Genomic DNA, 55,796 nt, shown 5'->3' with positions numbered 1-55,796 from the left:
GGTGAACCGTTCGGCGGTCAGGTCGGGCCGGCCGTGGTAGCCGAGCGCGACGCCGTCGCCGGCGATGCACAGTTCGCCGATGCCGTTGACCGGCACGGGCTGCCCGGCGGTGCCGAGCAGGTGCAGCCGGGTGTTGGCGATGGGCGCGCCGAGGGCCACCACGCCGCTGTGGGCGGCGATGTCGGGGGTGACCCGCTGGACGGTGGACCAGATGGTGGTCTCGGTCGGACCGTACATGTTCCACAGCGTGCCGACCCGGCCGAGCAGGGCGCGGGCGAGGTCGGCGGTGAGCGCCTCGCCGCCGCACAGGGCGGTCAGCCCGGGACGGCCGGCCCAGTCGGCCTCCAGCAGCATCCGCCAGGTGGCGGGGGTGGCCTGGACGTGGGTGACACCCTGCTTGTCGATCCAGGCGCCGAGCGCGGTCCCGTCGGTGGCGGTGGCGCGGTCGGCGATCTCCACCCGGGCGCCGGTGACCAGCGGCAGCCACAGCTCCAGGCCGGCGATGTCGAAGGTGACGGTGGTGACGGCGGCCATCACGTCCCGCTCGGTGAGGCCGGGTTCGCGGCCCATCGAGGTCAGGAAGTTGACGATCGCGCGGTGCGGCACGGCGACGCCCTTGGGCGCGCCGGTGGAGCCGGAGGTGTACAGCAGGTAGGCCGGGTCCTCCGGGCCGACGGTGACGGCCGGCGCCTCGGCGGGGGCGGCCGCGTGCTCGGGGCCGTCCACCAGGACGCTCGCGCGGCCGTGCAGCAGCTCGTCGCCGGCCGTGGCGGTGTCGGCGACCAGCAGGGTGACGCCGGCGTCGTCGAGCACGCCGCGGTTGCGGGCGAGCGGCTGGTCGACGTCGAGCGGCAGGTAGGCGGCGCCGCTGCGCAGCACGCCGAGCAGGGCGACGGGCAGCAGCCGGCCGCGCCGGACGGCGACGGCGACCAGGCTGCCGCGGCCCGCGCCGCGGGCGGCCAGCAGGTGGGCCAGCCGGTCGGCGGCGGCGTCGAGTTCGGCGTAGCTCAGGGTGCCGTCGGCGGCGGACACCGCGGGCGCGTCCGGGGTGCGGGCGGCCTGGGCGGCGACCAGTTCGTGCAGCCGGGCGTCGGGGACCGGCGCCTCGGTGCGGTTGACCGGCTCGTCGGCGGCGAGTTCGGCGGCGGAGAGCATGACCAGCTCGCCGAGCGGGCGGTCGGGCTCGGCGACGGCGGCGGCGAGCAGCGCGACCAGGTGGTCGAGCGCGGCGCGCACCGACCGCTCGTCGTAGCGGGCGGTCCGGTACTCGGCGGACAGCAGCGGGCCGTCGGTCGGGAACTCCAGGAACAGCGAGAGGTCGGTCTTCGCGGTGCTGTTGCACACCTCGGCGACGAACGTCAGGCTCAGGCCGGGCAGTTCGACGCCGGCCACCGGGTGGTTCTGGACGGCCAGCAGCACCTGGGAGATCGGCGAGGCGGTGAGGCCGGCCGAGCCGCCGGAGGCGCGGGCGTGCTCGACGAACGGGAAGCCGCTGTGCTCGGCGGCCTCCAGGACGGCCGGGCGGACCCGGGCGAGCAGGTCGCGGAAGCTGTCGGTGCCGGCCACGTCGAAGCGCAGCGCGACGGTGTTGATCAGCGAGCCGAGCACCGTCTCCAGCTCGGGCACCGGGCGGACGGCGAAGGGGCTGAGCACGGCGACGTCGGTGCGTCCGGTGTAGCGGTGCAGCATCCCGCCGAGCGCGGCGAGCACCGCCATGTAGAGGCTGGCGCCCTCCTGGGCGGCCCACTTCTCGACGCCGGTGACCAGGCCGGCGTCGAGCCGGCGGGCGATCCGGCGGCCGGCGACGTCCTGCGGGTTGGGGTGCGGGCGGTCGCCGGGCAGGTGCTGGTCGCCCTCGATCCCGCGCAGCCGCTCGCCCCAGCGCTCGGCGGCCTCGCGGCCGGCCGCGACGTTGAGCTCCTCCCAGCGGGCGACGTCCGACAGCTGGAGGTCGGGCTCGGGCAGTTCGCCGTCCCGGTAGGCCCGGGCGAGCTCGGCGAGGAACAGCCCGGCGGCCCAGCCGTCCATCGCGGCGTGGTGCACGGTGAACAGCAGCTCGTGCCGGTCCTCGCCGGTGCGGACGGCGAGGACGCGCAGCAGCCGGCCGTTGAACAGGTCGAGCGGGCGGGCGGCCTCGGCGCGCAGCGCGGCGTCGATCGCCTCCTCGTCGGGCTGCGCGCCGTCGGCCCCGGTGAGGTCGAGCAGCGGCACCTCGACGGTGTAGGGCGGGCGGACGTCGGCGTCGACCGGGTCGTGCTCGGTCGGGATCGCGGCTCCGCGCAGCGCGGTGCGCAGCGCCTCGTGGCGGCGGACGACCTCGGTGAGCGCGCGGCCGAGCTCCTCGCGGTCGAGGGCCCCCTCGGCGCGGATCCGCAGCGGCACGTTGTAGAGCGGGCTGTCGTGCTGCATGGACTCGTGCAGCCACAGTTCGCGCTGGAAGTCGGTGGCGCGGGCGGGCAGGTCGGACCGGCGGCGGGGCGGCTCGACGGAGGCCCGTCCGCCGCCGCCGTTGGCGACCCGGACGGCCAGGGAGGCGATGGTCGGGGCGGCGAAGAACTCGGCGAGCGGCACCCGGGTGCCGAACTCGCGCTCGATCCGGGCCAGCAGGCCGGCGGCGAGCAGCGAGTGGCCGCCGAGGTCGAGGAAGACGTCGTGGACGCCGATCTCGGGGACGCCGAGCAGGCCCTGCCAGAGTTCGGCGATCCGGCTCTCGACGGGGGTGCGGGGGGCGACGAACAGCTCGTGCCCGGCGCGGCTGCGGGCGACCGGGGGCAGCGCCTTGCGGTCGGTCTTGCCGTTGGGGGTGAGCGGCATCTCCGCCAGGACGGCGACGGCCAGCGGCACCATGTAGCCGGGCAGCGAGGCGGCGCAGTGGGCGCGCAGTTCGGCGGGCGTCGGCTCGGCGGCGCCGGCGGCGGGCTGGACGAAGGCGGCCAGGTAGTCGCCGGCCTCGTCGCGCTGGACGACCGCGGCGGCGGACTCGACGGCCGGGTGGCCGGCGAGCACGGCCTCGATCTCGCCGAGCTCGACGCGGAAGCCGCGGACCTTCACCTGGTGGTCGACGCGCCCGTGGTACTCCAGGTCGCCGTCGGGCAGCCGGCGGACCAGGTCGCCGGTGCGGTAGCAGCGCAGGCCGTCGACGTGGACGAAGCGCTCCTCGGTGAGGTCGGGGCGGCCGTGGTAGCCGCGGGCCAGGCCCTCGCCAGAGAGGTAGAGCTCGCCGATGCCGCCGTCGGGCACGGGTATCCGGTGCTCGTCCAGGACGTGGCCGAGGGTGCCGTCGAGCGGGCGGCCGATGACCGGCTCGCCGGCCCCGTCGCGGGAGACCAGCGACCAGGTGGAGTAGACGGTGTCCTCGGTGGGCCCGTACAGGTTGTAGAGGCGCTCGACCAGGGGCTGGGCGTACACCTTGTCGGCCAGGTGCCGGGGGAGGGCCTCGCCGGCCAGGTTGACCACGCGCACGGTGCCCGGCAGACCCCCGCCGCCGGGAAGGCCGTCGCCGCGCAGCAGTGCCGCCATGGCGCTGGGCACGGTGTTGACCAGGGTGACCTCGTCCCGGGCGGGCAGCTCGGGCAGGGCGAGGACGTTCTCCGCGACGATGATCGTGCCGCCGACGGAGAGCGGGAGGAACAGCTCGTACACCGAGATGTCGAAGCACACGGAGGTGCCGAAGAGCACGCCGGCGAGGTCGGCGGCGGTATAGGTGCCGGCCGCCCAGCGGAGCATCGCGTTGACGCCGCGCTGGGTGACCGAGACGCCCTTGGGGCGGCCGGTGGAGCCGGAGGTGTAGAGCACGTAGGCGAGCGCGTCGGTGGTGGCGTCACCGGTGGTGGGGCGCGCGGCGGCCGGGTCGAGCGGAGCGGCGGGGCTCTCGCCGTCGACGTACAGGAGGGTGGCGCCGGCGCCGTTCAGCAGGTGCTCGTGGGCACGGTCGGTGACCACGACGGGGGCCTGCGCGTCGCCGACCACCAGTTCGAGGCGGTCGCGCGGGTAGGCCGGGTCGAGCGGTACGTAGGCGCCGCCGGCCCGCAGCACCGCCAGCAGGCTGACCACGAGGTCCGCCGTTCGCGGTAGGCAGACGCCGACCAGTGTCTCGGCGCGCACGCCGGCGGCGGCCAGCCGGCCCGCCATCGCGTCGGCCGCGGCGTCCAGTTCGCGGTAGGTCAGCCGGCGCGTGCCGTCGATCACGGCGGTGGCGTCCGGTGTCCGTCTGACCTGCGCGGTAACCAGTGCGGCCAGCGGCGCGGCCGGATCCAGCGGGGGAAGTCCCGTCGAACTCATCACTCTCTCCCGAGGGGTGCTGCTGCATCGACTTGTGGTCGGCGAGAAATGGGCGGTGTGCCCTGGGAGATGGTGGGGTAAAGATCTACGAATCACCAGCACATTTCCGTCACTCGTTCGATATGCCGGAAAGATCACCCCCGACGCGCCCGCCAGCGGTGCTCAAGTGTGACGGTTCGTTGGCGATTTCGTACACATTGTCAGGCACCTTGGCAGGGACAGTGCGGACCGATACGGTCTCTTTCGACACCCCGTCAGCTACGGGCGCGCATGCCCTGACGTCGGTGCAAGCGGATTTCTACCTTCCGGATTGTCGGAGGACGGTCAACTTTAGGCCATTCCGCCGCACCGGCGGAAGACCTCCGGCAAGGCCCCCGGAAGACCTCGGCGGGAGCGCGACGGCGCACCCCGCCGGACCGCGCCCGCACCGCTTCGGAGCCGCCCCCGCGAGGCGCCAGAATGGACCCATGTCCCGACGCCGATCCGCCGCCCGCGCCACCGCCCCCGCGCCGCGCCTGCTGCCCTCCTCGCCCTGCCCCTGCGGCCTGCCCGCCAGCTATGCCGAGTGCTGCGGCCTGCTGCACCGCGGCCAGGGCGCCGCGACCACCGCCGAGACCCTGATGCGCTCGCGCTACAGCGCATTCGCCGCCCGCGACGAGGCCTATCTGCTGCGCACCTGGCACCCGGACACCCGGCCGGACTCGGTCGACTTCGACCCGGGGCTGCGCTGGCTGCGGCTGGAGGTGCTCTCCACCACCGAGGGCGGGCCGTTCCACGCCGAGGGCACGGTGGCGTTCCGGGCGCACTACGCGGACGGGCGGGAGGAGGGCGTCCTCACCGAGCACAGCCGGTTCGTCCGGCACGAGGGCGCCTGGGTGTACCTGGACGCCCTCTCGCTCGGCTGACGCGGCCCGCGTCCCGCCCGTCGCCGCCGTCCGCCGTTCCAGCGGCCGACCGCGCTACAGGTAGTCGTCGAGCCGGGCCAGCGCGAAGCCCTGCGCCGTCACCTCGTCGACCACCTTGCGCAGCAGGTCGGGCATGGTGCCGTTCCACAGGTCGGTGCCGCGGAAGTGGGTGAGGATGATGTCGCCCGGGTGGAGCCGCTGGTCCTCGTAGCGATACTCCATGTGGTCCGGGAACGCCTCCTCGTTCCACAGCGGCACCGCCTGGACGCCGCAGGAACCGGCCGCCCGCAGGGTGTCCTCGTTGTACTCGCCGTACGGCGGGCGGAACAGCCGCGGGCGGGCGCCGATCTGCTCCTCCAGCTGGTCCTGCTGGCGGCAGATCTCCTCGCGCTGGGTGCCGTAGTCGAGCACCTTGAGGTTGCGGTGGTTGATGGTGTGGTTGTTCACCGCGTCGCCCTGGGCGGCCAGCCGACGGAAGTAGCCGTAGTCGGAGCGGGCCAGGTAGTCCGCGACGAAGGTGGACAGCGGGACGCCCAGTTCGGCGGCCATCCGGCTGAACTCGGGGTCCTTCTCGGCGCCGTCGTCGACGGTCAGGAAGACGATCCGCTCGTCGGTGGGCACCCGGTAGACCACCGGCGGCAGGCCCTCCGCGAGCTTCACCCCCTGGGTGGCGAACAGCGCCGGGCGGCTCGCCGGGGGCGGCGGGACGGGCAGCGGTGGCCGTGCCAGACCCCACCGCGCGGCGGTCTCCAGCGCCGTCCTGGCGGCCCGCGCCTTGCGGGCCACGGCCTCGCCGCCGGCCTCCTCCTCGGCGCGGGCCGGGCCCGGCAGCACCAGCGGCGCCGCGGCCGCGCGCGACCCGCCCCCGTCCGCCGACGTGCCCTCCGGGTTCGCCGCCGCGCTCGTTGCGGTGCCCGCGGCCGTGCTCGTCGGCGCGCTCGCCGCGGCCCGCTCGGCCGACGGCGGCGCGCCGCACCCCGCGACCGCGGCGGCCAGGCACACCGCCGCGACCAGCCCGTTCCGCCCCCGCCGAGCCCGCCGAGCCGCCGATCCCCCACCAGTACGACTATCTGATGGTCTATCCATAGCCCCACTGCTCCCCCGCCACGCCGACCACCCAATCCCCCCGTCACCCACCCGGCCCACCAGGACGAGGGCGATCGAGAGGATGATCGAAAAGGGCTCGCAACGGTGTCGGCGCGCGACCGATAATGCGCGCATGACGATCAGCACGCAGCGCAACACCACCGAACTCTGGGCGATCGCGCCCGCCGATGTCGGGTCCACCGAGGCCCTGGCGCTGCTGCGGGACTACTACACCGACGTCGCCAACAGCTACTACCGGCTGCACCTCGGGCGGGACGGCACCCCCGAGGAGATCGAGACCGGCCTCGCCGGCTCCCCCAGCGACGACCTCGCCCCGCCCACCGGGGTCTTCCTGCTCGGCCGCTACGCCGACGAGCCCGCCGCCTGCGCCGGACTGCGCGTCGTCGACGCCACGACCGTCGAACTGACCCGGGTCTACGTCCGGCCGGTCCGACGCGGCACCGGCGGCGGCGCCCGGCTGATGGCCGCCGTCGACGAGGCGGCGCGGGCGCTCGGCGCCGAGCGGATCGTCCTGGACACCCGGCTCGACCTGGTGGAGGCCCGCACCCTGTACGCCCGCCACGGCTACCAGGAGATCCCCGCCTACACCGACCGCCCGTACGCCGAGATCTGGTACGCCAAGGACCTCACCCGTGCAGACCGTTGAGCTGCTCTGCGACCCGCCGCTGGACCGCGCCGTGCGCGCGGTCTGGCGGCAGCTCGCCGACGGTGGCGTCGACAGCCTCGCCCACAACCCGCACCCCGGCCACCGCCCCCACCTCACCCTGGCCGCCTGCGCCCGGATGCCCGCCGGGGCCGTCGAGCGGCTCGACGAACTCCTCGCGGACGCCCTGCCGCTGACCGTCCGCCTGACCGGCCTGCTCTCCTTCGCCGCCCGCAGCCGCCGCCGGGTGCTCGGCTGGTCGGTCGTCCCGACCCTCGAGCTGCTGCAGCTGCACCACCGGGTCTGGCAGGCCCTGGAACACGCCGAGGGCCCCGACCCCCACTACGTCCCCGGCCGCTGGTCCCCCCACCTCGGCCTCACCCGCCGCCTCCCTCCGGAGGACGTCACCCTCGCCCACACCCTCCTCGGCCGCCACCCCGACCTCACCGGCACCTTCGACACGGCCCGCACCTTCGACTCCGACACCCAGCAGACCCGCCCCCTGGCCGCCTGACCCGCTCGGCCCACGAGTCAGCAGCCGGGGCCGACCGGTGCGGACGCTCTCAGGGCGAGCACCGCGATCCGCGGCTCGGCGTCGCAGGTCCGCCGGTCGAGCCCCGGTGTGTGCGCAAGGCGGCACGAGCACGGCGGGATCAGCTTCACGGATGATCTCTCCTCCGCGGTCCCGCCTTCCGTCCCGCACCACGCACACCGGATGCGGCGCACCCGGCGGCCCGGCGACAGGTCACTCCCGGTGGATGACGGCAGCGACGGCGCGTTCCCGCACGTCCGGCGAAGGATGGCGGCGCAGCTCGCGCAGCAGGGCCCGCCACTCCCGGGGCCAGCCGAGGCGGTCGCCGAACGCCTCGGTCAGCGCGGTCGCGAACAGTCCGGCGGCCGCAGCGGTGTCGCCGGTGCGGCGGGCGGTGCGCACCAGCGCGTCGAGTGTCCCGGGCGGCGGCAGCGGGCCCGAGGCGTGCTCTCGCTGCAGCGCCAGGGCGGTCAACGCGGCCGCCGCGGGCCGGTCACGGTGAGCTTCTTCGAGCGCGCCGAGTGCGTCCGCCAGCGCCTGCGGCCCGGCCGCGGGGTCCACCAGCCGGCGCAGCGCCGCCGCTCTGATGTCCGCGAGGTCGGGTTCGGCCGCGAGCAGGTCGGCGGTGCCGGCGAGCAGGGGCCGGTGACGGTCGTCGGCCGGGAGATCGGCGAGGTGAGCCAGCCTCCGGCGGGCCGGCAGGTCCCGGTCGTCCCCGGCGTGCGGATCGTCCGTCCGCGCGGCGGCGAGTTCGGCGAGGGTGCGGTGCAGAAGGCTGCCGGGGGCGGTGCCGCCGACCGGGTGGGGAAGTCCGGAGGCTGCGAGCGTGCGGACGGCCCCCGCGGCCGCACGCCAGCTGCCGCGGTTCGCAAGGTCGGTGACGGCCTGCCGGGCCACGTCCGCGGTCCGCGGGGCCCAGGCGGCCCATCGCGGCAGCACGGCGAGGGCGGGCACGGCGACTTCCGGGTCCGGGGCTGCGGCGACCGAGGCCACCAGGTGGGCGTAGCGGGCCCGGTGGGTCTCGGGAAGGCACCCCGGGTCCGCCCGCAGTACGGCGCGGCGCACGGCCGGCGGGCCCTGCCCGGCGGCCTCGGCGAGCAGGTCCCAGACCGGTTCGGCGTCCAGCAGACCGGCCGCGAAGGCCACCGCTGCGGCGCGCACGTCCTCGTGCTGGCCTTCGGCGCGGTACGCGGCGACGAGCAGGTCGGCGGCGGACCGCGGCGGAAGGTGCTCGGCGGCCAGCCGCACGGCTTCCTTGCGGCTGGTCACCTTGGCGCCCCGGGCCCGGGACAGCAGCCCGCCGAGTCGCTCGGCGAGCTCGCCCGGCAGGGCGGACCGGGCGGCCCGGGCGGCCGCGTACACCGCGACCCGGGCGCGGTCGCCGCCCGCGTGGGCCAGCAGGTCGCCCAGCGCGTCGGCGGGCCGGTCCGTCCGGGCCAGCGCGGCGAGCGCCGCCTCGGCGAGCACCACCTCGTCCGAGTCCAGTTGGGCTCGGACGACCGCTTCGCCGTACTGCGGGATCGCGGCGGCGGCGTGGACAGCCGCGGCGCGCGCGTGCAGCGGCAGGGTGGGATCGTTCGCAGCCGCGGCGGCCAGGCCGGCGGCGGCCCGCCATTGGCCCGGCGTCCAGCGGCTCGCCGACCGGGTGGGTGGCAGGGTTGCCCGCTTCGACCGTCCGAGGAACCGCCCGTACGGCGGAACGGGGTCGAGCAAGGGGTCGAGCAGATCGGTGCGCAGCTCGACCAGCACGTTCCGGACCGGGGGCAGGACGGCGGCGGAGGGCTCGATCTCCAGGATCTCGGCCACCCGGGAACCGCGGGTGCGCGGGTCGTCCAGCCACAGGGCGGCGGCCGTACCGAACGCGCCGTCCGGCCCGAACCGGAGGGCGTGCAGGAGGAGTTCCTGGAGTTCCGGGATGCCACGGGCCCGTCGGCCGAACGAGCGGGCCAGGGTGAACAGGAGCCAGTGGTCCGCGGTGTCGGCCATGGTGTCCAACCACGGCCGCAAGGTCGCGAACACGGCGTGTTCCTGACCCCGCCGCAGCCGGTGCTCCAGCGGGCCGAGTTCGATCGTGCCGGTCTGCCCGGCGATCCGCCGCAGGCTCCGCAGCGCCCACTCGACCAGCTCGGCTCCACCGGCGAGGGCGTGCTCGCGCAGAACCTCGGTGACCAGCCGTTGCAGGGCGGCGCGGGTGGCGTGCGAGCAGTCACGGGCGTTGATCGCATCCTCGACGGCGCCGTCGAGGAGGGGCACCGCCGCCCGGGTCAGCAGCCGGGCGGGCACCCGGGCGAGCGAGGTCAGCGCCGCGCTGCGCACCGGGTCCTGCTCGTTGCGCAGCCGCGGCAGCAGGCCGAGCGCGTCCTGGACGGCGGCCCGGTCGCCGGAAGCGGCCGCGTTGGCGAACAGGGCCGTCCACGCGGCGGCCCGGTCGCCGGCATCCGGGCGGGAGAGTGCGGCCCGCAGTGCCGGCTGGGCCTCCTCGGTGGGCAGGTAGGCCGACGCGGCGGCTGTCCGGGGCCAGGGGCTGCCCTCCGCGCGGCGTGCGGCGACCTGCCGCCGGGCCTCGGCATGGCGGCGGGCGTGCGGGAACAGCGGCAACAGCAGGGGAAGGTCGCCCTCCCTCGGAAGGGCCCCGGCGTACACGAGGTCGAGGAAGGTGTCGCGTCGACCCGGCGGCAGGGCGCGCAGCAGGGCGGCGAAGCAGCGCGGGGCTGCCAGCCAGTGGCGGCCGAGGGCGGGGAGCGAGGGCGGGTCGGCGCGCACCAGCCGTCGCAGCGTGCCGTTGGTGGGCGGTGTGGTGCAGGGCCCGACCGTGCCGCGCCGCGGGTCGGCGAGGAGGCGGACGGTGCGTTCGGCATCCGTGGCGGCCAGCGGGGGAAGCTGGTCGCGGCGCAGCGGGAGGTCCGGGCCGAAACGCTCCATCAGGTCGAGGACCCGTTCGGGGCGGGCGCGTGTGGTGGCGCCGAGGGCGTCGGCCAGGGCGGGCCACTGCCCCAGCCGCAGCGTCTCGGGGTGCTCGGCGAGGACCCGCTCCAGGTGGTCCAGGACCTCGTCCGGGAAACGTGCGGCGAGCGTGGCGAGCGGGGAGGCGTGCGCGAGGTCGGGCAGGGTCCGGCCGACGAACGCGGGGCCGCAGGCGGAGAGCAGCCGGGCGGCCTCGGTGTCGCCCCATTCGGCGCGCAGGCTCGCCACCAGCCGCTCGGCGAGCCGGTGGCGGCGGCCGTGCCGGACGGCCCGGGCCAGCTGTCGGCGCAGGGTGCAGGAGGCGCCGGCGAACGCCGCCTCGATCGCCTCGTCCGTGATCGCCGGGGTGCGGGCGGCTCGCAGGGCGTACCCGCGGACCACCGGGTCGGGGTCGGTCAGCCGCTCGGTGAGGTGGTCGGTGGCGCCACCCGCCGACGCGGCGAACGCGGCCAGCCGCCGGCCGTACACGCCGCGGCGTTCCAGATCGGCGAGAAGCTCCGGGAGACGGCCGTCGGTGGCCAGTTCCCGGGCCCTGCGGGCGACCAGCCGTTGACGCTCCGGGTGGGAGAGCGGGTCGACGTCGGCGAGCAACTGATCGGTTTCCTGCGGCATGCGGTCATTGTGGCCGGGTGCGGCAGGGGTGTCCCCTGAATTTTCTGCCGCGGCAACAAGCCCGCCCCGCAGGTACGGGGCGCTCCGGCCCGACGGCGCCGGACGGTCGGCTCTCCCCCGTTCCCCCTGCGGGTGGGAGCCTCGGCGGGTTGCTCCGCCGAGGTGAGCGTGGCGATGGTGATCGTGGCCGCTTCGCGATGGGCCCGGTGGGGATCGGAGCGTGGGCTGTGGTGATCGTCCGAACATGTGACGTCACCGGCCGCAAACCCGGCCGCCGGCCGGCGGTGGGCTATCCGCGCAGGGCTGCGGCGAGTTCGACGGTGTCGGGTGGGGTGGCTCCGGGGCGGGTGACGGTGAGGGTGGCCGCGGTGGTGGCGCGGGTGAGGGCGGTGGGGAGGTCGGCGCCGGTGCGGCGGGCGTGCAGGAGGGCGGCCGTGAAGGCGTCGCCGGCGCCGACGGTGTCGGCGACCCGGACCGCGCGGGCGGCGGCCTCGATGTGGCGGCCGTCGGCGGTGAGCGCGAAGGCGCCGGCCGGGCCGCGGGTGACCGCGACGGTGGCCGGGCCGAGGCCGAGCCAGTGCCGGGCGGCCTCCTCCGGGGTGCGGTCGGGGTAGAGCCAGGCGAGGTCCTCGTCGCTGGCCTTGACCAGGTCGCTGAGCCCCACGCAGCGTTCGACCCGGCGGACGGCCTCGGTGTGCTCGCCCATCAGCGCGGGCCGCACGTTCGGGTCGTAGCTGACGGTGGCCCGGCCGTGCCACCGCTCGACCAGCGCGAGCACGGCCGCCGCGCCGGGCGGGGTCACGGCCGCGATCGAGCCGATGTGCAGGTGCCCCGGTGGGACGGGGAGGTCACCGGCCGGGAGGGTCCAGCCGATGTCGAAGGTGTAGTGCGCCCGGCCCTCGGCGTCCAGCCGCACCACCGCCGACGGGGTGCGCGGGCCGGTGCCGGCGGCGGACGGCTCGCGCAGCAGGGTCACCCCGGCCGACTCCAGGTGGGCGCGGATCAGCCGGCCGTAGGGGTCGTCGGCGAGCTCGGTGAGCAGCCCGACCGGCTCCCCCAGCCGGGCCAGCCCGTACGCGACGTTGGCCGGGCTGCCGCCCGGGTGGACGGTGTCGGGCGCGCCGTCGGTGCGGACGACGTCGGCGACGCACTCTCCGATCACCACGAAGTGCGGGCTGGTCACGGGGCTTGCTCCTGCCGGTCCGGTGGGCCGGCGGGGCTGCGGTGGGCCGGCGCGGCTGCCAAGCCTACGAGGTGGCGGGCGCGGCGGGAACGGCGTGCGGGCACGAGTACGGCCGCCGGTCCTGGCCAGGCGCTCCGGCGGCCGTGGCCCCGCCCGTCAGGGGGCGGAGCTCTTCGACGATATGACACTGCGCAGCCGCTCGGCTACCGAAGTGCTCCATCCGGGCGACGCCGCGTGTCGCATCGATTGTCGGAGCCCTCTGCTACGGTCCGTGCCCAGTAGATCGCTCATCGGAACCGGGGCCCGCTCCGGTGCCGGGAGCGGGTCCGTTCGACAGGAGAGCTTCGACACGAGAGAGGTGATCGCCTTGTCCTGGCACCGTTCCGTCCTCACCGCCGCGCTCGCGCTGGCCGTGCTCCCGCTCGGGCCGACCCCGGCGGCCGGCGTGCCGGCCGCGGGCACCGGGGACCCCGTGTTCCCCGCGCTCGGCACCACCGCCTACGACGCGCTCGCCTACGACCTCGCGTTCGACTACCGGCCCGCCGACCGCAAGGTCGACGGGACCACCGTGCTGACCGCCCGCGTGCTGAAGCGGTCGGCGGGCCTGGAGCTGGACGCGCTCGGCCTGGACGTGCACGCGGTACGGGTCGACGGCCGCCCGGCCGGGTTCCGGGCGCACGAGGAGAAGCTGACCGTGCTGCCGACCCGGCCGGTGCGGGCGGGCACCGTGTTGCGGGTGGAGGTCGAGTACACCGCCGACCCGCGCGCCGCGCTGCCGCACACCGGGTGGGTGGTGACTCCGGACGGCTTCGCGGTGGCCGGGCAGCCGGACGGCGCGCACACCGTCTTCCCGTGCAACGACCGGCCGGGCGACAAGGCCCGCTTCACCATCGCCGTCACCGCGCCCGACGAGCTGTACGGCGCGGCCGGCGGCCTGCTCACCGCCACCGAGCCGCACCCCGACGGCACGACCACCCGGCGCTACGTCTCGCAGGAGCCGATGGCGACCGAGCTGGTCCAGGCCTCGGTGGGCCGCTACACGGTCCGCGAGCGCCGGGGCCCGGACGGCCTGCCGCTGCGCGACGTCGTGCCCACCGCGCGGGCCGCCGACCTGGAACCGGCCCTCGCCCTGACGCCCGGCCAGCTGGCCTGGGCCGAGCAGCACCTCGGGCGGTTCCCGTTCGAGACGTACGGGCTGCTGCCCGTCGACACCGACGATCCCGCGGCGTTCGACTTCACCGGGCTGGAGACGCAGACGCTGACGCTCTACAAGCCGGACTTCCTGCGCCGGGCGGAGCCGTTGATCGGCTCGCACATGATGCACGAGCTGGTGCACTCCTGGTTCGGCAACAGCGTCACCCCGGGCAGCTGGGCCGACCTCTGGCTGAACGAGGGCCATGCCGACTTCTACGGGCTGATGTACCGCTACGAGCGCGGCTGGCCGGACTCCGGCGGCTTCACCACCCTCACCGACCGGATGCGCGCCGTCTACGCCCGGGGCGACCAGTGGCGCCACGACTCCGGTCCGGTGGCGGCGCCGACCGCCGCGACGCTGTTCGACAGCCAGCGCTACACCGGGGGCGCCCTGGTGCTGTTCGCCCTGCGGGAGCGGGTCGGGCCGGAGGTGTTCGACCGGATCGAACAGGCCTTCCTGCGGCGCCACCGCCATGGCACCGCCACCACCGCCGACTTCCTGCGCACGGCCGACGAGGTGTCCGGGCAGCCGCTGAGCGCCTTCCTCCACCCGTGGCTCTACGGCGAGCGGACTCCGCCGATGCCCGGTCACCCCGACTGGACGGTGGACCAGGTGGATCCCGGCGTCGCCCGGGAGGCGGGAGGTGTGCCGCACGGGCCGGGGACGCTCTGAACGGTCGGGAGGCGGCGACGTGGCGTGGCGGCGGGCGGCGTGGGGCGGGCGGACCGCCCGGTCGGGCGCGCCCTGCCGGTGCCCCCGGGCGCCCTTCGCGCGCCCTTGGCGGGCCGTGGTGGGGGGCGGATCGTGGTGGCCACGGCCCGCCCGCCGCCCGGCCGAGTCCCGGCCGGCTCGCGGGCCGTCCAGCGTCCGCGGCCGGCCGCCCCCGCCCTGCCGCGCGACGCCCTGCCCCCCGCGACGCTCTGCCCCGCCGCCCCGGCACCCCCGCGGAGCCCCGGCCGGACCCTCCGGCACAGGAGGCCGGAAAACCGGACCGCCGAGCGGGGCAACCCGGAGCGGACCCCAACGCGTTCAGCAGCCGTGAGAACGACAGCGAGGACCCGGCGGCCACGGCCGACCGGCAGGACCGCCGCCGACGTGGCGGTGCGGGTGACGGAAACGGTGGCGGGAACGGCATGGCGGGGGCAGCGGGATGAGGAACGCGACACCGGACTTCGAGGAGTTCGTCGCCGCCCGCAGCCCCCGGCTGCTCCGGATGGCCTGGTTGCTGACCGGCGACCCGCACCTGGCCGAGGACCTGTTGCAGACGGCGCTCGCCAAGGTGTGGCCGCGCTGGGAGCAGATCTCCATCGACCGGCCCGAGGCGTACGTGCGCCGGGTGCTGGTGAACTCGCACGTCTCGTGGTGGCGCCGCCGCTGGCACGGGGAGCTGCCGCACGAGCAGCTGCCCGAGCCGCCGTCGGCCGCGGACCCGTTCGACGACGTGGTGATGGGCCAGGTGGTGGCGGCCGCCGTCCGGGCGCTGCCGCCCCGGCAGCGGGCGGTGGTGGTGCTGCGCTTCTTCGAGGACCTCAGCGTGGAGGACACCGCCGAGGCGCTGGGCTGCACCACGGGCACCGTCAAGAGCCAGACGCATCGCGCCCTGCAGGCGCTGCGCGGTCGATTGCCCGCCCGGGAGCTGCTCATGGACGGGGGTCGTCGTGACGGATCCTGAGTTCACCGCTGCGGGCGCCGGGGACCAGGAGACGGCGGAGGACCGCGAGGTGGCGGACGAGCTGCGGGTCCTGCTCCAGCTGGCCGCCCCCCAGCTGCCCTCCCCCGAGGACCGGTTGGAGCGCGTGCTGGCCCGGGTGCTCCGGACCCGCCGTCGCCGTCGCCGCGCCGCCCTCGCGGGCGGACTGGCCGTCGGGCTGACCGTCGCCGTGCTGGCCGCGGCCCCCGCCCTGGCGCCCGGCCCGCCGGCCACCGCGCTCGGCCCGGCCGTTTCAGCCCCGCCCTCCGGCGCATCCCCGAGCGCCTCGCCGGACAGCGGGTCCGGGGCCGCCGACCAGAGGACGGTCCGCTTCGGCGTGCTGGACGACATCGCCGTCGACGTTCCGGAGGGCTGGTACGACCTCACGGTGCTGCCCGCCCCCGACCATCCGGCGCCCGTCGGCTACCTCGCCTCCCAGCAGCTGTCCGACGAGCCCGGCTGCCCGATCCGCGCCGGCCTGCAGGAGTCGGTGTGCGTCGCCGCGGGGGGGCTGTCCGACGACGGCGTGGTGCTCGCACTCCGACTGGTGCGCGATCCGGGCGCCGTCGGCAAGTACGAGGGCGAGGAACTGCTGCACTCCGCGTCGAACGACAAGGAGTGCATGGCGATGGGCGGCACCCAGCAGGTGCTCGGGTTCCGGAGGCTCGTCCTGGGCGGGCGGCCCGAGGTCGTCCAGCTGACGGGCTGTCTGCGCCGTCCGTCGAAGGAGACGCTCACGACGCTGGACAGGATGGCCGCCTCGATCCGCCCGGCCGGACAGGCTTCGGACGGCCCGCTCACCCCGGCCACCCCGCTCACGCCGTCCGGCCGGACGAAGTGAGCGTCCGCGAGCGGTGACCGTGGGGGCGCGCCGCCGACCCCGGCGCGCCCCTGGTCCACGGCCGGGCCGTGACCCGGGTGGCGGAGCGTCGTTGGAGGGGGCATGAAGAAGCGCAGCATGCTCGCCGTCGCCTCGCTCGCCGTCGGCGTCGTGGCCTCCCTGACCGCCCCCAGCGCCCACGCCGCCGGCCTCGTCGGCCAGGGCGACCTGACCGGACCGCTGCAGAGCGGGCCGCTCGCCTCGGTGCCGGACGCCCTGCCGGGGCAGGTCGGGGACGCCACCGGGGTGGTCGGCCAGACCACCGGCCACGTCACGGGCGAGGCGCCGGGGCTGGTCGGCCTGCCGGTCTGACCCGGCGGACGCGCCTCGGTACGACGCTCAGCCGAGCGGGGTGCCGAGGTCCTGGGTCCAGTACGGGCCGCCGGGGCCGGTGGCCACGCCGATGCCGACGTCCTTGAACGCGCAGTCCAGCATGTTCGACTGGTGGATGCCGCCGTCCATCCAGCGGGAGAAGACCACGGCCGGGGTGCTCGGTCCCCGGTCGAGGTTCTCGCCCCACTGCGACCAGCGGTAGCCGGCCGCGGTCAGCCGGGTGTCCGTCCGGCTGCCGTCGGGGGCGACGTGGTCGAAGAAGTTGCGGGCGGCCATGTCCTCGGAGTGCTTCTGGGCGGCGGCGCGCAGCTTCGGGTCGATCCGCAGCGGGGCGCAGCCGCGCCGGGCCCGCTCGGCGTTGACCAGGTCGACCAGCTGGCGCTCCGGATTGGCCGGGACGGCCGGGGCCGTGCTCGGCCGGGCACTGCTCGCGCTCGCGGTGGGCGTGAGCGCCGGACCGGTCGGCGCCGGCGGTGGATCCGCCGGGGCGGGTACGGCAGTGGCCGACGGGGGCGTACTCGGGCTCGGCGCGGCGGGTGCCGGGGGCGGCGGCGCCGGGGCCGACGGGGTTGACGCGGTCCGGTCCGGGGCGTCCAGGGCGGCGGCCGGGGTGGTCGTCTCCGGGGCGGGGTCGCCCGGACCGGAGTACTGGGGCCAGACCATCGCGAGCGTCGCCGCCGCGAGCACGGCCGCCGTCCCGCCCGCCAGCACGGTCTTCCGGCGGGCGTACCCGGCCCAGCCGCCGGTTCCTCCGGCCGGGTCGGCGGGCGGTGGGCCGGGCGGCGTGCCCCCCGCGGTGCCCCCCGTACCCGCCGCGTCGGCGGGGCCCGAGGTCCCGCCGCCCTCCGCGCCAGTCCCGCCCGTGGCACCCGCCGCGCCCGTCGCCTGGAAGACCAGCCCGTGCGGGCCGCCCAGCGGCACCGGGACCAGCGCCAGCCCGGCCAGCAGCCCCTCCGCCGGGACGAGGTCGCGCCCCAGCCCGTCGCAGGCGGCGCAGTCGCGGATGTGCCGGGCTGTTCGCTTGCGCCAGACGGAGTTCGGCGTGCCGTCCCAGCCCGCCGTCAGCTCGGCGAGTTCCGGGCAGCGCGGGTAGGCGGACAGCGCGCGGACCACCACCCGGCCGGCCTCCAGTTGCTTCTTCATCCGCTGGACGCGCACGGCGGCGTGCTGCGGCGTCAGGTCGAGCGCCTCGGCGAGTTCGGCCCGGGTGAGCTCACCGCCCGCCTCCAGCCACCAGAGGGCGAGCAGTTCCCGGTCGTCCGGGTCCAGCCAGCGGGTGGCCTCGGCGACCTCCCGGCGCTGGCCGGAGAGGCCGAGCCGGAGGATGGTCAGGTCGGTGAAGTCCGCTCGCGGGTCGGCCAGCTCCCAGCTCTCGTCCAGGCCGCCGACGGCGGCCTGTTGCTGACCGGTCGAGCGACTGCGGACCTGGTTCATGGTGATCGCGACCAGCCAGGACCGGAACGCCTCCGGGTCGCGCAGGCCCGCCAGGCCGTCCAGGGCCCGGATCATGGTCTCCTGGGCGACGTCGTCCACGTCGGCGTGGCCGTTCAGCGCCCGGCCGGCGACGTTGTAGACCAGCGGGAACCAGGCGGCGACCAGCGCCTCGCGCGCCTGCGGGTCGCCCGCCTGGGCCGCGAGCACCAGGGTCGTCCCGGTCCTGCTCTGCACGTCTACGTTCATGGGTCCGCACTCCGTCTTGCTGTCGTCCGTCCGCCGCTGCCTCCTCGGAGACTTCTGGGGAGTGCTCAGATAACAACAATTCACGCTGATACGGAAAATCGGAGGCCCGCCGCCGTCCGGCGGCCCCGGACGGCGGCGGGAGGACGAGCCCGGACGGGCGGCGAGGAGACGGGCCCGGACGGGCGGTCAGGACGGCGCGGCGAAGACCTGCGTCCACCACGGGCCGCCCGAGCCGGTCCGGACGCCGACGCCTATCTGCTTGAAGGAGCAGTTGAGGATGTTGGCGCGGTGACCCGGGCTGTTCATCCAGGACTCCATCACCGCCGCCGGATCCTTCTGGCCGCGCGCGATGTTCTCGCCCCAGGTGCTCCAGCGGTAGCCGGCCGCCTCGATGCGGTGGTCGGCGTGGTAGCCCTCGGGGCTGGCGTGGTCGAAGAAGTTCCGGTCGGCCATGTCGTCGCTGTGCACCTGGGCGGCGGTGGTCAGCCGGGCGTCGACGGTGAGCGGTCCGCAGCCGACCTGCGAGCGCTGGACGTTGACCAGGTCCACCACCTGCTGGGCGAAGGAGCCGTTGGACGAGCCGCCGGGCTTGGTGGTGGCGCTCGGACGCGGGGCGGTCGCGGAGGGCTTGGCACCGACGGCCGCGGTCGCGGTCGGGGTGGCAGGGGCGTCGGCGGTGGCGGGGGCCGACGCCGGAGCGCTCGGCCGCTGCGGGTCGGTGGCCCCGCCGGTGGCGGGCTCGGCGCCGGCGGGTGCCGTGCTCGCGGCCGGGGTGTGCGGCGCGGCGAAGGCGGTACCGGGCCCGCCGGAAGCGGCCCGGCCCGGGGTGGTGGCCGCCGGGGCGGCAGACGTCACGGGGCTCGTGGGTGAGGTCCCGGCCGTCGGGGCCTGGTCGGTCGCGACCGGGGCCGCCTCCGGGGCGGCGGCGCCCGCCCCGGGTACCTGGATGCCGTTCCGGTCGCCGGCCTCCGCGGCGACCAGGGGCTCGTGGGCAACGGCCCGGACGGCGGTGTCGGTCCCCTCCTCGCCCCGGTACACCGCGTACCCGGCTCCGGTCAGTGCGGCGATCACGCCCGTCCCTGCCACGGTCGCGACCACGGCCACCACCGGTCCGACCCCGCCGCGGCGGCGCCGTCGGCCGTGGCCGCTTCGCCGTTCCGCCGCGCGCCGCGCGGAACGCCCACCGGGGCCGGGACGCCCGGTCGCGGGGAGGATGGTGGTCCGGTCTTCGCTGTTCACCTGCGCACGCTTCCTGTGTTCGGGTCCGTCGGGTCCGGCGGGAGGGTCCGCCGGACGGGTGCCGACACAGGGGAGACCGCCTGCGGATCACCGAATAACGGAAAAGTGCGAACTGATTTCCGAACAGGACGGCGGAACAGCAGGACGGCGCGGGACGGGGTGACGCAGCGGCGCAGCGCCGTCAGGCGTCGGCCGGGGGCATGTCGTAGGTGACGAACCGGGTGCGCGTGGCGACCTGGTCGTACTTGCTGCGCGCGCGGTAGTTGTCCTCCGAGGTGATCCAGCGGACGGCGTTCCAGCCGCGCTCGGCGGCGATCTCGCGCAGCCGGGCGAGCAGCAGGTCGACCGCCCCGCCGCCCCGCGCCCCGGGGGCGACGAACAGGTCGTCGAGGAAGCCGGCGACCGCGCCGTGCAGCGGGCGCACGAAGGGCCGGTAGTGGGCGAGACCGACCGGGGTGCCGTCGGCGTCGCGAACCAGCAGGCCGTCCAGCTCGTGGGCCGGGTCGGTGAGCCACGACCAGACCAGCTCGGCCTTCTCGTCGGGGATCGGCACCCCGTAGAAGGCGCAGTAGCCGCGGAACAGCTCGCGCCAGGCGGCGAAGTCGGCGTCGGCCGGCGCGTCGACGCTCCAGTGGGTGGCAGCAGCCGGGTCAGTGACGTCCGGCTCGGTGGCGGTGGTGTCCGAGGTCATGCGGGGCTCCCCTGGGTGGGTGGCGGGTGGGCTGGGATGCGCGCCAGCATGACGGCCCGTCCGCTCGGGCACCGATCGACAGCGTGGCCAAGTGCGCCGCACCGCCACGCCAATCCGTCGGCTGGACCGGCCGCGGCCGACCCGACGGTGGGCGGCCGCGGCCGCCCCTGCCTCCCGCCGCCCGCCGCGCGTCGGCGGCCCGGATCGCCGATCCTGGACCCCCGGCCCGCGATGCCCCCGCCCCGGGACCCCGCCCTCCCGAGGAGGCCCGCGATGCTGCTCCGCGGCCTGGCCCTGACCTCCCGCGCCGTGGCGGCCGAGCCCGGCCGCCGGGCCAAGACCGGGCTGCTCGCCGACTGCCTGCGCGCGCTCGGCCCGGACGAGGCACCGTCGGCGGTCGCGCTGCTGTCCGGCGAGTCGCAGCGGCTGCGCACCGGCCTCGGCCCCGCCGCCCTGCGCGACCTCCCGCCACCCGCCGCCGAACCCGGGCTGGGCGTGCGGGAGACGGAACGGGCGCTGGAGGCGATCGCCGCCGTGCACGGCGCGGGCGCCCGCGCGGAGCGGCACCGTCTGCTGACCGGGCTGTTCGAGCGGGCCACCGACGCGGAGCAGGCGTTCCTGCGCGCCGTCCTGCTCGGCGATCTGCGCCAGGGCGCGCTGGACGCGGTGGTCGCGGACGCCCTCGCGCAGGCCGCCGGGGTCCCGGCGGCGGCGGTGCGCCGGGCGCTGATGTTCCGCGGCTCGGCCCGGGCGGTCGCCGAGGCCGCGCTGACCGGCGGGCGGCCGGCGCTGGACGCGTTCCGCCTGGAGGTCGGCCGGCCGGTGCGGCCGATGCTGGCAGCCTCGGCGCCGGACGTCGGTGCGGCGCTGGAGCGGTTCGCCGGGCCGGTGGCACTGGAGTGGAAGCTGGACGGCATCCGCGTGCAGGTGCACCGGGACGGGCGGGACGTCGGCGTCTTCACCCGGTCGCTGGACGACATCACCGCCAGGGTGCCCGAAGTGGTGGAGGCCGCGCTGGCGCTGCCGGTGCGCGCGGCGGTGCTGGACGGCGAGGCCCTCGCACTCGGACCGGACGGCCGGCCGCGGCCCTTCCAGGAGACCGCCGCCCGCACCGCGGCCCGCCGGGACCCGGAGCGGCTGCGCGCCGAGGTCCCGCTCGGCGCGTACTTCTTCGACCTGCTGCACCGGGACGGCGAGGACCTGGTGGACCACCCGGGGCGGGAGCGCTGGGCCGCGCTCGCCGGGGCGGTCCCGGCCGGGCTGCGGGTGGCGCACACCGAGACCGGGGACCCCGCCGGGGCGCTCGCCTTCTTCGAGCAGGCCCTCGCGCACGGCCACGAAGGGGTGCTGGTGAAGGACCCGGCGGCCGGCTACCGGGCCGGGCGGCGCGGCGCCGGCTGGGTCAAGGTCAAACCGCGGCACACCCTGGACCTGGTGGTCCTGGCCGCCGAGTGGGGCAGCGGACGGCGCCGGGGCTTCCTCAGCAATCTGCACTTGGGCGCGCGGGCGGGCGGCGAGCCGGGGCTGGGCCCGTGGGTGATGCTCGGCAAGACCTTCAAGGGGCTCACCGACGAGACGCTCGCCTGGCAGACCGGGGAGCTGCTGGCCCGCGAGGTCGAGCGGGACGCCTGGACCGTCCGGGTACGGCCCGAGCTGGTCGTCGAGATCGCCTTCGACGGCGTCCAGCGCAGCCCGCGCTACCCGGCGGGGCTGGCGCTGCGGTTCGCCCGGGTGGTGCGCTACCGGGGCGACAAGAGCGCGGCGGAGGCCGACACCGTCGCCACCGTCCGGGAGATCGCCGCCGCGGAGGGCCTCGGCTGAGCGCCGCCCGGACCCATCGGCACTTACCCGGAACAACCAACTGATGGCAGATCAAACTCCGTTTTTGGCAAACCAGTTCACGACCGGAGGCATATCGGCCATTCTCCGCGAAGTGGCCGTCCACTCTTCGTGTGCGACGGGAGCCGGGGTTAGCTTGGCCGTGACAGCGGAGGGCGACCCGGCCCGGGCGCGCCCGGTGCCACACCACGGAGAGGTGTCCGACATGCAGGTGAACGTCGACCGGGACCGCTGCTGCAGCTCCGGCCAGTGCGTCATGACGGCGCCCGAGGTCTTCGAACAGGACGAGCGGGACGGCCTGGTGAACCTCCGCCTGGCCGCCGTGCCCGCCGCGCTCCTCGCCGACGTGCGCCTCGCCGCCGACCTCTGCCCCGGCGGTGCGATCAGCGTCACCGAGACCGACACCCGCACCGACACCCGCACCGGCACCGGCACCGACACCCGCACCGACGGGCCCGGCACCACCGACTGACGACCACCGCCCGGGCCCCGCCGCCCTCCCGCCGTCTCCCACCGCCTGCCACGGCTCTCACCCGTCACGCGAGGAGACCACCTTGAGCATGTCCACCGTCCCCGTCACCCCGATCCCCGCCCGGCGCGACACGGCCTGCCCGTTCGCGCCGCCGCCCGCGTACACCGAGGCCGCGAGCACCGGCCCGGTCAGCCGCGCGGAACTCCCCGACGGCAGCCCCTGCTGGCTGGTGACGGGCTACCAGGAGGTCCGCACGGTGCTCTCGGACCACCGGTTCAGCTCCGACGCCCGGCGGCCCGCGTTCCCGTTCCTGAGCGAGGGGCGGCGCGCGCTGGTCGCCGCCAACCCGTCCTTCCTGCGCCTCGACGACCCCGAGCACGCCCGGCTGCGCCGCATGGTCACCGGCGACTTCCTGGTCAAGCGGGTGGAGGAGATGCGCCCCGACGTCCAGCAGATCGTGGACGAGGCGCTCGACCGGATGACGGCCGGGGGCGGCCCGGCCGACCTGGTCTCCGAGTTCGCGCTGCCGGTGCCCTCGCTGGTGATCTGTCTGCTGCTCGGCGTCCCGTACGAGGACCGGGAGGCGTTCCAGGAGAACAGCCGGCTGCTGCTCGCCACCGACGCCGACGACCGGGACATCGCCCGGGCGCAGGGCAATCTGCTGGACTACCTGACCCGGCTCGCCGAGCGGAAGCGCTCCGAGCCCGGCGAGGACATCGTGAGCCGGCTGGCGGCGCGCGACGACCTCACCCTCCGGGAGGTCGCGTCGACGGGGGTGCTGCTGCTGGTCGCCGGGCACGAGACCACCGCCAACATGATCGCGCTCTCCACCGCGCTGCTGCTGCGCCGCCCCGAGCAGGCCGCCCGGCTCGCCGACCCGGCGGCGGTGCCCGGCGCGGTCGAGGAGCTGCTGCGGCTGCTCACCATCGTGCACACCGGGGTGCCGCGGCTGGCGCTGGAGGACGTCGAGCTGGGCGGCACCCTGATCCGTGCCGGGGACGGGGTGATGGCGATGCTGTCGACGGCCAACCGGGACGACGCCCTGTTCGGCACCGAGGGCCGGCTGGGCGTGGACGAGGTCGACCTCGGCCGGGAGGCGCGCCGGCACCTCGCCTTCGGCTTCGGGGTGCACCAGTGCCTGGGGCAGCCGCTGGCCCGGGCGGAGCTGCAGATCGCGCTGGCCACGCTGTTCCGGCGGCTGCCGGGGCTGCGCCTGGCGGTGCCGGAGGAGGCGCTGGAGTTCCGCGCGGAGGCGCTGATCTACGGGCTGAGGTCGCTGCCGGTCGCCTGGTGACACCGGGTGGCGCCTGAACCCGGTCTCAGCCGGGCGGGGGTCGGCACCCGCCCGGTTGGCCCTCGCCGGGGTGCGGAGGCAGGCTGGAGGTGCGAAACAGCGAACCGGCCCGGCGGCCGCCCGGCACCACGGTGTGCCGAGGCGGGTCCGGTCGCCCCGGCCGGCCGAGGAGACGGAGCCCGCGATGACCGACATGAGCGCACGCTCCGAGGTGAGCACGGACCGGGACGAGGACGTCCGCGCGGCCGACCCCGAGGAGGGCATCACCTCGATGCAGAACCAGCACGCACAGGACACCTCGCAGGCGGAGGGCGAGCCCCAGGAGGAGCCGAGGGCGGGCTCCTGACCCGCTCCGACCGCTTCGACACACCAGTTGCCACAAGGCCGCCCGAGTCCCGGGCGGCCTTCGCGACCGCCGGTGTCGCTGCCCGAGCGGCGGCGGACCGGCGAGGGAGGATGGGCGCATGACCGAACAGCAGCAGGGCACGGCGGGACAGGGCCCGGCGGGCGGGACGGGCGGGACGGCGGGGCGGGCGGCGCCTCCGCTGGATCCCCGGTCCTCGTGGGCCACCTGGACCACCCAGTCGATCATCAGCGGGCCCGGCGGGGTCACCACCGTCGAGGTCGGCCCGATCTCGGGCGACCTCACCGTGCACACCACCTGGGTGGACGGCGAGGCGCAGCTCACCGTGCAGTACACCGGCGCGCTGGACTGGTACTCGGTGGCGGGCAGTCCGGTGCCGGCGGCCGACGAGAACACGGCGCGGGCCGTCCACCAGGCGATGGTGAACGCCGTCAAGGCGGGGCGGGGCGCGGCGGCCCCGCGGACACCGGCCGGCTGACCCGGCCCTTCCCGGCACCGCCCGGCCCACACCGTCCGGCACCGCCCGGCCCGGCTCCGCACGGTGTCCCCGGGCGGTGCCGGGCCGCCGCGGGTGCCCCGGTCAGTCGCCGCGTTGCGGCTTCGGGGCGGGGGCCGCGGCCACCCAGTACCCCGGGTCGGCCGGCGGGCGCCCGCGCAGGTCCTTGCGGACCTCGCGGGCCACCTTGCGGGTGTCGCGCAGGTTGACCGTGGCGCCGATGCCCGCGCCGACCAGCAGCGGGGTCAGCGACGGCAGGCGGCGCAGCGAGCTGCGGGTGAGCCGGCGGCGCACCTGCTGGCGCACCTCGCTGCCGAGCGCCATCGCGGTCAGACCGGCCGGTTTGGCGAGCAGCGTGGAATCGATGCCGCGCCGGTTGGCCCAGGCGCCGACGTAGGCGCCGGCCCGCTGGGTGGCGGTCCCCTGGACGGGAGAGCCGTAGACCTCGTGCAGTTCGGCGATCAGCTTGATCTCGACGGCCGCGACGGCGATGGTCTCGGCGGCGATCTCCACCGGCATCGCGGGCGGCACCGGGAGCATCGCGGCGGCGCCCACACCGGCGCCGAGCGCGCTGGAGGCCCGGCTCGCTCCGGTGATCAGCAGGTCGGCGAGCTTCTCGGGGTCGGTGGCGCCGGGGTGCTGGGCGCGCAGCGTGGCGAGGGTGCGGACCGGGATGCGCGGGGCGGTCTGGAGCAGCTGCTCGGTGAGGGCGCGGCCGCCGTACGCGGCGCCCTTGGCGGCGGCCCGGCTCCCGGTGCCGAGCCGGCGGGCGATGGCGGAGACCAGCCGGGCGCCGCGCCGTCGGCCGCGCTCGACGACCGCCCGGTACTCGGCGAGCCCGCCGGGGCCGCCCTCGACGGGCTCGCCGGGTGCGGGGCGTTCGAGTTCCTCGACCAGGCCCGCCAGCTCGTCGGCGACGCGGTCGGGGGTGGGCTCGGGCTGTGCGGGCCGTCCCGGCTTCCTGAAGATTGCCATGGTGTGGCGGTACCCGGCGGGGTGCGGCGATACGCCCCGGGGGTGTCCCGGTCCCGCGACAGGACGACGACGGCCGCGTTCCGACGGCCGCGTGCTGACGGCCCGGGCCGTCAGCCGGCGCCGGGTCCCCGGTCGGAACCGGGCCGGTTCACTCGGTGATCTCCACGCCCCGCCAGAACGCCACCCGGCCGCGGATGTGCTCGGCCGCCGGATCGGGGTCGGCGTAGTACCAGGCCGCGTCCGGGTTGGTCGCGCCGTCGACGTGCAGCGAGTAGTACTCGGCGGTGCCCTTCCAGCCGCAGACGGTGGTGGTGTCCGACGGGCGCAGGTACTCGGTGCGCACGGAGTCGGCCGGAAAGTAGTGGTTGCCCTCGACGACGACGGTGTCCTCGCTCTCGGCGACGACGGTGCCCTGCCAGCGTGCTGTGGTCATGTCCGGAGTCTGCCCCACGGGAACGGCGGTGTCACCGGGGCGGGACACCGCGGCGGGACACCGTGGCGAGACCGGGGCGGGACCGGGGCGCAGCCGCGGCGGGCGTCAGGGCAGCGCCTGGGCGTGCACCGGACAGTGCGGTGTCTGGTGGCCGCCGGTGGCGAGCATCCGGACCTCCCCCGCGTCGCTGATCTCGGCCCGCACGATGCCGCTGGGGTCCTCGTACACCGGGTGACCGCCGGGCCCGGTGGCGCTGGTGCGGGCGACCACGACGACGTCCTGCGGGGCCTGGGTGCCGGGGGTGCCCGGGAAGGTGAGTGCGTAACGGGTGACGGGACTCATCACCGACCTCCTGGTGCCTGTTCGACCCGGCCGCTAGGCGGCGGCCCTGGCCGGACGGGCGGAGGCGCCGCGGACCTCCAGCTCCGCGAGCAGCTGGGCGGTGGCCTCCGTGACGGCGTCCACGGCCCGGTCGAAGGCCTCGCGGTTGTGCGCGGCCGGCGCCCGGAAGCCGGACACCTTCCGCACGTACTGGAGCGCGGCCGCGCGGTAGTCCTCCGCCGTGGCGTCGGGCGTCACGGGTGGTCTCAGCGTCTTGATACTGCGGCACATGACCCCAGTCTCCCGCGCGGACGTCCGGGAGGCGACCCCCGTCCGTCACCGGACCGTCCACCGCCCCACACGGGCACGTCATCCGGTCGCACAGGAATCCGGATTAGGATTTCGGCCGGACAATCCCGACTCCTCCCGTTTCCCTCCCGGAGTACCCCCTTGCCTCTCGCGCTGGTCGCCCTGGCCGTCACCGCGTTCGCCATCGGAACCACCGAGTTCGCCGCCATGGGGCTGCTCCCCCAGGTCGCGGACGGCCTGGACGTCTCGATCCCGCAGGCCGGCTGGCTGATCTCGGCGTACGCGCTCGGCGTGGTGATCGGGGCGCCGCTGCTCACCGCGCTCGCCGCCGGACGGCCGCGCAAGGCGGTGCTGGTCGCGCTGGCCTCCTTCTTCGCCTTCGGGAACCTGCTCTGCGCGCTCGCCCCCGACTTCTGGACGCTGGCCGCCGCCCGGCTGGTCAGCGGGCTGCCGCACGGGGCGTTCTTCGGCGCCGGGGCGGTGGCGGCGGCCGAGCTGGTGGCCCCGGACCGGCGGGCCCGGGCGGTCGCGGTGATGTTCTCCGGGCTGACCCTCGCCAACGTGGTCGGGGTGCCCGCCGCGACGCTGCTCGGCCAGCACCTGGGGTGGCGGGCGACCATGCTGGTGGTGGTCGCGATCGGCGCGGCCGGGGCGGTGGCGATCGCCCGGCTCGTCCCGGAGCTGCCCTCCCCCGCGCAGGCGGGCCTGCGGCACGAGCTGGGCGCGTTCCGCAGCGGGCAGCTCTGGCTGGCGCTGGCCACCGTGGTCTTCGGCTGCGGCGGCTTCTTCGCCTGCTACTCCTACATCACCCCGCTGCTCACCGAGGTCTCCGGGTACGCGACCGGCTCGGTGACCCTGGTGCTGGCGCTGTTCGGGGTGGGGATGACGATCGGCAACCTGCTCGGCGGGTACGCGGCCGACCGCGCGCTGCGACCGACCGTGTGCGCCGCGTTCCTGCTGCTCGCCGCCGTGCTGGCGCTGTTCGCGGTGACCGCCCGCACCGAGTGGTCGGCGGCGGTGACGGTGGTGCTGGTCGGGCTGTTCGGGTTCGCGATCGTACCGGCGGTGCAGACGCTCGTGATGCGCGAGGCGCACGGCGCTCCGACGCTGGCCTCGGCGACCGTGCAGGGCGCGTTCAACCTGGCGAACGCCCAGGGCGCGTTCTTCGGCGGGCTGGCGCTGGACGCGGGGCTGGGCTGGACCTCGCCGCCGCTGGTCGGCTCGGGCCTGGCGGCCTCGGGCGCGGTGATCGCGGTGACCGCCTGGGCCGCCGACCGGCGGCGGCGCGGGCGGACGCCGACGGTCGTGGTCGCCGCCGGACGTGGGAGCGGCGCGGGCGGCGCCGCGGGCCGGGTGCCCGGGCCCGCGCCGGCCGCGGAGAAGCGGGTCGGCGCGGGCCGCTGAGGCACCGGCTCAGGCGGAGGCGGCCGGCGGCAGCGGGCGCAGCCCACGATGGCCGTCGGCGAGCAGCAGGTAGCCCTCCGCGTTGAACTTGATGCCGGCCCGCTCCTCCTCGGTCAGCTCGCGGCGGACCTTGGCCGGCACCCCGGCGACCAGCGAGCCGGGCGGGACCTCCATGCCCTGCGGCACCACGGCGCCGGCCGCGACCAGCGAGCCCGCGCCGATCCGGGCGCCGTTGAGCACGGTGGCGTTCATCCCGACCAGCACGTCGTCCTCGATCACGCAGCCGTGCAGCACGGCGTTGTGGCCGACCGAGACCCGCTCCCCCATCACCAGCGGGAAGCCCAGGTCGGCGTGCAGGGTGCAGTTGTCCTGGACGTTGCTGCCCGCGCCGACCGTGATCGCCTCGGCGTCCCCGCGCAGCACCGCGCCGTACCAGACGCTCGCCCCCGCGCCGACCGTCACGCTGCCCACCACGACCGCGTTCGGTGCGACGAAGGCGCCCGGGTCGACGGCGGGCACCCGGCCCCCGACTTCGGCGATCAGCGGCTCTGCCATCTCTCGTCCTCCTCGTGACGACGGCCCATCAGGTGCGGGCCATGATGGCATCCCCGCCCGGCCGGTCCGGGAGCCGGGTCGCCCCGGTCAGCCGGTGCAGGTCGCCGCGTCGACCAGCTTCCCGTAGGCCTCCCCGGTGGCCCGGGGCAGCTGCTCGCCGTCGGCGTTGATCGCGACCGCGAACTGCCGGCGGAGGTCGGCGGTGGAGAAGACGGCGGTGAGGTAGCCGTGGATGCTTCCGGTGTGGCCCCAGAGCGTGCCGCCGCAGGGCGTGGTCGCCCGCTCCAGGCCGAGGCCGTACCTCCCGTCGCTCTGCGGGGCGACCGTCGTCATCTCCGCGAGCTGCGGCCGGGGCAACAGGCGCCTCCCGAGCAGGGCCGTGATGAAGGTGTTGAGGTCGGCGGTGGTGGAGATCCCGGCGCCGGCCGCGTCCGCCATGCTCGGGTCCAGCCGCGTGACGTCCGTGGGACCACCGGGGTGCGCGAGGTAGCCGTGCGCGTGCGGACCGGCGATGGCCGTCTCGTGGACGGGCATCGAGGTGCCGGTCAGGCCCAGCGGGCGGATGATCCGGCGCTCCACCTCCTGCTGCCAGCTGCGGCCGGTGGCCCGCTGGACGATCTGCCCGACCACGACGTAGTTGGTGTTGGAGTAGTGGAACTCCTGGCCGGGCGCGAAGTACGGCGGGTGGGCGTTGGCCAGGGCGATCAGCTGCTGCGGCGTCCAGCGGGTCCAGCGGCCGGTGTCCAGCCACTCCTGGACCTTGACGGGGTCCTTCCCGGGGCCGAGGGCCGGATCGTCGGCGAAGTCGAACAGCCCGCTGGTGTGGTTGAGCAGCTGGCGCAGGGTGATGTTCGCACCGTTCGGCACCGCGCCCGGCAGCAGCTTCTCCACCGGATCGTCCAGGCCGAGCCGACCCTCCGCGACCAGCTGGAGCACGACGGTGGAGACGAAGCTCTTGGTCAGGCTGCCGATCCGGAACCGGCCGTCCGGGGAGGCCGGGGCGCCGGTGGTGACGTCGGCGGTACCGGCGGCGCCCTTCCACAGGGTGCGGCCGTACTCGCCGACCCGGGCGAGCGAGGCGGTCACGCCGTCCCCCGCGAGCATGCCGCGCACCGAGGCCTCCAGGGCCCTGGCGTCGACGCCCGTCCGCGGGCCACGGCCGGCGGCGTCCACCGCCGTGTCCCGGGGACCGGTCACCGCCACCACCGCGGTCGGCGCCGCCGTGCCGAGGGCGCCGGCCGTCGGGGCCGCCGCACCCACCAGACCCGCACCCGCAAGCGCGAGTGCCACGACGCGCACCGCCGTCCCGCGCCGGCGTTCCGCTGCCGCTCGGGACCGCCCCCGCGCCGCCCCCGGGTCCGCTCCGTCCCAGCGCTCCGTCCTGCCCATGAACCCTCCCCTGCCCATCGCCATCCGATTCCGCCAATGTCCTTGCCAGTCACCCGAACTGACAGGTCGACAGACATTTCCGAAATGTCGTCAGCTCACCGTCCGTACCGGCTGCGACTCGGCTACGACCCTCGCACGGCGGCCGCCCCTCGGGTAGGCCTCCGGGCAGGGGATGCCCCGAGGCCCGCCCGGGGGTGCCCCGGAGACCCGTCCCGGAGTGCCCCCGGTCCTGGGGGTACTCCGGGGCGGGCCGGCGGTCCGGGGTCAGTCCCGGCCGAGTGGGGCCGGGGTGTCGCAGGTCGCGGCGGCGACCAGCTTCTCGAAGGCCTTCCTGGTGGGCAGCGGGGTCGAGAGGCCGCTGCCGTTCATCGACACCGAGAGCTGGCGGCGCAGGTCGGCGGTGCTGTACAGGAAGGTGCTGAAGCCGGGGATGCCGCCGGTGTGACCCCAGAGTTCACCGCAGTCGGTGGTGGTCCGCTCCAGGCCCAGGCCGTACCCGCCCTGGCTCTGCGGGGTGACCGTCATCATCTCCGCGAGCTGCGGCCGGGGCAGCAGCCGTCCGCCGAGCAGGGCGGTGATGAAGGTGTTGAGGTCGGCGGTGGTGGAGATCCCGGCTCCCGACGCGCCCGCCATGCTCGGGTCCAGTTCGGTGACGTCCACGCGGCCGTCGGGCAGGTCGAAGTAGCCGTGCGCGTGCGGGCCGGGGACGGCCGTCTCGTGGTCGGGCATGGAGGTGGCGGTCAGGCCCAGCGGACGGATGACGCGGCGCTCGACCTCCTGCTGCCAGGTGCGGCCGGTGGCCCGCTGGATGATCTGCCCGGCCAGGATGTAGTCGGTGTTGGAGTAGTGGTAGCCCTGGCCGGGCGGGAAGTACGCCGGGTGGTTGTTGGCCAGCGTGATGAGCTGCTCCGGTGTCCAGCGGGTGTAGCGACCGTTCGCCAGCCACCGTTCGAGGGCACCGGGTGCTCCCGGGTCGAAGGCCTGGTCCTCGGTGTAGTCGAACAGCCCGCTGGTGTGGTTGAGCAGCTGGCGCAGGGTGATGTTCGCACCGTTCGGCACCGCGCCCGGAAGCAGCTTCTCCACCGGATCGTCCAGGCCGAGCCGACCCTCCGCGACCAGCTGGAGCACGACGGTGGAGACGAAGGTCTTGGTCACGCTGCCGATCCGGAACCGGCCGGTGGCCGAGGCCGGGGCGCCGGTGGCGTAGTCGGCGGTACCGGCGGCGCCCTTCCACAGGGTGCGGCCGTGCTCGCCGACCCGGGCGAGCGAGGCCGAGGCGCCGCCGGAGTCGACGATGGCGCGCACCGCCGCGTCCAGGGCCCTCGGGTCGACGCCCTTGCGCGGCCCCCGCGCACCGGTGTCCGGCGTCGCGCCGTCCTGAGTGCCGGTCACCGTCACCACCCCGACCGGCCCCGCCGCGCCGAGGGCGCCGGCCGCCGGGGCCGTCACCCCGACCAGGCCCGCGCCGGCGAGCGCGAGCGCCACCAGGCGCGCGGCCGGGCGACGGCGACGCCCCGCGCCCCCGCGACCGCCCGGATCCGTTCCGCCCCTGCGTTCCGCCATGTCCGTCCACCTTCCCGTGTCCATGCCGACGGGTGCGTTCAACACCCCTGTGCATCTCGGCACTTGACACGGTGCCAGGCGGTGGCGGACCAGGTCGTCAGCCCACGGTCCAGACCGGCTCCGACCCTGGACGTACCTGGGAACGGTGGGCCGCTCCCCCTCAAGGATGGGCCACCCCCCGAAACCGCTCGGGGGGCACCGACGGCCGGGCCGCCGGCGCCCCCGCGTCGGGCGGACAGGCGATCAGGCGATCAGGCGACCGGGGCCTTGACCCGCAGCACCTCGATGAACGCCCGCAGCCACGCCGGGTGGTCGGGCCAGGCGCGGGCCGAGACCACCACGCCGTCCACCACCGCCTCGCCGTCCACGTAGGTCGCGCCCGCCGCCTTCACGTCCGGCTCCAGGGCCGGGTAGGCGGCACTGGTCCGCCCGCCGAGCACCCCGGCGGCGGCGGACACCAGCGGGCCGTGGCAGATCTGCGCGACCGGCTTCTCGCCCTCGAAGAAGTGCCGGACGATCCGCTGCACCTCGGGGTCGTTGCGCAGGTACTCCGGGGCACGTCCGCCCGGGATGACCAGGGCCACGTAGTCGGCCGGGTCGACGTCGGCGAACGCCACGTCGGCGGGCCAGGTGTAGCCCGGCTTCTCGGTGTAGGTGTCGAACCCCTCGACGAAGTCGTGCACCACGAACTGGAGCCGCTTCTTCGCCGGCGCCGCGATGTCGACCTGGTAGCCCTCCTCGCGCAGCCGCTGGTACGGGTAGAACACCTCCAGCGACTCCGCGGCGTCCCCGGTGACGAGCAGGATCTTCGATGCCATCGTCGACATCCCTCCGAAGTGATCGGTCCTCGAACAGTGGAGCAGTGGTACGGACCCCGACCGGCGGGCACCGGTGCGGGACCGCACCAACCTCCCTCACCCGCCCCACCCGCGCAACGGGGCGCACCGGTCAGCCGCCACCCCGCACGCGCCCCCGCACGCCCCCCGTCGGCGGCGCGCGCCCCCATCGGGGCACACGCCTAGACTCCGTGCTGCCCCATGACCGCGACAGCCCCGGAGGGAGTCCGCACCGATGTCGGACCGCACCACCTATCTCGTCCTGCCCGGCTACCAGAACTCCGGCCCGGCCCACTGGCAGAGCCACTGGGAGGCGGCCGACCCGGCGGTGTTCGTCCGGGTCCGGCAGGAGGACTGGGACCACCCGGAGCCGGAGGCCTGGGTGGGTCGGGTGGACGCGGCGGTCGCCGAGGCGGCGGTCGACGGGCCGGTGGTCCTGGTGGCGCACAGCCTGGGCTGTGTGACGGTGGCCCGCTGGGCGGCCACCGCGCCGGCCGGACGGACGGCGGCCGTGCGCGGCGCGCTGCTGGTCGCGCCCGCCGACGTCGACCACGCGGACGTGCCCGAGCTGTCCGGCTTCCGCCCGGTGGCGCTGTCCCGGCTGCCGTTCCCGGCCACCGTGGTGTGCAGCACCGACGACCCGTGGGTCACCCCGGAGCGGGCCCGGCGGTTCGCCGAGGCCTGGGGTGCGCGCTACGTCGAGACCGGCGCCTTCGGGCACCTCAACTCCGACTCCGGGCTGGGCGACTGGCCGCTGGGCCGGGAACTGCTCGCCGCCCTCTGAGCGGACGGGCGGCACGGCGCGAAGGCTCGGGCCCAGGACTCGGGGCCCGCGTCCATCCCAGGTTCCGGGGATGGGATCGCGTCCACCTCCCGGGCCAGAATCAAACGCAGTGGTCCGCCCACCCCGGACCGGAGGCCGGCCGCGGTGCGTGACCGCGGCCGGCCTCCCACGTTCCCCGCGGCGGCGGGGCCCCGAGCCGGCAGGGCCCGGACGGTGGGTGCGGGGCCCGGGCGACGGGTGCGGGGCCCGGACGGTGGGTGCGGGAACTTCTCCCGCAGTTCGCCCGACGGCCACCCGGCGGGGAACCACTGCTCCTAGTCTGCGGGCGGCACTCACACCGCGACGCCATCAGCGCGAGCTAGGAGCATCCATGACGTACCGTCCGTCCGACGGCAGCACCCCGGCGCAGTCCACCGACACCACCGCCTCCTCCCGCCGGTCCTTCCTGCGGGTCACCGGTGCGGCCGGGCTCGGCGCCGCGGCCCTCGCGGCCGGCGCCGGCGAGGCCTTCGCCACCCCCGCCGCCGACGAGCCGGGCGACGAGCAGTACGGTGCCGCCGACGAGCGCGGCGCCGCCCGCCCGACCGGTACCCCCTCGCCGGTGCGCACCGGCACCGGCCTGGACCGCCTGCCGCACCCGCTGATCATCGGTCACCGCGGCGCCCCCGGCTACCGTCCCGAGCACACCCTCGGCTCGTACGACCTGGCGCTGCGGCTGGGCGCGGACGTCATCGAGCCGGACCTCGTACCCACCAAGGACGGCCACCTGGTGGTCCGCCACGAGAACAACATCGCGGAGACCACGGACGTCGCGGACCACAAGGAGTTCGCGGACCGCCGCACCACCAGGACGATCGACGGCGCCGCCCAGACCGGCTGGTTCACCGAGGACTTCACGCTCGCCGAGCTGCGCACCCTGCGCGCCAAGGAGCGCCTGCCGCAGCAGCGCCAGCGCAACACGCTCTACGACGGCCGCTGGGCCGTGCCGACCTTCCGCGAGGTGGCCGACTTCGCCCGCAAGCGCGGCCGTGAGCTCGGCCGGGACGTCTGGGTCTACCCCGAGACCAAGCACCCCAGCTACTTCCGCTCGATCGGCCTGCCGCTGGAGGAGCGCCTCGCCGACGAGCTGCGCCGCACCGGCCTCGCCGGGCGCAACGGCCGGGCGATCCTGCAGTCCTTCGAGCCGAGCAGCCTGCAGCGCCTCGCCAAGCTGGTCGACAACCCGAAGATCTTCCTGCTCAGCGGCCCGACCAGCCAGCCGTACGACTTCGTGCTGTCCGGCGACAAGCGCACCGTCGCCGACCTGGTGAAGCCCGAGGGCCTGCGCTGGATCTCCTCCTTCGCGCACGGCATCGGCCCGACCACCACCCTGATCGCGCCCGTCGACGCGACCGGCAAGCTGCTGCCGCCGACCACCCTGGTCAAGGACGCGCACGCGGCGGGCCTGCTGCTGCACCCCTACACGGTGCGCAACGAGAACTCCTTCCTGCCGCTGGACTACCGCCGGGGCACCGACCCCAACGCCTATGGCGACTCGATCGGCTGGGCGAAGTACCTCTACGAGCTCGGCGTGGACGGCTTCTTCACCGACCAGACGGACAGCACCGTGCTGGCCCGCCAGGACTTCTGGGCGGCCAAGGGCGTGCACTGACGCCAGGCTCCGCCCACGACCGCGCCCCGGAACGTCCGTCGACGTTCCGGGGCGCGCGGTGTCGTGCCGACGCGGCGGCTCAGCCGTCCTGGTGCTGCTGCTCGGGCTGCGCGGGCTCGCCCTGCTGCTCGTCCGGCTGCTGCGGCTGCGGCTGCTGGGTCGGCTGCGTGGGCTTGGGGCTGGGGTTGCGCGGCGCCCGGCTGGTCGGCTGGGGGCGTCCGGGCCAGGACGGCCAGTCGGTCGCGGAGCCGCCGGGCCAGCTGCTGCCCGGGCTCGCCGAGGGATCGCGCTTGGGCGCCGGATTGGGGATGTAGACGGTCTTGAACTCCTGCTCCGGCATGCCCCGGACGGCGTCGTTCATCGCCATCTGCCAGATCGGTCCGGGGCCGGTGGCGCCGAAGACCTCGTCGAACCACTTGCCGCCGATCCGGATGTTCTTCATCTTCACCCCGCCGGCCGGGCCGCCCAGCCAGACCGAGGTGGCGAGGTTGGCGGTGTAGCCGCTGAACCAGGCGGACTTCTTCTCGTCGGAGGTGCCGGTCTTGCCGGCGATCTGGCGGTCGTCGTCCAGGCCGAGGTCGCGCGCGGTGCCGCCCTTCTCGGTCACCCCGAGCAGCACGGTGTTGATGATGTCGGCGGTGCCCTCGGAGAACACCCGCTCGCACTTGGCGGGGCTGACCGCGACGTCCTTGCCGTCGATCGTCTTGATGGCACTGATCGCGACCGGCGTGCAGTAGGTGCCGCGGTTGGCGAAGGTCGCGTAGACGTTGGCCATGACCAGCGGGCTCACCTCCTGGGTGCCCAGGCCCAGGGCGGGCAGCTCCTCCAGCGGCTTGCCGCTCGCCTTGGTGAGCACGCCGAGCTTGTTGGCCATCTGCTTGACCGCGCAGAGGCCGATCTCCTGCTCCATCTGCACGAAGTAGGTGTTGACCGAGAGCGCCATCGCCTCCTTGAGCTCGTACGGGCCGACCTCGCTCGTGGACTCGTTGGGGATGGTGCCGCTCTTCTTGCCCTTGTCCAGGTTCTTCCAGGTGCCGTCGCAGGTGCTCATCGTCGGCCAGTCCATCTTGTTCGGCGAGTCGTAGGCCTGGGTGGAGGTGAGCCCGGCCTCCAGGCCGGCGGCGGCCACGATCGGCTTGAAGTTGGAGCCCGGCTGGAAGCCGTTGCCGCCGCCCATCGCCGCGTCCACGTTGTAGTTGACGACCGTCTGGTTCTTCGACGGGTCGATGCCGTACGGGCGGGTCTGGGCCATCGCCAGGATCTTGCCGCTGCCCGGCTCCACCATGGTCATCGCCGCCGACACCTCGTCGGTGACCTTGACCTTCGAGGTCACCGCCTTGAGCGCGGCCGCCTGCTTCGCCGGGTCGAGGGTGGTGTGGATGTACAGGCCGCCCATGTCCCAGAGCTTCTTGCGCTCGGCGGCGGTCTTGCCGAAGACCGGGTCCTGCTTGATCACGTGCTTGACGTAGTCGCAGAAGAAGCCCATGCCCGCGTCGGCGGTGATGCAGCCGTTCTGCGGTGCCTGGTAGTGCAGCACGATCGGCCCGGACTTGGCCTCCTTGGCCTGCTCCGCGGTGAGGTGCTTGTTCTCCACCATCTTGTCGATCACGACGTCACGGCGCTTGCGCGAGGCCTCGGGGTGGGCCTTGGGGTCGAACTGGGAGGGGTTCTGCACCAGGCCGGCGAGGGTGGCCGCCTCGGCGACGGAGAGGTCCTTGGTGTTCTTGCCGAAGTAGCGCTGGGCCGCCGCCTGGATCCCGTACGCCTGCTGGCCGTAGTAGGTGATGTTCAGGTAGTTGGTGAGGATCTGCTCCTTGGTGAGCTCCTCCTCCAGCTTGATGGCGTACTTGAGCTCCTGCACCTTGCGGCCCAGGGTCTTGCGCTGGGCCTCCCGGACCGCCACCTGGTCGTCGCCGGCCTTCTCCACGTTGACGTTCTTCACGTACTGCTGCGTCAGGGTGGAGGCGCCCTGCAGGGCGGTGCCGCTCTCCGCGTTCTTGGTGATGGCCCGCAGGACGCCCTTGAGGTCGACGGCGCCGTGCTCGTAGAAACGCGCGTCCTCGATGTCCACCTGGGCCTGGCGTATCAGCGGGCCCATCTCCTCCGCGGTGATCACCCGGCGGTCGCGCTCGTAGACCTTGGCTATCTGCTGGCCCTTGGCGTCGAATATCCAGCTGGCCTGGGTCAGTGGCGGGGCCTTCAGGTCGTCAGGGATCGTGTCGAACTCCTCCACGGTGCCCTTCATGCCGAGCCCGAGCGCGCCAGCGGCCGGCAGCGCGATGCCCGCCAGCAGCACGCCCGCGAGGGTGCTGTAGCCGAGGAACTTCACGCCGTGGCCGAGGAGGCCGAGCGGGGTCTCCCGGCGCCGGGGGCGCGGCACCCAGGTGTCGAGGGGCTCCGGGGAGGGCGTGCGGCGGCTTCTCCGTGACATAGTCGGAACATTACGTCCACGAAAACCGCCCGTGGGGCCGGTGTTGGCCAAGCTTTGTCACAAATCGGCGACAGATCGGCGTTGTTGGGCGTGGCATGACCACCGGACCGGGGTCCGGCCCGGTGCGGGCGGGGTCGTTCGCCGACGTCCGACCATCGCCGGCGGACCGGACCGTTCGGACCCTTCCGGCCCCTCCCGGCCCCTTCCGACCCGTTCGGGCAGCGCGGGCGGGCCGCGCCGGGGTCAGCCGTCGCGCTTCCTGCGGCGCAGCCCGAACACCGCGCCCGCCACCGCGAGCAGGAACGCCACCCCGAGCACCTGGTCCCCGGTGCCGGCCTCGGAGGACCCGCCGTCGGCCGAGGAGGACGGGGAGCCCGCCGAGGCGCCCTCCGAGGGCGGCGCGGCCGCGCCGGACGACGGCGCCGAGCGGTCCGCGGCCGCCGCGGTCGGGGTGGGCGTGGCGCTCGGCACCGGCTTGACCGTGTCCGGGAGCTGGTCGTCGTCCAGCGGGGAGCGCCAGACCGGGCTGTCCTTGCCCTCGCTGCCGTAGAGCAGCGCCCGGCCGTCGGCACTGAAGGTGACCGACTCGCCCTGGCGCTGGAAGGGCGTGGACAGCGGCTCGTCACCGCTCGGCGCGCCGTCCTTCCACCGGTAGAGGGTGGCCGAGAAGTAGCCGCGCAGCACCAGCCGGGTGCCGTCCGGCGAGAAGGCGCCGTCGGTGATCCACGGGACGTCGGCGATCCGCCGGAAGGTGTTGACGCCGCTCGCCGAGAGCTGCTCGGGGCCCTGGTAGAGGCCGCCGCCGCCCTGCTTCTTGCTCGCGATGTAGGCGCGGCCGGTCACCGGGTGGACCATCAGCGCCTCGGCGTCGCGCGGGCCGTCCTCGTAGCGGACCCGGTAGCGGGTCACCTGCACGGTCTGGTCGCGGAGTTCGGCGGGCTCGGCGAAGGCGTAGATCCAGACCTCGGGCCACTTGCCGCCGAGGTTGTCGCCGATGTCGCCGACGTAGAGCCGGCCGTCCGGGCCGAGCGAGATCGCCTCGACGTCGCGCGGCTCGATGCCGCGCAGGGTGACGGTGGCGACGGTGCGGCCCTGGGAGTCGACGGCGTAGACGTACGGGCCGTCGTCGCTGTCGTTGTGCGTCCAGTAGACGCCGGGGTGCTGCCGGCTGGCCGCGAGGCCGCTGGACTCGGTGATCCGCGGGTCGCCGATGGTGAACGCCTGGCCGCCCGGGTCGGCCGCGCGGGCCGGCGCGGCGCCGAGCGTGGCGGTGGCGGCGACCGCGGCGGTCGCGCAGGCGGCGGCCAGCAGGGCGGCGGGGAGCCTCGTCGTTCGCGTCCTCAGCACCGGTCGATCCTCCCACGGCCCCGGCGGCGGAACCGGCCCGGCCTTTTTCGTCAGCTTGACGAAAATGGCGGGCGGCCAATATCGTCATCACGACGATAAGGAGCTGCTCATGGCCGACATCACCAAGCGCTTCGGGCTGCGCCACCTGCGCGCCCGGCCCACCGCCCACATCCGCCACGTCCGGCGCGGCCGCCTCGCCCACGACGGCACCGGCCTCGCCTTCTGGTTCCGCCCGCTCACCGCCGCGCTCTCCGAGGTCCCGGTCGACGACCGCGAGCTGGCCATGCTCTTCCACGCCCGCACCGCCGACTTCCAGGACGTCACCGTCCAGGGCACCCTCACCTACCGGATCACCGACCCGGCCACCGCCGCCGACCGCGTCGACTTCGGCATCGACCCCGACACCGGCGCCTGGCGCTCCGCCCCGCTCGACCAGCTCGCCACCCTGCTCACCGAGACCGCCCAGCAGCACGCGCTCGGCCTGCTCGCCCGCACCCCGCTGGCCGCCGCGCTGGCCGACGGCGTCACCGCCGTCCGCGAGCGGATGGCCGCCGGGCTCGCCGCCGAGGCCCGGCTGGCCGAGACCGGGCTCGCCGTGATCGCCGTCCGGGTGGTCGCCCTGCGCCCCGAACCGGAGGTGGAGCGCGCGCTGCGCACCCCCGCCCGCGAACTGGTCCAGCAGGAGGCCGACCGGGCCACCTTCGAACGGCGCGCCGTCGCCGTCGAGCACGAGCGCGGCATCGCCGAGAACGAGCTCGCCAACCGGATCGAACTCGCCCGGCGCGAGGAGCAGCTGATCACCCAGCAGGGCGCCAACAGCCGGCTTCAGGCCGAGGACGAGTCCGCCGCCGACCGGATCCGCACCGACGCCGAGGCGCAGCGCCGCACCCGGCTGGCCGGTGCCGAGGCCGACGCGGCCCGCGCCCTGGGCGAGGCCAAGGCCGCCGCCGAGGCCGCCTGGCTGGCCGCCCACCAGCAGGCCGACCCGGCCGTGCTGCGGGCGCTCGCGCTGATGCGGCTCGCCGAGCACCTGCCGCGGATCGACAGCCTCACGCTCACCCCGGACGTGCTCACCGGCCTGCTCGCCAAGCTGGGGGCGACCGGCGGCGAGGGGACGGCGCGATGACGCTCGCGCCCAGGGTGGTCCTGGTGCACCGCCGCACCGAGTACCAGGAGCTGCTCGCCCATCACGGCACGCCCGGCCAGGCGGCGTACTTCCTGAGCAGCCGGGGCCGGTCGGTGGAGGAGATCGAGCTGCGCCACCGGCGTCAGGAGCTGGCGCTCGCCGAGGCGGCCGGCGCGGTGCCGCTGGACTGGCGGCGCACCCGGGTCGAGCGCGCCGACCTGCCGCGGTTCCTGTTCGAGCCGCAGGACGTGGTGGTCGTGGTCGGCCAGGACGGGCTGGTCGCCAACGTCGCCAAGTACCTGGCCGGGCAGCCGGTGATCGGCGTGGACGCGGAGCCCGGACGCAACCCGGGCGTCCTGGTCCGGCACCGCGCGCCCGACCTGGCCCGGCTGCTGCCGGCCGCCGTCGGCCCGGGCGCCGAGCGGCGCACCGAGGAGCGGACCATGGTGGAGGCGGTGGCCGACGACACCCAGCGGCTGCTCGCGCTCAACGAGGTGTACGTCGGCCAGCCCGGCCACCAGACGGCCCGCTACCGGCTGGCGGTCGAGGAGCGGCCGGGCGGGGCCGACGAGGGCGAGCCGCAGGCCTCGTCCGGCGTGCTGGTGGGCACCGGGACGGGCGGAACCGGCTGGTGCCGCTCGGTCTGGCTGGAGCGCGGCGGCCCGCTCCCCCTGCCGGAGCCGGGCGCCCCGGCGCTCGCCTGGTTCGTGCGCGAGGCCTGGCCCTCCCCCGCCACCGGCACCGCGCGGGTGCACGGCCTGCTCGACGCGGGCCGGCGGCTGGTCCTGACCGTGGAGTCGGACCGGCTGGTGGCCTTCGGCGACGGGGTCGAGGGCGACGCGCTGGAGCTGGCCCGGGGCCAGAGCGTCCGGGTGGGCGTGGCCGCCACCCGGCTCCGGCTGCTGGGGTGAGCCCGTCGCGCGCGGGATGTGCCCCCACACCGGGCGCCGTTCAGGAGGTCGCGGCGAGGTCGGCCGCCGCATCGGCGGTGTCCGGGTGGCCGGGGCCGAGCACCCTCGTGCGGGCCGCCACGACGGACGCCAGGAGTGCGCCGGCCTCCGCCGACCGGCCCTGGGAACGGAGCGCCAGCGCAAGATGGTGACGGGTGCGCAGGGTGTCGGGGTGATCGGCCTCCAGGACCCGCTCGCGGATGTCCAGGACCGCACGGTGCTCGGACTCCGCCTCGACCGCCCGTCCCATCTCCCGGAGCGCGACGGCGTGGTTGTCCCTGCTGAACAGCGTGAACGCGTCGTCCGGGCCGCGAACCTCGGTCAGCAGCCCCAGGACCGCCCGGTGTTCGGCCTCCGCCTCCTCGACCCGGCCGAGGTCGCGCAGCACGTTGGCGAGGTTGTCGCGGACGATCAGGGTGTCCGGGTGGGTGGGTCCGAGCGTGTCGGCGCGGGCGGAGGCCACCGCCCGGTGCTCGGCCAGGGCCTCGGGCAGCCGGCCGAGCCGCCGCAGGGCGCGCGCGGCGTTGTTGCGGCTGTTCAACGCCTCCGGCCCCGGCGCGGCGGCGGCCCGCCGCCAGCCCACGACGGCCAGTTCGTACCGTCCCTGGGCGTAGGCGGTGGCGGCGGCCCGTTCGGCGTCGACGGGATCTGCGCCGGTCACGATGAGCCTCACCACGGGCTCGGGCACGAGATCGGCCGGACCGGCGGCGCGCTGGGTGACGTCCAGCAGGTAGTCGAACACCCCCACCCGGTCCCCGGACTGCTGGAGCAGCGCGGTGGTCGCCCGGCGTGGCCGCGTCGCCCACTCCCACGCCTCGTCCGGAGGTTCCGGCCGCAGCCGGTCGCCGCCGGACCGCTCCAGGTAGTACGTGTGCGCCGCCTCGACGAGCGCGCGGGGCATCGACGCCGAATGCCCCGCGCGCCGGATGTCCACGGCCGCCGTCACCAGCGCCGCGGCCCGGGGGTGTCCGGGAGCGTGGGCGCTGGTGTTCGGGCTCCACCCGTCCTGCCAGAGCCGCAGCAGTTCGGGGCCGGCTGCGAGGTACTCGGCGAGACCGTACCCGCCGCCCAGGGTGAGCGCACTCTCGATGCGGCGGTCCCAGGCGCGGAGCCGGGCCCGGTCGGTCTCGGCGGCACTGAACAACCGGGGCAGGTAGACACGGTGGGCCTGGCGCACCACCTCCGCGGCCTGTTTCGGGACGCCGCGGTCGTCGTCCTCGCCGGCCAGCAGGGCTTCCTCGGCCGTGCGCAGGGTGGCCAGGACGACGCGGTGGTGACCGCCCTCGCCGAAGAGCCGCCCGAGGTCCTCGCGTCTCAACCCGCCGGTACCCAGGTAGCCCTCCAGGTCGTTCAGCCACAGGACGCAGCGGCGCTCCCGGGCGGCCACGGCCACGATCGCCGGCAGGGCCTCGCGGTCCTTCGGCGCGAGCAGCAGGTGGTCGCCGAGCGTGGCCCGCATCGCCTCCCACGCCGACCGGGACTTGCCGGCCGTCGAGTCCCCCACCAGCAGGACGAAGCCGCCGCGGGCCAGCGACTCGCGCAGTTCCCCGTCGGCGTCGCGGGGCACGTAGGCGGGGACCCGGTCGATCGCCCCCTCCTCGGGCTGGAGGGCGAGCGCCGGATGGACGCCGAGCAGGACCGGGTCGGCCACCTCGCGGACCCGCAGCAGTGAACCGTCGGCGCGGACCAGGGCGCCGTTGAGGACCCGGGCGCGGTCGTCGTCGGCCGCTTTGAAGGTCTGCCGGTACCGCTCCTGCCACAGCCCCAGCACCGCCACCGCACCGGCGGCCACGGCGCTCAGTGCCGCCACCGTCCACGGCCGGGTGATCCCGAGGGCGAGGACCACCGTCGGCGTCGCCGTCAGGGCGCCCAGGCACACCACGATCACCATCAGCCGCCCGTGCCGCCGTTCCCGCATGCCTCCTGTTCTGCACGGCGCGTCGCGGGCCAAACCTCCCCGGGGCCACCGGTCCCCGGGCAGGTTCGACGGGCCGGGCCCGCGCCGTCAGGCCTCCGCCGTGCGTTCCTCCGGATGGCGGACGACGACGACCGGGCAGTGCGCGTGCTGGATCATCGCCTGGCTGGTGGAGCCCAGCAGCAGGCCGGCGAAGCCGCCGCGGCCGCGGGCGCCGACCACCAGCAGCTGCGCCTCCCGGCTCGCCTCGATCAGCGCCGGGCGGGTCTGCGCCTCGAAGACCTCGGAGCGCAGCTCGACGTCCGGGTACTTCTCCCGCCAGCCGGCCAGCGCCTCGGCGAGCACCCGCTCCTCCTGGTCGGGCCAGCTGGTGCTCGGGTGGGCGACGTGCAGGGCGGTCAGCGGGGCGCGGCGGGCGGAGGCCTCGGCGAAGGCGAAGCCGAGCGCCTCGGCGCCCACCCCGCTGCCGTCCACCGCCACCAGCACCGGCCCCTCCGGGTCCGGGCGGCCACGGACGATCAGCACCGGGCAGTCGGCGTGCGCGGCCAGGTGGACGGCCACCGAGCCGATCAGCAGCGCGCCGAACCGGCCGAGCCCCCGGCTGCCGACCACCACCAGCCCGGCCTCCCGCGACCAGCGGGCCAGCACGGTCAGCGGCTCCCCGGTGACCAGCTCGGTGGCGATGTCGAGGCGCGGGTCCAGCGCCTCGGCGCGGGCCCTGGCGTCCGCCAGGATGCCCTCCGCCTGGTGCCGCAGCCCGCCCTCGGGCGGACCGTCCTGCGCCGGCCCGAGCGGGACGTGCATCAGCGGCCAGATGAACGCGTGCACGATCCGCAGCCGGGTGCCGCGCAGCCGCGCCTCGCGGACGGCGACGTCGACGGCGGCCAGGCTCTCCTCCGAGCCGTCGACGCCCACCAGCACCTGGTCACGCATCGCCGGCCTCCTGCTCCTGCTGGTCCTGCTGGTCCTGCTTCTCGGGCCGCTCGTAGGGGACGACGGCGACCGGACAGGGCACGTGGTGCAGGACGGCGTGCGCGACGGCGCCGATGTGCGCGCCCAGCGGCGACCGGCGGACCCGCCGTCCGATCACCACCAGCTCCGCGCCCGCCGCACGGTCGGCGAGCACCTTGGCCGGGCGGGCGTTCACGGCCTCCTCGGTCACGGCCACCCCCGGGTGCTTCTCCCGCCAGGGCTGCACCACCCGGGTCAGCTCGCCCTTGGCGTACACCAGCATCTCGCCGGTGACGTCGACGCTGGCCGCGATGCCCGCGTACTGGTAGGTCGCCGGCAGCGTCCAGCAGTACACGGCGCGCAGCGGCAGCCCGCGCCGCTCGGCCACCTCGAAGGCGTGCGCCAGCACCGCCTCCGCTCCCTCGAACGGGTCGACGCCGACCACCACCTCGCGCGGCCCGGCGGCTTCCTCCCCGTCCTCCCCGCGTCGGACCAGCACCACCGGGCAGTCCGTCCGGGCCAGCACCCGCTGGCTCACCGAGCCGACCAGGAACCCGGCCACCGCGCCGAACCCGCGCGAGCCCAGCACCAGCAGCTCCGCCGGCGCGCCGTCCGGCTCCTGCGCCCCGCTCACCTCGTCGACCAGCGCCCGCACCGGGTCGGTCGGCACCTGGACGGCCTGCACGGTCAGCTCCGGCCAGCGTTCCCGCACCCGCAGCTCGGCATCACGCAGCGTGACGTCCGCCTGGCGGCGCGCCAGATCCACCGTCCCGAGCACCGCGAGCGGCGTCACCACCGTCGGCCAGGCGAGCACCACCTTCAGCGGCAGCTCCCGCCGCGCGGCCTCCTCCGCCGCCCAGTCCAGCGCGGCAAGGCTCTCGGGCGAACCATCGACACCGACGACGACGGACCTTGTCATGACGACCTCCGGCAGTTCTCGAACAGGATGCGGCCGGACGGGGTGGAAGCCCGGCCGCAACCACCACCCTTCCCGCCCCCTCCCAGTCCACCCAGAGTCCAAGGTCCCCGCCACCCGGCCGACGGTCCCGCGATCCCCTGCCGCCCCGTCGCCGCGGTCTCACTCGTAGGAGTCGATGGGCGCGAATCGGCTCGCACAACCCCGAGAAACAGCGGAGAGGGGCCTGATGTCCCCACTCCCGATCCACCCGAATCCCGTACCGCCTCCACCGGATTCTCCTACCGCTTCATGGTCGACAGGTCCTTGCTGCGGCCGCCGTCCACGCAGTCGATGCGAACGATCACGCGCACGGCCGGCGGCTCAGGGGAGGGTGAGGATGCGGGGGCCGGCCTCGGTGATGGCGACGGTGTGTTCGATGTGGGCGGCTCGGGTGCCGTCGGTGGTGCGGAGGGTCCAGCCGTCGGGGTCGGTGGTGTAGGTGTCGGTGCCGCCGCCGATGAGCATGGGTTCGATGGCCAGGACCAGGCCGGGCTTCAGGGGGAAGCCGCGGCCGGGGCGGCCCTCGTTGGGGAGGTGCGGGTCCTCGTGCATGCGGCGGCCGATGCCGTGGCCGCCGTAGCCCTCCAGGAGGCCGTAGCGGGCGGTGCGGGCGACGGTGCCGACGGCGTGGGCGATGTCGCCGGTGCGGTGGCCGACCACGGCGGCGGCGATGCCGGCCTCCAGGGCGCGGCGGGTGGTGTCGATCAGGCGGACATCCTCGGGGCGGGGCGTGCCGACGGTGAAGCTGACGGCGGCGTCGCCCGCCCAGCCGTCCAGGACGGCGCCGCAGTCGATGCTCACCAGGTCGCCGTCGCGCAGCCGGTAGCCGTCGGGGATGCCGTGCACCACGGCGTCGTTGACGGAGGCGCAGATGACGGCCGGGAACGGCACCGGGGCGAAGGACGGCCGGTAGCCGAGGAACGGCGAGGTCGCCCCGGCCTTCCGCAGCACGTCGTGGGCCACCTCGTCCAGTTCCAGCAGGCTCACCCCGACACCCGCCGCCCGCTCGGCCTCGGCCAGCGCCGTGGCGACCACCCGCCCGGCCTCCCGCATCGCGGCCAGCGCCACCTCCGACTTGAACTCCACCACGAGGTCCTCCGACCAGTCGACTCCAATTCTTATACCGGTATTTGTATCACGGTCGAGGCGGTGCCGACGGCTTGCCCCCGTGGCCTACCATCGGGGGCATGGTGAGGACTCCGCTGACCCCCGGGGAACGCGAGCGCGGCGAGCGCTTCGGTGTGCTGCTGCGCGAGGCGCGCGGCGGGCGCAGCATGGTGGACGTCGCGGCGGCGGCCGGGGTTTCGGCCGAGACGCTGCGCAAGATCGAGACCGGGCGGGCGCCGACACCCTCGTTCTTCACCGTCGCGGCGCTGGCGTACGCGCTGGGGCTCTCGCTGGACGAGCTGGCCACCGCCTGCGCGGATCCGGCCGAGGAGGAGGGCGCGGCGCTGTCGGCCTGAGCCGGCACGGGGACCGGTGGCACCCCGGTCGGGGGGCCACCGGCCGGCGGCGGTCAGGCGGTGACGCCGCCGTCGAGGACGAGGTCGGCGCCGACGGTGTAGGCCGACTCCTCCGAGGCCAGGTGGAGGACGGCGGCGGCGACCTCCTCGACGGCACCGGCGCGGCCGACCGGGATGCTGCCCTTCATCCGGTCCGACTTGTCGGAGTCGCTCTCCCCGGGCTGGGTGGACATCGTGGTGTTGATCGGACCGGGGCTGACCAGGTTGATCCGCACTCCCTCGGCGATGTGGTCGCGGGCGGCGGCCCGGGTCAGGGTGGCGACGGCGGCCTTGGAGACGGCGTAGGCGCCCTTGTTCTCGACCCGCAGGTGGGTGCCGAGGTTCGAGGAGATGTTGACGATCGCCCCGCCGCCGTTGGCGCGCAGGTGGGCGATCTGGTGCTTCATCGCGTACCAGGTACCGGTGAGGTTGATGTCGATCAGCCGCTGCCACTCCTCCTCCGCGACGTCGGCGATCCGGCCGACGCCGCCGAAGACGCCGGCGTTGTTGACCGCGACGTCCAGGGCGCCGAGCCGCTCGACGGTCTCGCGGACCAGACGGGCGGCGTCGGCGGCGTCGGACACCGAGCCGGTCAGGGCGACCGCGGTGCCGCCCTCGCGCTCGATCAGGGCGACCGTCTCGGCGAGGGCACTCGCGGTGCGGCCGGCGACGGCGACGCGGGCGCCCTCCCGGGCGAAGGCGAGCGCCACGGCTCGGCCGATGCCGCTGCCGCCACCGGTGACCAGGACGGACTTGCCGGTGAAGCGGGTGGTGCTGCGGGTCATGCGAGTGCTCCTCGATCGGGGGTCTATATTGACCGTTCGGTTCAGAATGGAGACAGCAAGAAACACACGAAACACATCGAGCGGGAACCGGTCAGTCCAGCAGCGCGAGGGCCTGACCGGCGGCGTCGCGCAGCCGGGCCGAACCGTCGCCGGCCTTGCCGATCACCCGCATGCCCTGGAACAGCACCAGCAGCATCCGGGCGATCGCGTGCGGGTCGCGGTCCCCGGACAGTTCGCCCTGGGCCTGCGCCCGGACCAGTGCCGTGGTGAGGACCGTCTCCAGGTGGGCCAGATTGGCCTCCACCCGGCGGGCGGCGTCCGGGTCGTGCGGGGCCAGCTCCACCGCCGTGTTGGTGACGAAGCAGCCGCGCCGCCGGCCCGCCTCGCCGTCCGCGGCGGACTCACCCGCGAAGCGGAGGACCAGGGCGCGGACGGCCGGCAGCACCGGGCCGGGCTGCGACAGCTCGGCCAGCAGCACGGGCTGCTGCTGCCGGCCGTAGCGCTCCAGCGCGCGCAGGTAGAGCTCCCGCTTGCTGCCGAAGGTGGCGTAGACACTGGCACGGGCGATCCCGAGGTGTTCGACCAGGTCGGCCATCGAGGTGGCCTCGTAGCCACGCTCCCAGAACAGCTCCAGGGCCGACTGCAGCGCCGCGTCCGGGTCGAATTCCTTGGTCCGTGCCATGCCTGAAAGGTAGTCGTTTCCAGATCGATCGGTCAAGAAAGAAAATCGGCGGTGCGGCCCGCCCCGGCAGCGGGGCGGGCCGGCCGGGTGACTCAGCCCCCGGCGAGGTGGCGTTCCACCGAGGCGACCTTGCGGGTCAGACCGTCGGTGACCCCGGCCCGGTCGTCGATCTTGATGACGGTGCTGACCCGGTTGCTGTAGGCCTTGACCGCCTCGATCGCCTCCCGGACGACCGGCATCACCTCGTCCCACTCCCCCTCGATGCTGGTGAACATCGCGTCCGTGCGGTTGGGCAGCCCGCTCGCGCGGACCACCCTGACGGCCGCGGCGACCGCCTCCCCGACGTCCTCGCCGACCCCGAGCGGGGTGACCGAAAAGGCAACGATCACGGCTGCGTCTCCTCCCAGTGCGACTCCCCGGGCGGCCCGGGCGGCCGACGGGCCACCAGGCTAGCGAGTCGGTCAGACCACGGTCGGCAACGGCGGGTCGACCGCCAGCGGGGCGGAGCTGCGGGCCCGGTGCTGCGCCGCCCAGGCGGCCAGGGCCACCGTGCAGGCGTGGTCCAGGTGGCGAAGCCCGGACCAGTCGAGTTCGACCGGGCGGTCGGCCGGGAGGCGTTCGAGGGTGTCCAGCAGCCGGGGCAGCCGCAGGAAGGTGGCGTTGCCGCTCAGCCGCACCCGCAGGGGCGCCTCGGCGGCGCCGGGGGCGGTGGGCGGCTCCTCCACGGCGATCTGCAGGTGGGAGGTCTGCCAGGCGGACTTGACCACGGCGAGGCCGATGCCGATCAGCACCCCCTCGAACAGGTCGGTGGTGACGACCGAGACGGTGGTGACGGCGAGCACCGCCGCCTCGCCCCGGTGGTCGCGGCAGAGCGCGACGATCCGCCGCACCGGGATGAGCTTGGCGCCCGCGTGGACCAGGACGGCGGCCAGCGCGGTCAGCGGGACCAGACCGAGCACGCCCGGCAGCAGGGCGGTGAACAGCAGCAGCCAGCCGCCGTGCAGCACCCGTGAGGCCTTGGTGCGGGCGCCGGCCTGGACGTTGGTCGCGCTGCGCACGATCACGGCGGTCATCGGGAGCGCGCCGAGCAGGCCGCAGAGGGCGTTGCCGACACCCTGGGCGGTGAGTTCGCGGTCGTAGTGGGTGCGCGGGCCGTGGTGCATCCGGTCGACGGCGGCGGCGCTGAACAGGGTCTCGGCGGAGGCGATCAGGGTGAAGGCGAGGACGGTGCCGACGCCGGCCGTGGTGGCCAGCGCGCCGAGCGCGGCGTGGTCGGGCAACCGGATCACGTCGAGCAGTCCGGCCACCTCGACCCGGGCCACCGGCAGGTCGGCGACGGCGGTGACGGCGGCGGCCAGGCCGACGGCGCCGAGCGGGCCGGGCAGCGCGCGGGCCAGGCGGGGCGGCAGGTACTTCCAGGCGATCAGCACCAGCAGGGTGGCGATGCCCAGCGCCACCGCGCTCGGGCGGGCGGCTCCGGTGGCGGCGTCGCGCAGCAGCGCGGGCAGGCCGGCGATCTTCTCCGGCCCGGTGCCGGGGGCGCGGCGGTCGGCGAGCGCGTACAGCTGGCCGAGCAGCAGGGTCAGGCCGATGCCGGCCAGCATGCCGTGCACCACGGAGGCCGACATGGCACGGAACCAGCGGCCCAACCGGAGTGCGCCCATCGCGAGTTGGAGCAGTCCGGTGAGCAGCACCAGGACGCCGAGGGCGCCCGCGCCGTACTGCTGGACGGCTTCGTGGACGAGGACGGTCAGGCCGGCGGCCGGGCCGCTGACCTGGAGGCTGCTGCCGGGCAGCGCGCCGACCACCAGGCCGCCGACGATGCCGGTGACCAGGCCGAGTTCGGCGGGCACCCCGGAGGCCACGGCCACGCCGACGCAGAGCGGGAGGGCGACCAGGAAGACCACCAGGGAGGCGGGCAGGTCGTAGCGCCAGGGGACGGCACGCAGGACGGCGACCGGGCCGCGGTGGCGCGGCGTCCGACGGGGCCGGTCGCGGCCGGGCGGGGCACTGCGGCGCGGGGCGGCGGGCGGGCGCTTGCGCCCGCGGGGCAGGCGGTTCACCGAAGCACCCCCGGCGGCGCGATCCGGGCGGCGGGCGTGGCGGCGGGCGCAACGGCAGGCAGGGCGGCGGGCGTGGTGGTGGGTGCGGCGGGGCAGGCGAGGCAGACGGGGCAGGCGGGTGCGGCGGGGCAGGCGGGGCAGACGGGCAGGGCACGGCGTCGAGGCATCGGGAGATTCCTTCCGCGCACCCGGCACGGCGGTGCGCCGCGGGCGCGGCGCATCGCTGCGGGTGCGTTGCTGCGGGTGCGTTGCTGCGGGTGCGTTGCTGCTGAAGGCTGCGGTGCTGCGGTGGCGGCTGGGACGCGCGGGACGGGCCGGCCGGCGCGGCGTGCGTGCTGCACGGGACCCGACGGCCGGAGCTCCCCCGATCCCCGGAATGTCCCGAACCCCCTTGCCGTGACCCCCTGTTGAACATGGCAACCATGACGGGTCCGGCGTGCCACCGACGGTACCCAGCGGCCCGGAGCACGCCAACCTCGCACACCGAACCTTCACTCCGGCAGCACACCGGACGCGCCTCCGGGCCGAAATCCCGGCCTCGGACGGGTACGCACGTTCGCCCGTCGAGCATGCGGCCGATCCATCGGTGGTCCCGCACCGCCCACCGTCGCCCCGACCCCCCGGAAGGCGTTCCACCCCAGGGCAGTGCGGGTACGTACCAAGGAACCGCCCGCGCGCGACGTACGCGCGCGGGCCTTCCTGCCCGGGAGGCCCCACCGTGTCCTTCGCGATGACCCGCGCCGAGTGCGAGCGCTTCCTGGCCGGCGTGCACGTCGGCGTCCTGTCCGTCGCCGAGGCGGAGCCCGGCGCGGCCCCGCTCACCGTGCCGATCTGGTACTCCTACCGGCCCGGCGGGCTGATCACCGTACTGACCGGACGGAACTCCGCCAAGGCGCGCCGGATCCGGGCAGCCGGCCGGTTCACGCTCTGCGCCCAGCAGGAGGAGACACCCTGCCGCTACGTGAGCGCGGCCGGGCCGGTGGTGGCGATCGAGGACCGGGTCGACCCGGACGAGCGCGCCGCGCTGGCCCACCGCTACCTGCCGCCGGCCACCGCCGCCGCCTACCTGCTGGCCACCGCCGACCAGCTGACGGCGGACGTCACCGTCCGGATGCGGCCCGAGCGGTGGCTCAGCGCCGACTTCGCCGCCGTCACCGACCAGATAGCCCTGCTGGAGCGGTCGGCCGCCGAGGACTCCCGCTCCCGTCGGCGCGCGCCGGAACACCCGCCGTCCGGGCGCGGTTGAGCGGGTGGGCGGCAGCGGGCGGGGTACCGTACCCGCGCGGGCCCGCCCGCCACGGCACCACCGCCGACCAGCCACGACCCACGACCGACGACCTCCTCCGAAGGGGACCCCACCGTGAGCCTGTACGACATCCCGCTGCGCACGCTGTCCGGCGAGGCCGCCTCGCTCGCCGACTACAAGGGCAAGGCGCTGCTGATCGTCAACGTCGCCTCCAAGTGCGGCCTGACCCCGCAGTACGCCGGCCTGGAGCGGCTCCAGGAGCGGTACGCCGAGCGCGGCTTCACCGTGCTGGGCTTCCCGTCGAACCAGTTCGCCGGGCAGGAGCCGGGCAGCGCCGAGGAGATCCGGACCTTCTGCTCCACCACCTACGGCGTGACCTTCCCGCTGTTCGAGAAGACCGACGTGAACGGCGAGGACCGGCACCCGCTGTACGCGCGGCTGACCGAGACGGCCGACGCCGAGGGCCAGGCCGGGGACATCTCCTGGAACTTCGAGAAGTTCGTCCTCGGACCGGACGGCACCGTGGCCGCCCGGATCCGCCCGCGCACCGAGCCGGAGTCCGACGAGGTGATCGCCGCGATCGAGGCCGTGCTGCCCAACTGAGCAGCCGCGCGCCGGAGCCCGGGGCCGCAGGACGCGCCCCGGGCTCCGGGCTCCGCGCCCCGGGCTCCCCGGCCTCCGCCGGCAACGCACTCGCTAGAGCAACAACCGCGTCCCCGGCGGGAGTTCGCCGTCCCTCGCGGCGTCGTGCAGATGCGCCAGCAGGGTCGCCCGCAGGGCCTCGGCCGCGCGGGTCGGCGGCACCTCGTGGCCGTGCGCGACGGCGATGGTGCGCCCCAGGCCCGGGCCGGCGAACGGGGTCACCGCGAGCCCCGAACGGTGGGCGACCATGCCCGGCAGCACGGCCGGCCCGAGCCCGGCCCGCACGAAGCCGAGCACCGCGTCCATCTCCCCGCCCTCGACGGCGAACTCCGGCTCGAAGCCGGCCTCCCGGCAGGCCGCCAGGGTGGCCTCCCGCACGTCGTAGCCCTCCCGGAACATCACCAGCGGCCGCCCGCGCAGCTCCGCCACCCGCACCGTTCGCCGGGCCCGCCGCTCCGCCGAGACCAGCACCAGGTCCTCGTGCAGCAGCTCGGTGACGGCCAGCGCCGGCGCGGCCTCCCCGCGCGGCGGGGTGATGATCAGCGCGAGGTCCAGCTCCCCCGCCGCCAGCGAGCGGACGAGGTCCCGCGAGCCGCCCTCGCGCACCACCAGCGCCACGCCCGGATAGCGGTCCCGGAACACCCGCAGGACGTCCGGCACCAGGCTGGTGCACAGGCTCGGGGGCGCTCCCAGCCGCACCCGGCCCCGGCGCAGCTGCACCGTCTCCTGGACGGCGAGGCGGGCGCTCTCGGTGTCCGCGAGGATGCGCCGGGCGAGCGGCAGCAGGGCGTCGCCGGCGTCGGTGAGCGCGATGTTGCCACGGGTGCGGTGGAACAGCTCGGCGCCCAACTCCCGCTCCAGCGAACGGATCTGCTGCGAGAGTGACGGCTGGGCGACATGCGCCGCCTCGGCCGCGCGGGTGAAGTGGCGGGTCTCGGCGACGGCCACGAAGTAGCGGAGTTGCTGGAGCTGCACGCGTCCAGGATAGGCCGCATCGATAGGTGGTGCCTATGGTGGCCAGCCGCATCATGTCTTGGACGCACCGTCGTCGCCCTCCCTACCGTTGTCGCCATGACAACCGCGACTCGGACGGCCCGGCACCCGTCCACCCTGGCGACCCTGTGGCGGTCGACCGTCGGCAAGAAGGCGGTCATGGCCGTCAGCGGGCTCGCCATGCTGCTGTACCTGGTCGCCCACATGCTCGGGAACCTCAAGGTCTTCTTCGGGCCGGACGACATCAACGGCTACGCGGCGTGGCTGCGCACCATCGGACAGCCGTTCCTCGGCCACGAGTGGTTCCTGTGGATCGCCCGGGTGGGTCTGCTGGCCGCCGTCCTGCTGCACGGCGTCGCCGCGTACCAGCTCAGCCGGCGCGACCTCGCCGCCCGGCCGAGCAAGTACGCCCACCAGCGGCGGCGGGCGAGCTACGCGACCCGGACGATGCGCTGGGGCGGGGTGATCCTGGCGCTGTTCATCGTCTGGCACGTCCTGGACCTCACCACGCTGACCGTGAACCCCAACGCCGAGCACGGCAAGGTGTACCAGAACATCGTGGCCTCCTTCGGGACCTGGTACTCCTGCGTGATCTACATCGTCGCGATGCTCGCCGTCGGCCTGCACGTCCGGCACGGCTTCTGGAGCGCGGCGCAGACCCTCGGCGCCAACAACGCCCGCCGCGACCGCGCCCTGAAGCTCACCGCCAACGGCCTGGCGCTGCTGCTGACCGTGGGCTTCCTGTCCGTCCCCGTGGCCGTGATGACCGGAGTGGTGAGTTGAGCGAGTACCCGAACTACACCGTCGGCGAGCCGATCACCGACTCCCGGGCCCCCGAGGGGCCGATCGAGCAGCGCTGGGACCAGCGGCGGTTCGAGGCCAGGCTGGTCAACCCGGCGAACCGGCGCAAGCACACGGTGATCGTGGTCGGCACCGGCCTGGCCGGCGGCGCCGCCGGCGCCACCCTCGCCGAACAGGGCTACCACGTCGTCCAGTTCTGCTTCCAGGACTCCCCCCGGCGGGCCCACTCGATCGCCGCCCAGGGCGGCATCAACGCCGCCAAGAACTACCGCAACGACGGCGACTCGATCCGCCGGCTGTTCTACGACACCGTCAAGGGCGGCGACTTCCGCGCCCGCGAGTCCAACGTCCACCGGCTGGCCCAGGTGTCGGTGGAGATCATCGACCAGTGCGTGGCCCAGGGCGTGCCGTTCGCCCGCGAGTACGGCGGCCTGCTGGACACCCGCTCGTTCGGCGGCGTCCAGGTCTCCCGGACGTTCTACGCCCGCGGCCAGACCGGCCAGCAGCTGTTGCTCGGCGCCTACCAGGCGCTGTCGCGGCAGATCGCCGCCGGGAACGTGGAGATGCACGCCCGCACCGAGATGCTGGACCTGCTGGTGATCGACGGCCGGGCGCGCGGCATCGTCGCCCGCGACCTGGTCACCGGCGAGATCACCAGCCACACCGCCGACGCCGTGGTGCTCGCCTCCGGCGGCTACGGCAACGTCTTCTACCTCTCCACCAACGCCAAGAACTCCAACGCCACCGCGATCTGGCGGGCGCACCGGCGCGGGGCCTACTTCGCCAACCCCTGCTTCACCCAGATCCACCCGACCTGCATCCCGCGCTCCGGCGAGCACCAGTCCAAGCTCACCCTGATGAGCGAGTCGCTGCGCAACGACGGCCGGATCTGGGTGCCCAAGGCCAAGGGCGACGCCCGCCCGCCGGCCGAGATCCCCGAGCAGGAGCGGGACTACTACCTGGAGCGGATCTACCCGGCCTTCGGCAACCTGGTGCCGCGCGACATCGCCTCCCGGGCCGCCAAGAACGTCTGCGACGAGGGCCGCGGGGTCGGCCCCGGCGGGCAGGGGGTCTACCTGGACTTCGCCGACGCCATCCGCCGGCTGGGGCGGGACGCGGTGGAAGCCAAGTACGGCAACCTGTTCGAGATGTACGAGCGGATCACCGCCGAGGACCCGTACCGGGTGCCGATGCGGATCTACCCGGCGATCCACTACACGATGGGCGGCCTCTGGGTCGACTACGACCTGCAGACCACCGTGCCCGGCCTGTTCGCGATCGGCGAGGCCAACTTCTCCGACCACGGCGCCAACCGGCTGGGCGCCAGCGCCCTGATGCAGGGTCTGGCCGACGGCTACTTCGTGCTGCCGCCGGTGCTCAACGACTACCTGGCCCGCGAGAAGCTCCCCGCCGTCCCCGCCGACCACGAGGAGCTCGCCTCGGTGGAGGCCGAGGTCACCGACCGCCTCAACCTCATCCTCGCGGTGGACGGCGACCGCACCCCCGACTCCTTCCACCGCGAGCTCGGCGAACTGCTCTGGGACGAGTGCGGGATGGCCCGCGACGAGGCCGGGCTGCGCCGCGCGCTGGAGCGGATCCCGGTGCTGCGGGAGGAGTTCTGGCGCCGGATCAAGGTGCCCGGCACCGGCCAGGAGCTCAACCAATCGCTGGAGAAGGCCAACCGGCTGGTGGACTACTTCGAGCTGGCCGAGCTGATGTGCCTGGACGCGCTGCACCGCGCCGAGTCCTGCGGCGGCCACTTCCGCACCGAGAGCCAGACGGCCGACGGCGAGGCGGCCCGGCGCGACGAGGAGTTCTCCTACGCCGCCGCCTGGGAGTTCACCGCCACCGGGCAGGCCCCCGTCCTGCACCGCGAGCACCTCGACTTCGAGTACGTCCACCCCACCCAGCGGAGCTACGCGTGAACCTCACCCTTCGGATCTGGCGCCAGGCGGGCCCCGACACGCCCGGCTCGATGACCACCTACCAGGTCAGCGGGATCAGCCCGGACATGTCCTTCCTGGAGATGCTGGACACCCTCAACGAGGAGCTGATCACCCGCGGCGACACGCCCGTCGCCTTCGACCACGACTGCCGCGAGGGCATCTGCGGCGCCTGCGGCATGGTCATCAACGGCCAGGCGCACGGCCCCGAGCGGACCACCACCTGCCAGCTGCACATGCGGCACTTCCAGGACGGCGACACCATCGACGTCGAGCCGTGGCGGGCGGCGGCCTTCCCGGTGGTCAAGGACCTGGTGGTGGACCGCTCCGCCTTCGACCGGATCATCGGCTCCGGCGGCTACATCACCGCCCCGACCGGCAGCGCGCCCGACGCGCACGCCACGCCCGTCCCCAAGGAGGCCGCCGACACCGCGTTCGAGCACGCCGAGTGCATCGGCTGCGGGGCCTGCGTCGCGGCCTGCCCGAACGGGTCGGCGATGCTCTTCACCTCCGCCAAGGTGGTGCACCTCAACGTGCTGCCGCAGGGCGCGCCGGAGCGGAAGTCCCGGGTGCGCGACATGGTGGCCGCGATGGACGCCGAGGGCTTCGGCGGCTGCACCAACACCGGCGAGTGCGCGACGGCCTGCCCCAAGGGCATCCCGCTGCCCAGCATCGCCGCGATGAACCGGGAGTTCCTGCGCAGCTCGCTGGGCTGACGCCGGACCGGCACCACGGCGGAGCGGGGGGCCCCCCCCCCCCCCCGGGGCGCGCCCCCCCCCCCCCCCGCCCCCCCCCCCCCCCCCCCCCCCCCCCCCCCCCCCCCCGGGGGGCCCGGCCCCCC

At 75.3% G+C, this 55,796-nt stretch carries 50 protein-coding genes (1 of these 50 cut by a window edge); 23 read left to right on the top strand and 27 right to left on the bottom strand.

Translation table 11 applies throughout. The features are described 5' to 3' along the window. On the bottom strand, window positions 1-4,281 hold the 5' portion of the coding sequence (locus tag ACFVVU_RS01885; RefSeq protein WP_387787701.1) for an amino acid adenylation domain-containing protein. 705 nt of this gene lie to the left of the window's left edge; only the first 4,281 of its 4,986 coding nucleotides appear in the window; the start codon lies at window positions 4,279-4,281; its stop codon lies off the left edge, out of view. Between the two features lie 467 nt (window positions 4,282-4,748). Between ACFVVU_RS01885 and ACFVVU_RS01880 the strand changes: the two genes are divergently transcribed. Then, a complete protein-coding gene (locus ACFVVU_RS01880) occupies window positions 4,749-5,186 on the top strand; it encodes a YchJ family protein (protein WP_380687351.1) in 438 nt (145 codons plus the stop codon). 54 nt (window positions 5,187-5,240) lie between these two features. Here the strand turns inward: ACFVVU_RS01880 and ACFVVU_RS01875 are convergent, their stop codons facing one another. Beyond that, window positions 5,241-6,188 carry a polysaccharide deacetylase family protein gene (locus ACFVVU_RS01875; protein ID WP_380715470.1) on the bottom strand — a complete coding sequence of 316 codons (948 nt, stop codon included), beginning with the start codon at window positions 6,186-6,188 and terminating at the stop codon, window positions 5,241-5,243. A 217-nt stretch (window positions 6,189-6,405) separates the two neighbouring features. On the opposite strand from ACFVVU_RS01875, the gene ACFVVU_RS01870 reads away from it, so the two are divergent. Together ACFVVU_RS01870 and ACFVVU_RS01865 are read left to right on the top strand one after the other, a co-directional pair. Continuing rightward, complete coding sequence (locus ACFVVU_RS01870; RefSeq protein ID WP_380686525.1) at window positions 6,406-6,939, top strand: GNAT family N-acetyltransferase; 534 nt, start codon at window positions 6,406-6,408, stop codon at window positions 6,937-6,939. After that, window positions 6,926-7,450, top strand: coding sequence for a 2'-5' RNA ligase family protein (locus ACFVVU_RS01865; RefSeq protein WP_387787697.1), 525 nt, complete (start codon window positions 6,926-6,928; stop codon window positions 7,448-7,450). Before ACFVVU_RS01870 ends, ACFVVU_RS01865 begins: the two co-directional genes overlap by 14 nt. A 231-nt stretch (window positions 7,451-7,681) precedes the next feature. Here ACFVVU_RS01865 and ACFVVU_RS01860 read toward each other — a convergent pair whose 3' ends face one another. Then, entirely contained in the window at window positions 7,682-11,044 is a 3,363-nt protein-coding gene (locus tag ACFVVU_RS01860) for a hypothetical protein (RefSeq protein ID WP_387787695.1), read from the bottom strand. Window positions 11,045-11,333: 289 nt separating this feature from the next. Then, window positions 11,334-12,227 (bottom strand): carbohydrate kinase, encoded by an 894-nt coding sequence (locus tag ACFVVU_RS01855; protein ID WP_387787692.1) that lies wholly within the window; start codon window positions 12,225-12,227, stop codon window positions 11,334-11,336. 367 nt (window positions 12,228-12,594) lie between these two features. Here ACFVVU_RS01855 and ACFVVU_RS01850 point away from each other — a divergent pair, with 367 nt between their 5' ends. The 4 genes from ACFVVU_RS01850 to ACFVVU_RS01835 all read left to right on the top strand — a co-directional run bounded on the left by ACFVVU_RS01850 (window position 12,595) and on the right by ACFVVU_RS01835 (window position 16,304). Beyond that, entirely contained in the window at window positions 12,595-14,094 is a 1,500-nt protein-coding gene (locus ACFVVU_RS01850) for a M1 family metallopeptidase (protein ID WP_387787689.1), read from the top strand. Window positions 14,095-14,572: 478 nt separating this feature from the next. After that, window positions 14,573-15,094 carry a SigE family RNA polymerase sigma factor gene (locus tag ACFVVU_RS01845; RefSeq protein ID WP_387787686.1) on the top strand — a complete coding sequence of 174 codons (522 nt, stop codon included), beginning with the start codon at window positions 14,573-14,575 and terminating at the stop codon, window positions 15,092-15,094. Beyond that, complete coding sequence (locus ACFVVU_RS01840) at window positions 15,081-15,953, top strand: hypothetical protein (protein ID WP_387787684.1); 873 nt, start codon at window positions 15,081-15,083, stop codon at window positions 15,951-15,953. Before ACFVVU_RS01845 ends, ACFVVU_RS01840 begins: the two co-directional genes overlap by 14 nt. Before the next feature lie 102 nt (window positions 15,954-16,055). After that, window positions 16,056-16,304 carry a hypothetical protein gene (locus tag ACFVVU_RS01835; protein ID WP_380689298.1) on the top strand — a complete coding sequence of 83 codons (249 nt, stop codon included), beginning with the start codon at window positions 16,056-16,058 and terminating at the stop codon, window positions 16,302-16,304. A gap of 27 nt (window positions 16,305-16,331) precedes the next feature. Here ACFVVU_RS01835 and ACFVVU_RS01830 read toward each other — a convergent pair whose 3' ends face one another. From ACFVVU_RS01830 to ACFVVU_RS01820, 3 genes are all read right to left on the bottom strand, one after another. Next, window positions 16,332-18,005: a sigma-70 family RNA polymerase sigma factor gene (locus ACFVVU_RS01830; protein ID WP_387787682.1), complete on the bottom strand. Its 1,674-nt coding sequence runs from the start codon at window positions 18,003-18,005 to the stop codon at window positions 16,332-16,334. Between the two features lie 186 nt (window positions 18,006-18,191). Beyond that, entirely contained in the window at window positions 18,192-19,076 is an 885-nt protein-coding gene (locus ACFVVU_RS01825; protein ID WP_387787679.1) for a CAP domain-containing protein, read from the bottom strand. Between the two features lie 349 nt (window positions 19,077-19,425). Beyond that, on the bottom strand, window positions 19,426-19,935 hold the full coding sequence (locus tag ACFVVU_RS01820; protein WP_380690410.1) for a GNAT family N-acetyltransferase: 510 nt from the start codon (window positions 19,933-19,935) through the stop codon (window positions 19,426-19,428). Window positions 19,936-20,208: 273 nt separating this feature from the next. Between ACFVVU_RS01820 and ACFVVU_RS01815 the strand changes: the two genes are divergently transcribed. The 5 genes from ACFVVU_RS01815 to ACFVVU_RS01795 all read left to right on the top strand — a co-directional run bounded on the left by ACFVVU_RS01815 (window position 20,209) and on the right by ACFVVU_RS01795 (window position 24,382). Next, window positions 20,209-21,756, top strand: a complete 1,548-nt coding sequence (locus tag ACFVVU_RS01815; RefSeq protein ID WP_387787677.1) for an ATP-dependent DNA ligase — start codon at window positions 20,209-20,211, stop codon at window positions 21,754-21,756. 223 nt (window positions 21,757-21,979) lie between these two features. Beyond that, the gene (locus ACFVVU_RS01810; RefSeq protein WP_387787675.1) at window positions 21,980-22,246 is read left to right on the top strand and encodes a ferredoxin; all 267 of its coding nucleotides are present in this window, start codon (window positions 21,980-21,982) and stop codon (window positions 22,244-22,246) included. 88 nt (window positions 22,247-22,334) lie between these two features. Then, a complete protein-coding gene (locus ACFVVU_RS01805; RefSeq protein WP_387787738.1) occupies window positions 22,335-23,540 on the top strand; it encodes a cytochrome P450 in 1,206 nt (401 codons plus the stop codon). A 184-nt stretch (window positions 23,541-23,724) separates the two neighbouring features. After that, entirely contained in the window at window positions 23,725-23,886 is a 162-nt protein-coding gene (locus tag ACFVVU_RS01800) for a hypothetical protein (protein ID WP_355361438.1), read from the top strand. A gap of 199 nt (window positions 23,887-24,085) precedes the next feature. Continuing rightward, window positions 24,086-24,382: a hypothetical protein gene (locus ACFVVU_RS01795; RefSeq protein WP_380684893.1), complete on the top strand. Its 297-nt coding sequence runs from the start codon at window positions 24,086-24,088 to the stop codon at window positions 24,380-24,382. 102 nt (window positions 24,383-24,484) lie between these two features. On the opposite strand, the gene ACFVVU_RS01790 is transcribed toward ACFVVU_RS01795, so the two are convergent. The 4 genes from ACFVVU_RS01790 to ACFVVU_RS01775 all read right to left on the bottom strand — a co-directional run bounded on the left by ACFVVU_RS01790 (window position 24,485) and on the right by ACFVVU_RS01775 (window position 26,420). After that, entirely contained in the window at window positions 24,485-25,375 is an 891-nt protein-coding gene (locus tag ACFVVU_RS01790) for a hypothetical protein (protein ID WP_387787672.1), read from the bottom strand. A 148-nt stretch (window positions 25,376-25,523) separates the two neighbouring features. Next, window positions 25,524-25,808: a DUF427 domain-containing protein gene (locus tag ACFVVU_RS01785; protein ID WP_380684884.1), complete on the bottom strand. Its 285-nt coding sequence runs from the start codon at window positions 25,806-25,808 to the stop codon at window positions 25,524-25,526. A gap of 105 nt (window positions 25,809-25,913) precedes the next feature. After that, on the bottom strand, window positions 25,914-26,150 hold the full coding sequence (locus ACFVVU_RS01780; protein ID WP_380684885.1) for a DUF6296 family protein: 237 nt from the start codon (window positions 26,148-26,150) through the stop codon (window positions 25,914-25,916). Window positions 26,151-26,183: 33 nt separating this feature from the next. Next, entirely contained in the window at window positions 26,184-26,420 is a 237-nt protein-coding gene (locus ACFVVU_RS01775) for a DUF2277 domain-containing protein (protein WP_380684886.1), read from the bottom strand. Between the two features lie 159 nt (window positions 26,421-26,579). Between ACFVVU_RS01775 and ACFVVU_RS01770 the strand changes: the two genes are divergently transcribed. Continuing rightward, window positions 26,580-27,842, top strand: coding sequence for an MFS transporter (locus tag ACFVVU_RS01770; RefSeq protein WP_387787669.1), 1,263 nt, complete (start codon window positions 26,580-26,582; stop codon window positions 27,840-27,842). 9 nt (window positions 27,843-27,851) lie between these two features. Here ACFVVU_RS01770 and ACFVVU_RS01765 read toward each other — a convergent pair whose 3' ends face one another. The 4 genes from ACFVVU_RS01765 to ACFVVU_RS01750 form a co-directional block, all read right to left on the bottom strand. Beyond that, window positions 27,852-28,397 carry a gamma carbonic anhydrase family protein gene (locus ACFVVU_RS01765; RefSeq protein WP_387787666.1) on the bottom strand — a complete coding sequence of 182 codons (546 nt, stop codon included), beginning with the start codon at window positions 28,395-28,397 and terminating at the stop codon, window positions 27,852-27,854. An 87-nt stretch (window positions 28,398-28,484) separates the two neighbouring features. Further along, window positions 28,485-29,687: a serine hydrolase domain-containing protein gene (locus ACFVVU_RS01760; RefSeq protein ID WP_387787663.1), complete on the bottom strand. Its 1,203-nt coding sequence runs from the start codon at window positions 29,685-29,687 to the stop codon at window positions 28,485-28,487. 363 nt (window positions 29,688-30,050) lie between these two features. Beyond that, window positions 30,051-31,349 (bottom strand): serine hydrolase domain-containing protein, encoded by a 1,299-nt coding sequence (locus ACFVVU_RS01755; RefSeq protein ID WP_380684890.1) that lies wholly within the window; start codon window positions 31,347-31,349, stop codon window positions 30,051-30,053. A 251-nt stretch (window positions 31,350-31,600) separates the two neighbouring features. Beyond that, window positions 31,601-32,167, bottom strand: a complete 567-nt coding sequence (locus ACFVVU_RS01750) for a DJ-1/PfpI family protein (protein ID WP_355361459.1) — start codon at window positions 32,165-32,167, stop codon at window positions 31,601-31,603. A gap of 253 nt (window positions 32,168-32,420) precedes the next feature. Between ACFVVU_RS01750 and ACFVVU_RS01745 the strand changes: the two genes are divergently transcribed. Together ACFVVU_RS01745 and ACFVVU_RS01740 are read left to right on the top strand one after the other, a co-directional pair. Next, window positions 32,421-32,969 (top strand): RBBP9/YdeN family alpha/beta hydrolase, encoded by a 549-nt coding sequence (locus tag ACFVVU_RS01745; protein WP_387787662.1) that lies wholly within the window; start codon window positions 32,421-32,423, stop codon window positions 32,967-32,969. 370 nt (window positions 32,970-33,339) lie between these two features. Beyond that, on the top strand, window positions 33,340-34,620 hold the full coding sequence (locus tag ACFVVU_RS01740) for a glycerophosphodiester phosphodiesterase (RefSeq protein ID WP_380690305.1): 1,281 nt from the start codon (window positions 33,340-33,342) through the stop codon (window positions 34,618-34,620). Window positions 34,621-34,699: 79 nt separating this feature from the next. Here ACFVVU_RS01740 and ACFVVU_RS01735 read toward each other — a convergent pair whose 3' ends face one another. Then, entirely contained in the window at window positions 34,700-37,051 is a 2,352-nt protein-coding gene (locus tag ACFVVU_RS01735) for a transglycosylase domain-containing protein (RefSeq protein ID WP_380683379.1), read from the bottom strand. 243 nt (window positions 37,052-37,294) lie between these two features. After that, complete coding sequence (locus ACFVVU_RS01730; protein ID WP_387787735.1) at window positions 37,295-38,395, bottom strand: hypothetical protein; 1,101 nt, start codon at window positions 38,393-38,395, stop codon at window positions 37,295-37,297. Window positions 38,396-38,507: 112 nt separating this feature from the next. On the opposite strand from ACFVVU_RS01730, the gene ACFVVU_RS01725 reads away from it, so the two are divergent. Beyond that, entirely contained in the window at window positions 38,508-39,524 is a 1,017-nt protein-coding gene (locus tag ACFVVU_RS01725) for an SPFH domain-containing protein (RefSeq protein ID WP_387787660.1), read from the top strand. After that, a complete protein-coding gene (locus ACFVVU_RS01720; RefSeq protein ID WP_387787658.1) occupies window positions 39,521-40,435 on the top strand; it encodes a hypothetical protein in 915 nt (304 codons plus the stop codon). Before ACFVVU_RS01725 ends, ACFVVU_RS01720 begins: the two co-directional genes overlap by 4 nt. Before the next feature lie 40 nt (window positions 40,436-40,475). Here the strand turns inward: ACFVVU_RS01720 and ACFVVU_RS01715 are convergent, their stop codons facing one another. From ACFVVU_RS01715 to map, 4 genes are all read right to left on the bottom strand, one after another. Beyond that, the gene (locus ACFVVU_RS01715; RefSeq protein WP_387787655.1) at window positions 40,476-42,392 is read right to left on the bottom strand and encodes a tetratricopeptide repeat protein; all 1,917 of its coding nucleotides are present in this window, start codon (window positions 42,390-42,392) and stop codon (window positions 40,476-40,478) included. Between the two features lie 87 nt (window positions 42,393-42,479). Beyond that, window positions 42,480-43,322: a universal stress protein gene (locus tag ACFVVU_RS01710; protein WP_387787652.1), complete on the bottom strand. Its 843-nt coding sequence runs from the start codon at window positions 43,320-43,322 to the stop codon at window positions 42,480-42,482. Continuing rightward, window positions 43,315-44,259 (bottom strand): universal stress protein, encoded by a 945-nt coding sequence (locus tag ACFVVU_RS01705; protein WP_387787650.1) that lies wholly within the window; start codon window positions 44,257-44,259, stop codon window positions 43,315-43,317. The genes ACFVVU_RS01710 and ACFVVU_RS01705 overlap by 8 nt, the downstream gene beginning before the upstream one ends. A 360-nt stretch (window positions 44,260-44,619) precedes the next feature. Then, the gene (gene map, locus ACFVVU_RS01700) at window positions 44,620-45,387 is read right to left on the bottom strand and encodes a type I methionyl aminopeptidase (RefSeq protein WP_387787648.1); all 768 of its coding nucleotides are present in this window, start codon (window positions 45,385-45,387) and stop codon (window positions 44,620-44,622) included. 98 nt (window positions 45,388-45,485) lie between these two features. Here map and ACFVVU_RS01695 point away from each other — a divergent pair, with 98 nt between their 5' ends. Then, window positions 45,486-45,761 (top strand): helix-turn-helix domain-containing protein, encoded by a 276-nt coding sequence (locus ACFVVU_RS01695; RefSeq protein WP_387787645.1) that lies wholly within the window; start codon window positions 45,486-45,488, stop codon window positions 45,759-45,761. A 53-nt stretch (window positions 45,762-45,814) separates the two neighbouring features. Here the strand turns inward: ACFVVU_RS01695 and ACFVVU_RS01690 are convergent, their stop codons facing one another. From ACFVVU_RS01690 to ACFVVU_RS01670, 5 genes are all read right to left on the bottom strand, one after another. Beyond that, entirely contained in the window at window positions 45,815-46,585 is a 771-nt protein-coding gene (locus ACFVVU_RS01690) for an SDR family NAD(P)-dependent oxidoreductase (RefSeq protein ID WP_387787643.1), read from the bottom strand. A 91-nt stretch (window positions 46,586-46,676) separates the two neighbouring features. Beyond that, on the bottom strand, window positions 46,677-47,267 hold the full coding sequence (locus ACFVVU_RS01685; protein WP_387787641.1) for a TetR/AcrR family transcriptional regulator: 591 nt from the start codon (window positions 47,265-47,267) through the stop codon (window positions 46,677-46,679). A 92-nt stretch (window positions 47,268-47,359) separates the two neighbouring features. After that, a complete protein-coding gene (locus tag ACFVVU_RS01680; protein ID WP_380684919.1) occupies window positions 47,360-47,656 on the bottom strand; it encodes an MTH1187 family thiamine-binding protein in 297 nt (98 codons plus the stop codon). A gap of 72 nt (window positions 47,657-47,728) precedes the next feature. Further along, window positions 47,729-49,216 (bottom strand): SulP family inorganic anion transporter, encoded by a 1,488-nt coding sequence (locus ACFVVU_RS01675; RefSeq protein WP_380684923.1) that lies wholly within the window; start codon window positions 49,214-49,216, stop codon window positions 47,729-47,731. A gap of 110 nt (window positions 49,217-49,326) precedes the next feature. Continuing rightward, window positions 49,327-49,497: a hypothetical protein gene (locus ACFVVU_RS01670; RefSeq protein WP_387787639.1), complete on the bottom strand. Its 171-nt coding sequence runs from the start codon at window positions 49,495-49,497 to the stop codon at window positions 49,327-49,329. A 551-nt stretch (window positions 49,498-50,048) separates the two neighbouring features. Here ACFVVU_RS01670 and ACFVVU_RS01665 point away from each other — a divergent pair. Both ACFVVU_RS01665 and ACFVVU_RS01660 read left to right on the top strand, forming a co-directional pair. Further along, window positions 50,049-50,576: a pyridoxamine 5'-phosphate oxidase family protein gene (locus ACFVVU_RS01665; RefSeq protein WP_380684921.1), complete on the top strand. Its 528-nt coding sequence runs from the start codon at window positions 50,049-50,051 to the stop codon at window positions 50,574-50,576. 114 nt (window positions 50,577-50,690) lie between these two features. After that, a complete protein-coding gene (locus tag ACFVVU_RS01660; protein WP_380684922.1) occupies window positions 50,691-51,179 on the top strand; it encodes a glutathione peroxidase in 489 nt (162 codons plus the stop codon). A 93-nt stretch (window positions 51,180-51,272) separates the two neighbouring features. Here the strand turns inward: ACFVVU_RS01660 and ACFVVU_RS01655 are convergent, their stop codons facing one another. Further along, window positions 51,273-52,193, bottom strand: a complete 921-nt coding sequence (locus ACFVVU_RS01655) for a LysR substrate-binding domain-containing protein (RefSeq protein ID WP_355361491.1) — start codon at window positions 52,191-52,193, stop codon at window positions 51,273-51,275. Between the two features lie 96 nt (window positions 52,194-52,289). On the opposite strand from ACFVVU_RS01655, the gene ACFVVU_RS01650 reads away from it, so the two are divergent. From ACFVVU_RS01650 to ACFVVU_RS01640, 3 genes are read left to right on the top strand one after another with little or no spacing between them, the layout of a single operon-like run. After that, window positions 52,290-52,994 carry a succinate dehydrogenase cytochrome b subunit gene (locus tag ACFVVU_RS01650; RefSeq protein WP_380688891.1) on the top strand — a complete coding sequence of 235 codons (705 nt, stop codon included), beginning with the start codon at window positions 52,290-52,292 and terminating at the stop codon, window positions 52,992-52,994. Then, entirely contained in the window at window positions 52,991-54,937 is a 1,947-nt protein-coding gene (locus ACFVVU_RS01645; RefSeq protein WP_387787634.1) for a fumarate reductase/succinate dehydrogenase flavoprotein subunit, read from the top strand. Before ACFVVU_RS01650 ends, ACFVVU_RS01645 begins: the two co-directional genes overlap by 4 nt. Further along, window positions 54,934-55,671, top strand: coding sequence for a succinate dehydrogenase/fumarate reductase iron-sulfur subunit (locus ACFVVU_RS01640; RefSeq protein ID WP_380688887.1), 738 nt, complete (start codon window positions 54,934-54,936; stop codon window positions 55,669-55,671). Before ACFVVU_RS01645 ends, ACFVVU_RS01640 begins: the two co-directional genes overlap by 4 nt. The last annotated feature ends 125 nt before the right edge of the window (window positions 55,672-55,796 follow it).

Source organism: Kitasatospora sp. NPDC057965, from assembly GCF_042887135.1.
In the GTDB taxonomy this organism is placed as follows: domain Bacteria; phylum Actinomycetota; class Actinomycetes; order Streptomycetales; family Streptomycetaceae; genus Kitasatospora.
The sequence above is the reverse complement of the archived record's forward strand: the minus strand, read 5'-3'. Positions and strand labels throughout refer to the sequence as shown.

Bases quoted from the DNA above. Each gene is read 5' to 3' on its own strand.
- ACFVVU_RS01880 (WP_380687351.1), top strand. From the start codon at position 4,749: ATGTCCCGACGCCGATCCGCCGCCCGCGCCACCGCCCCCGCGCCGCGC.
- ACFVVU_RS01870 (WP_380686525.1), top strand. From the start codon at position 6,406: ATGACGATCAGCACGCAGCGCAACACCACCGAACTCTGGGCGATCGCG.
- ACFVVU_RS01860 (WP_387787695.1), bottom strand. From the start codon at position 11,044: ATGCCGCAGGAAACCGATCAGTTGCTCGCCGACGTCGACCCGCTCTCC.
- ACFVVU_RS01845 (WP_387787686.1), top strand. From the start codon at position 14,573: ATGAGGAACGCGACACCGGACTTCGAGGAGTTCGTCGCCGCCCGCAGC.
- ACFVVU_RS01835 (WP_380689298.1), top strand. From the start codon at position 16,056: ATGAAGAAGCGCAGCATGCTCGCCGTCGCCTCGCTCGCCGTCGGCGTC.
- ACFVVU_RS01830 (WP_387787682.1), bottom strand. From the start codon at position 18,005: ATGAACGTAGACGTGCAGAGCAGGACCGGGACGACCCTGGTGCTCGCG.
- ACFVVU_RS01820 (WP_380690410.1), bottom strand. From the start codon at position 19,935: ATGACCTCGGACACCACCGCCACCGAGCCGGACGTCACTGACCCGGCT.
- ACFVVU_RS01815 (WP_387787677.1), top strand. From the start codon at position 20,209: ATGCTGCTCCGCGGCCTGGCCCTGACCTCCCGCGCCGTGGCGGCCGAG.
- ACFVVU_RS01810 (WP_387787675.1), top strand. From the start codon at position 21,980: ATGCAGGTGAACGTCGACCGGGACCGCTGCTGCAGCTCCGGCCAGTGC.
- ACFVVU_RS01805 (WP_387787738.1), top strand. From the start codon at position 22,335: ATGTCCACCGTCCCCGTCACCCCGATCCCCGCCCGGCGCGACACGGCC.
- ACFVVU_RS01800 (WP_355361438.1), top strand. From the start codon at position 23,725: ATGACCGACATGAGCGCACGCTCCGAGGTGAGCACGGACCGGGACGAG.
- ACFVVU_RS01790 (WP_387787672.1), bottom strand. From the start codon at position 25,375: ATGGCAATCTTCAGGAAGCCGGGACGGCCCGCACAGCCCGAGCCCACC.
- ACFVVU_RS01785 (WP_380684884.1), bottom strand. From the start codon at position 25,808: ATGACCACAGCACGCTGGCAGGGCACCGTCGTCGCCGAGAGCGAGGAC.
- ACFVVU_RS01780 (WP_380684885.1), bottom strand. From the start codon at position 26,150: ATGAGTCCCGTCACCCGTTACGCACTCACCTTCCCGGGCACCCCCGGC.
- ACFVVU_RS01775 (WP_380684886.1), bottom strand. From the start codon at position 26,420: ATGTGCCGCAGTATCAAGACGCTGAGACCACCCGTGACGCCCGACGCC.
- ACFVVU_RS01765 (WP_387787666.1), bottom strand. From the start codon at position 28,397: ATGGCAGAGCCGCTGATCGCCGAAGTCGGGGGCCGGGTGCCCGCCGTC.
- ACFVVU_RS01755 (WP_380684890.1), bottom strand. From the start codon at position 31,349: ATGGCGGAACGCAGGGGCGGAACGGATCCGGGCGGTCGCGGGGGCGCG.
- ACFVVU_RS01750 (WP_355361459.1), bottom strand. From the start codon at position 32,167: ATGGCATCGAAGATCCTGCTCGTCACCGGGGACGCCGCGGAGTCGCTG.
- ACFVVU_RS01745 (WP_387787662.1), top strand. From the start codon at position 32,421: ATGTCGGACCGCACCACCTATCTCGTCCTGCCCGGCTACCAGAACTCC.
- ACFVVU_RS01740 (WP_380690305.1), top strand. From the start codon at position 33,340: ATGACGTACCGTCCGTCCGACGGCAGCACCCCGGCGCAGTCCACCGAC.
- ACFVVU_RS01735 (WP_380683379.1), bottom strand. From the start codon at position 37,051: ATGTCACGGAGAAGCCGCCGCACGCCCTCCCCGGAGCCCCTCGACACC.
- ACFVVU_RS01725 (WP_387787660.1), top strand. From the start codon at position 38,508: ATGGCCGACATCACCAAGCGCTTCGGGCTGCGCCACCTGCGCGCCCGG.
- ACFVVU_RS01720 (WP_387787658.1), top strand. From the start codon at position 39,521: ATGACGCTCGCGCCCAGGGTGGTCCTGGTGCACCGCCGCACCGAGTAC.
- ACFVVU_RS01715 (WP_387787655.1), bottom strand. From the start codon at position 42,392: ATGCGGGAACGGCGGCACGGGCGGCTGATGGTGATCGTGGTGTGCCTG.
- ACFVVU_RS01710 (WP_387787652.1), bottom strand. From the start codon at position 43,322: ATGCGTGACCAGGTGCTGGTGGGCGTCGACGGCTCGGAGGAGAGCCTG.
- ACFVVU_RS01705 (WP_387787650.1), bottom strand. From the start codon at position 44,259: ATGACAAGGTCCGTCGTCGTCGGTGTCGATGGTTCGCCCGAGAGCCTT.
- ACFVVU_RS01695 (WP_387787645.1), top strand. From the start codon at position 45,486: ATGGTGAGGACTCCGCTGACCCCCGGGGAACGCGAGCGCGGCGAGCGC.
- ACFVVU_RS01690 (WP_387787643.1), bottom strand. From the start codon at position 46,585: ATGACCCGCAGCACCACCCGCTTCACCGGCAAGTCCGTCCTGGTCACC.
- ACFVVU_RS01685 (WP_387787641.1), bottom strand. From the start codon at position 47,267: ATGGCACGGACCAAGGAATTCGACCCGGACGCGGCGCTGCAGTCGGCC.
- ACFVVU_RS01670 (WP_387787639.1), bottom strand. From the start codon at position 49,497: ATGCCTCGACGCCGTGCCCTGCCCGTCTGCCCCGCCTGCCCCGCCGCA.
- ACFVVU_RS01650 (WP_380688891.1), top strand. From the start codon at position 52,290: ATGACAACCGCGACTCGGACGGCCCGGCACCCGTCCACCCTGGCGACC.